At 74.2% G+C, this 55,538-nt stretch carries 49 protein-coding genes, 1 pseudogene and 1 riboswitch (1 of these 51 running past the window's edge); of the genes and pseudogenes, 25 read left to right on the top strand and 25 right to left on the bottom strand.

All coding sequences use genetic code 11. The features are described 5' to 3' along the window. The 3 genes from AB0O11_RS30555 to AB0O11_RS30545 all read right to left on the bottom strand — a co-directional run. Nucleotides 1-188 carry the 5' portion of a sugar porter family MFS transporter gene (locus tag AB0O11_RS30555; RefSeq protein ID WP_363393459.1) on the bottom strand. 1,225 nt of this gene lie to the left of the window's left edge, so the window shows 188 of its 1,413 coding nt (coding positions 1-188); its start codon is at nt 186-188; the stop codon falls past the left edge of the window. A gap of 116 nt (nt 189-304) precedes the next feature. Then, nucleotides 305-1,054 carry an FMN-binding negative transcriptional regulator gene (locus AB0O11_RS30550; protein WP_363393457.1) on the bottom strand — a complete coding sequence of 250 codons (750 nt, stop codon included), beginning with the start codon at nt 1,052-1,054 and terminating at the stop codon, nt 305-307. Between the two features lie 14 nt (nt 1,055-1,068). Further along, complete coding sequence (locus AB0O11_RS30545; RefSeq protein ID WP_363393455.1) at nt 1,069-1,740, bottom strand: pyridoxamine 5'-phosphate oxidase family protein; 672 nt, start codon at nt 1,738-1,740, stop codon at nt 1,069-1,071. A 34-nt stretch (nt 1,741-1,774) separates the two neighbouring features. On the opposite strand from AB0O11_RS30545, the gene AB0O11_RS30540 reads away from it, so the two are divergent. Both AB0O11_RS30540 and AB0O11_RS30535 read left to right on the top strand, forming a co-directional pair. Beyond that, complete coding sequence (locus tag AB0O11_RS30540) at nt 1,775-3,112, top strand: aminotransferase class I/II-fold pyridoxal phosphate-dependent enzyme (protein ID WP_363393453.1); 1,338 nt, start codon at nt 1,775-1,777, stop codon at nt 3,110-3,112. A 267-nt stretch (nt 3,113-3,379) separates the two neighbouring features. After that, nucleotides 3,380-4,582 carry a GDSL-type esterase/lipase family protein gene (locus tag AB0O11_RS30535; protein ID WP_363393451.1) on the top strand — a complete coding sequence of 401 codons (1,203 nt, stop codon included), beginning with the start codon at nt 3,380-3,382 and terminating at the stop codon, nt 4,580-4,582. 57 nt (nt 4,583-4,639) lie between these two features. Here AB0O11_RS30535 and AB0O11_RS30530 read toward each other — a convergent pair whose 3' ends face one another. Then, on the bottom strand, nt 4,640-5,998 hold the full coding sequence (locus AB0O11_RS30530; protein WP_363393449.1) for an NAD(P)/FAD-dependent oxidoreductase: 1,359 nt from the start codon (nt 5,996-5,998) through the stop codon (nt 4,640-4,642). 238 nt (nt 5,999-6,236) lie between these two features. Here AB0O11_RS30530 and AB0O11_RS30525 point away from each other — a divergent pair, with 238 nt between their 5' ends. The 3 genes from AB0O11_RS30525 to AB0O11_RS30515 all read left to right on the top strand — a co-directional run bounded on the left by AB0O11_RS30525 (nt 6,237) and on the right by AB0O11_RS30515 (nt 7,957). Continuing rightward, entirely contained in the window at nt 6,237-6,992 is a 756-nt protein-coding gene (locus tag AB0O11_RS30525) for a HipA family kinase (RefSeq protein ID WP_363393447.1), read from the top strand. Then, nucleotides 6,989-7,405: a DUF3037 domain-containing protein gene (locus tag AB0O11_RS30520; RefSeq protein WP_363393445.1), complete on the top strand. Its 417-nt coding sequence runs from the start codon at nt 6,989-6,991 to the stop codon at nt 7,403-7,405. The genes AB0O11_RS30525 and AB0O11_RS30520 overlap by 4 nt, the downstream gene beginning before the upstream one ends. A 96-nt stretch (nt 7,406-7,501) precedes the next feature. Further along, nucleotides 7,502-7,957, top strand: a complete 456-nt coding sequence (locus tag AB0O11_RS30515) for a MarR family transcriptional regulator (protein ID WP_363393443.1) — start codon at nt 7,502-7,504, stop codon at nt 7,955-7,957. 44 nt (nt 7,958-8,001) lie between these two features. On the opposite strand, the gene AB0O11_RS30510 is transcribed toward AB0O11_RS30515, so the two are convergent. Then, the gene (locus tag AB0O11_RS30510) at nt 8,002-10,131 is read right to left on the bottom strand and encodes an ATP-binding domain-containing protein (protein ID WP_363393441.1); all 2,130 of its coding nucleotides are present in this window, start codon (nt 10,129-10,131) and stop codon (nt 8,002-8,004) included. A 118-nt stretch (nt 10,132-10,249) separates the two neighbouring features. Here AB0O11_RS30510 and purB point away from each other — a divergent pair, with 118 nt between their 5' ends. Then, nucleotides 10,250-11,680 carry an adenylosuccinate lyase gene (purB, locus tag AB0O11_RS30505; protein WP_363393439.1) on the top strand — a complete coding sequence of 477 codons (1,431 nt, stop codon included), beginning with the start codon at nt 10,250-10,252 and terminating at the stop codon, nt 11,678-11,680. Nucleotides 11,681-11,704: 24 nt separating this feature from the next. On the opposite strand, the gene AB0O11_RS30500 is transcribed toward purB, so the two are convergent. Beyond that, nucleotides 11,705-13,246: an MFS transporter gene (locus tag AB0O11_RS30500; RefSeq protein WP_363393437.1), complete on the bottom strand. Its 1,542-nt coding sequence runs from the start codon at nt 13,244-13,246 to the stop codon at nt 11,705-11,707. A gap of 354 nt (nt 13,247-13,600) precedes the next feature. Next, nucleotides 13,601-13,738: riboswitch (cyclic di-AMP (ydaO/yuaA leader) on the top strand. A gap of 2 nt (nt 13,739-13,740) precedes the next feature. Between AB0O11_RS30500 and AB0O11_RS30495 the strand changes: the two genes are divergently transcribed. Beyond that, nucleotides 13,741-14,742: a LysM peptidoglycan-binding domain-containing M23 family metallopeptidase gene (locus AB0O11_RS30495; RefSeq protein WP_363393435.1), complete on the top strand. Its 1,002-nt coding sequence runs from the start codon at nt 13,741-13,743 to the stop codon at nt 14,740-14,742. Between the two features lie 382 nt (nt 14,743-15,124). On the opposite strand, the gene AB0O11_RS30490 is transcribed toward AB0O11_RS30495, so the two are convergent. The 4 genes from AB0O11_RS30490 to AB0O11_RS30475 all read right to left on the bottom strand — a co-directional run bounded on the left by AB0O11_RS30490 (nt 15,125) and on the right by AB0O11_RS30475 (nt 18,325). After that, a complete protein-coding gene (locus AB0O11_RS30490) occupies nt 15,125-15,844 on the bottom strand; it encodes a DUF2470 domain-containing protein (RefSeq protein WP_363393434.1) in 720 nt (239 codons plus the stop codon). Nucleotides 15,845-15,965: 121 nt separating this feature from the next. Then, nucleotides 15,966-16,394 carry a RidA family protein gene (locus AB0O11_RS30485; protein WP_363393432.1) on the bottom strand — a complete coding sequence of 143 codons (429 nt, stop codon included), beginning with the start codon at nt 16,392-16,394 and terminating at the stop codon, nt 15,966-15,968. 28 nt (nt 16,395-16,422) lie between these two features. Continuing rightward, nucleotides 16,423-17,172: an IclR family transcriptional regulator gene (locus AB0O11_RS30480; RefSeq protein WP_363393431.1), complete on the bottom strand. Its 750-nt coding sequence runs from the start codon at nt 17,170-17,172 to the stop codon at nt 16,423-16,425. A gap of 31 nt (nt 17,173-17,203) precedes the next feature. Then, nucleotides 17,204-18,325 (bottom strand): sugar kinase, encoded by a 1,122-nt coding sequence (locus tag AB0O11_RS30475; RefSeq protein ID WP_363393429.1) that lies wholly within the window; start codon nt 18,323-18,325, stop codon nt 17,204-17,206. Nucleotides 18,326-18,531: 206 nt separating this feature from the next. Between AB0O11_RS30475 and AB0O11_RS30470 the strand changes: the two genes are divergently transcribed. The 5 genes from AB0O11_RS30470 to AB0O11_RS30450 all read left to right on the top strand — a co-directional run bounded on the left by AB0O11_RS30470 (nt 18,532) and on the right by AB0O11_RS30450 (nt 25,102). Beyond that, nucleotides 18,532-19,836, top strand: coding sequence for an alanine racemase (locus AB0O11_RS30470; RefSeq protein ID WP_363393427.1), 1,305 nt, complete (start codon nt 18,532-18,534; stop codon nt 19,834-19,836). After that, entirely contained in the window at nt 19,836-21,446 is a 1,611-nt protein-coding gene (locus AB0O11_RS30465) for a D-aminoacylase (protein ID WP_363393425.1), read from the top strand. The genes AB0O11_RS30470 and AB0O11_RS30465 overlap by 1 nt, the downstream gene beginning before the upstream one ends. Further along, nucleotides 21,443-22,087 (top strand): bifunctional 4-hydroxy-2-oxoglutarate aldolase/2-dehydro-3-deoxy-phosphogluconate aldolase, encoded by a 645-nt coding sequence (locus tag AB0O11_RS30460; protein ID WP_363393423.1) that lies wholly within the window; start codon nt 21,443-21,445, stop codon nt 22,085-22,087. The genes AB0O11_RS30465 and AB0O11_RS30460 overlap by 4 nt, the downstream gene beginning before the upstream one ends. A gap of 188 nt (nt 22,088-22,275) precedes the next feature. Further along, on the top strand, nt 22,276-23,880 hold the full coding sequence (locus AB0O11_RS30455; RefSeq protein WP_363393421.1) for an alpha-amylase family glycosyl hydrolase: 1,605 nt from the start codon (nt 22,276-22,278) through the stop codon (nt 23,878-23,880). A 169-nt stretch (nt 23,881-24,049) separates the two neighbouring features. After that, on the top strand, nt 24,050-25,102 hold the full coding sequence (locus tag AB0O11_RS30450; RefSeq protein ID WP_363393419.1) for a hypothetical protein: 1,053 nt from the start codon (nt 24,050-24,052) through the stop codon (nt 25,100-25,102). Nucleotides 25,103-25,216: 114 nt separating this feature from the next. Here the strand turns inward: AB0O11_RS30450 and AB0O11_RS30445 are convergent, their stop codons facing one another. Genes AB0O11_RS30445 through AB0O11_RS30435 form a run of 3 tightly spaced genes read right to left on the bottom strand, consistent with a single transcriptional unit; the run spans nt 25,217 to nt 29,084 of the window. After that, a complete protein-coding gene (locus AB0O11_RS30445) occupies nt 25,217-26,377 on the bottom strand; it encodes an acyl-CoA dehydrogenase family protein (protein ID WP_363393494.1) in 1,161 nt (386 codons plus the stop codon). Between the two features lie 26 nt (nt 26,378-26,403). Continuing rightward, complete coding sequence (locus AB0O11_RS30440) at nt 26,404-27,579, bottom strand: CoA transferase (protein ID WP_363393417.1); 1,176 nt, start codon at nt 27,577-27,579, stop codon at nt 26,404-26,406. Further along, on the bottom strand, nt 27,576-29,084 hold the full coding sequence (locus tag AB0O11_RS30435; protein ID WP_363393415.1) for an amino acid permease: 1,509 nt from the start codon (nt 29,082-29,084) through the stop codon (nt 27,576-27,578). Before AB0O11_RS30435 ends, AB0O11_RS30440 begins: the two co-directional genes overlap by 4 nt. Before the next feature lie 187 nt (nt 29,085-29,271). On the opposite strand from AB0O11_RS30435, the gene AB0O11_RS30430 reads away from it, so the two are divergent. Then, complete coding sequence (locus AB0O11_RS30430) at nt 29,272-30,024, top strand: FCD domain-containing protein (RefSeq protein ID WP_363393413.1); 753 nt, start codon at nt 29,272-29,274, stop codon at nt 30,022-30,024. A 51-nt stretch (nt 30,025-30,075) separates the two neighbouring features. Further along, the gene (locus AB0O11_RS30425; RefSeq protein ID WP_363393411.1) at nt 30,076-30,828 is read left to right on the top strand and encodes a cache domain-containing protein; all 753 of its coding nucleotides are present in this window, start codon (nt 30,076-30,078) and stop codon (nt 30,826-30,828) included. 37 nt (nt 30,829-30,865) lie between these two features. Here AB0O11_RS30425 and AB0O11_RS30420 read toward each other — a convergent pair whose 3' ends face one another. Both AB0O11_RS30420 and AB0O11_RS30415 read right to left on the bottom strand, forming a co-directional pair. Next, entirely contained in the window at nt 30,866-31,600 is a 735-nt protein-coding gene (locus AB0O11_RS30420) for a (2Fe-2S)-binding protein (protein ID WP_363393410.1), read from the bottom strand. Nucleotides 31,601-31,760: 160 nt separating this feature from the next. Continuing rightward, entirely contained in the window at nt 31,761-32,345 is a 585-nt protein-coding gene (locus AB0O11_RS30415; RefSeq protein ID WP_363393408.1) for a hypothetical protein, read from the bottom strand. Between the two features lie 160 nt (nt 32,346-32,505). On the opposite strand from AB0O11_RS30415, the gene AB0O11_RS30410 reads away from it, so the two are divergent. After that, nucleotides 32,506-33,789 carry an ATP-binding protein gene (locus AB0O11_RS30410; protein ID WP_363393406.1) on the top strand — a complete coding sequence of 428 codons (1,284 nt, stop codon included), beginning with the start codon at nt 32,506-32,508 and terminating at the stop codon, nt 33,787-33,789. A 60-nt stretch (nt 33,790-33,849) separates the two neighbouring features. Here the strand turns inward: AB0O11_RS30410 and AB0O11_RS30405 are convergent, their stop codons facing one another. Next, on the bottom strand, nt 33,850-35,433 hold the full coding sequence (locus AB0O11_RS30405; protein ID WP_363393404.1) for a metallophosphoesterase family protein: 1,584 nt from the start codon (nt 35,431-35,433) through the stop codon (nt 33,850-33,852). Nucleotides 35,434-35,521: 88 nt separating this feature from the next. Between AB0O11_RS30405 and AB0O11_RS30400 the strand changes: the two genes are divergently transcribed. Beyond that, entirely contained in the window at nt 35,522-36,211 is a 690-nt protein-coding gene (locus AB0O11_RS30400; protein ID WP_363393402.1) for a response regulator transcription factor, read from the top strand. A gap of 309 nt (nt 36,212-36,520) precedes the next feature. Here AB0O11_RS30400 and AB0O11_RS30395 read toward each other — a convergent pair whose 3' ends face one another. The 3 genes from AB0O11_RS30395 to AB0O11_RS30385 form a co-directional block, all read right to left on the bottom strand. Then, the gene (locus AB0O11_RS30395; RefSeq protein WP_363393400.1) at nt 36,521-38,185 is read right to left on the bottom strand and encodes a peptide-N4-asparagine amidase; all 1,665 of its coding nucleotides are present in this window, start codon (nt 38,183-38,185) and stop codon (nt 36,521-36,523) included. Nucleotides 38,186-38,467: 282 nt separating this feature from the next. After that, nucleotides 38,468-40,198 carry a DNA polymerase/3'-5' exonuclease PolX gene (gene polX, locus AB0O11_RS30390; RefSeq protein ID WP_363393398.1) on the bottom strand — a complete coding sequence of 577 codons (1,731 nt, stop codon included), beginning with the start codon at nt 40,196-40,198 and terminating at the stop codon, nt 38,468-38,470. Nucleotides 40,199-40,321: 123 nt separating this feature from the next. Further along, nucleotides 40,322-41,053, bottom strand: coding sequence for an ATP-binding protein (locus tag AB0O11_RS30385; protein ID WP_363393396.1), 732 nt, complete (start codon nt 41,051-41,053; stop codon nt 40,322-40,324). A gap of 279 nt (nt 41,054-41,332) precedes the next feature. On the opposite strand from AB0O11_RS30385, the gene AB0O11_RS30380 reads away from it, so the two are divergent. Both AB0O11_RS30380 and AB0O11_RS30375 read left to right on the top strand, forming a co-directional pair. Continuing rightward, nucleotides 41,333-41,947 carry a helix-turn-helix domain-containing protein gene (locus tag AB0O11_RS30380; RefSeq protein ID WP_363393394.1) on the top strand — a complete coding sequence of 205 codons (615 nt, stop codon included), beginning with the start codon at nt 41,333-41,335 and terminating at the stop codon, nt 41,945-41,947. Then, nucleotides 41,944-43,269 carry an MFS transporter gene (locus AB0O11_RS30375; RefSeq protein ID WP_363393392.1) on the top strand — a complete coding sequence of 442 codons (1,326 nt, stop codon included), beginning with the start codon at nt 41,944-41,946 and terminating at the stop codon, nt 43,267-43,269. Before AB0O11_RS30380 ends, AB0O11_RS30375 begins: the two co-directional genes overlap by 4 nt. 265 nt (nt 43,270-43,534) lie before the next feature. Here AB0O11_RS30375 and AB0O11_RS30370 read toward each other — a convergent pair whose 3' ends face one another. Continuing rightward, complete coding sequence (locus AB0O11_RS30370) at nt 43,535-44,509, bottom strand: DMT family transporter (RefSeq protein ID WP_363393390.1); 975 nt, start codon at nt 44,507-44,509, stop codon at nt 43,535-43,537. Between the two features lie 267 nt (nt 44,510-44,776). Here AB0O11_RS30370 and AB0O11_RS30365 point away from each other — a divergent pair, with 267 nt between their 5' ends. Continuing rightward, the gene (locus AB0O11_RS30365; protein WP_224282700.1) at nt 44,777-45,040 is read left to right on the top strand and encodes a dsRBD fold-containing protein; all 264 of its coding nucleotides are present in this window, start codon (nt 44,777-44,779) and stop codon (nt 45,038-45,040) included. A 456-nt stretch (nt 45,041-45,496) separates the two neighbouring features. Here AB0O11_RS30365 and AB0O11_RS30360 read toward each other — a convergent pair whose 3' ends face one another. Then, on the bottom strand, nt 45,497-46,366 hold the full coding sequence (locus AB0O11_RS30360) for an alpha/beta hydrolase (protein WP_363393387.1): 870 nt from the start codon (nt 46,364-46,366) through the stop codon (nt 45,497-45,499). 154 nt (nt 46,367-46,520) lie between these two features. Here AB0O11_RS30360 and AB0O11_RS30355 point away from each other — a divergent pair, with 154 nt between their 5' ends. Then, a complete protein-coding gene (locus AB0O11_RS30355; RefSeq protein WP_363393492.1) occupies nt 46,521-46,955 on the top strand; it encodes a MarR family transcriptional regulator in 435 nt (144 codons plus the stop codon). A gap of 29 nt (nt 46,956-46,984) precedes the next feature. Here the strand turns inward: AB0O11_RS30355 and AB0O11_RS30350 are convergent, their stop codons facing one another. Continuing rightward, nucleotides 46,985-47,911: an AEC family transporter gene (locus AB0O11_RS30350; protein WP_363393386.1), complete on the bottom strand. Its 927-nt coding sequence runs from the start codon at nt 47,909-47,911 to the stop codon at nt 46,985-46,987. A gap of 218 nt (nt 47,912-48,129) precedes the next feature. Between AB0O11_RS30350 and AB0O11_RS30345 the strand changes: the two genes are divergently transcribed. Then, the gene (locus tag AB0O11_RS30345) at nt 48,130-48,588 is read left to right on the top strand and encodes an HD domain-containing protein (RefSeq protein ID WP_363393384.1); all 459 of its coding nucleotides are present in this window, start codon (nt 48,130-48,132) and stop codon (nt 48,586-48,588) included. Between the two features lie 267 nt (nt 48,589-48,855). Here AB0O11_RS30345 and AB0O11_RS30340 read toward each other — a convergent pair whose 3' ends face one another. Beyond that, the gene (locus tag AB0O11_RS30340; protein WP_363393382.1) at nt 48,856-49,251 is read right to left on the bottom strand and encodes a transglycosylase SLT domain-containing protein; all 396 of its coding nucleotides are present in this window, start codon (nt 49,249-49,251) and stop codon (nt 48,856-48,858) included. A 418-nt stretch (nt 49,252-49,669) separates the two neighbouring features. Next, complete coding sequence (locus AB0O11_RS30335) at nt 49,670-51,247, bottom strand: carboxyl transferase domain-containing protein (RefSeq protein ID WP_363393380.1); 1,578 nt, start codon at nt 51,245-51,247, stop codon at nt 49,670-49,672. A gap of 410 nt (nt 51,248-51,657) precedes the next feature. Between AB0O11_RS30335 and AB0O11_RS30330 the strand changes: the two genes are divergently transcribed. Beyond that, nucleotides 51,658-51,990, top strand: a complete 333-nt coding sequence (locus AB0O11_RS30330) for a ribonuclease domain-containing protein (RefSeq protein WP_363393490.1) — start codon at nt 51,658-51,660, stop codon at nt 51,988-51,990. A gap of 230 nt (nt 51,991-52,220) precedes the next feature. Here AB0O11_RS30330 and AB0O11_RS30325 read toward each other — a convergent pair whose 3' ends face one another. After that, nucleotides 52,221-53,039: an MOSC N-terminal beta barrel domain-containing protein gene (locus AB0O11_RS30325; RefSeq protein ID WP_363393378.1), complete on the bottom strand. Its 819-nt coding sequence runs from the start codon at nt 53,037-53,039 to the stop codon at nt 52,221-52,223. Between the two features lie 127 nt (nt 53,040-53,166). Between AB0O11_RS30325 and AB0O11_RS30320 the strand changes: the two genes are divergently transcribed. The 3 genes and pseudogenes from AB0O11_RS30320 to AB0O11_RS30310 all read left to right on the top strand — a co-directional run. Beyond that, nucleotides 53,167-53,868: a helix-turn-helix domain-containing protein gene (locus AB0O11_RS30320; protein ID WP_363393376.1), complete on the top strand. Its 702-nt coding sequence runs from the start codon at nt 53,167-53,169 to the stop codon at nt 53,866-53,868. Between the two features lie 180 nt (nt 53,869-54,048). Further along, a complete protein-coding gene (locus AB0O11_RS30315) occupies nt 54,049-54,582 on the top strand; it encodes a universal stress protein (protein WP_363393374.1) in 534 nt (177 codons plus the stop codon). Nucleotides 54,583-54,657: 75 nt separating this feature from the next. Then, a pseudogene (locus tag AB0O11_RS30310) lies at nt 54,658-55,443 on the top strand (IS30 family transposase); the annotation flags it as partial. Nucleotides 55,444-55,538 lie beyond the last annotated feature (95 nt).

Raw genomic sequence — 55,538 nt, 5'->3', positions numbered from 1 at the left:
ATGGCCACCACGAAGGCGGTGGTGCCGTGGCCGACCCCGAAGTGCTTCTGGATGCCCGTCACGGCGCCGTTGATCACCGCGCTGTCGTAGCCGAACAGGAAGCCGCCCATCGCGGCGGCCGCCGAGATGAACACCACGTGGCCGAGGTGGGCCTCGCCGGCTGCCCGTTGGCTGTTGACTGAGGACACGCGCGCTCCCGGGGTGGACGGGCCCGCTCCGACGCCGAGTGGGCAGGGCTCGTCTCACATTCGAGCAGCGCCGCGGCCGCCCTGCGCGAGTTGGAAGCCGACCGGGTGATCCTCGGTCAGCCGGCGGTGCGCGGTCGGTCGGTGCGCAGGGCCGGGCCGTACGAGCGGTCGGTGTGCGGGGCGTTGTCCAGGGGGCCGGTGGTGCCCTCCGGGGAGGTTCGCGGTACGGCGGTGCGTCGCCGGTGACGGCGGAGCAACTGGGTACGGGCGGCGGCGTACTGGTCGCGGCCGCGCCCCCGGCCGCCGGCACGTTCGGCCAGCCGGTCGGCGATCGCGTACTGCGCCTCGGCGGGCTTCTTGTCGTCGTACTTGAACTTGGCCCGCACCTCGTTCACGGTCAGCCGGAGCCCGCGCAGCCCGGGCAGCTGCCGGGCCAACTCGCCCTCGCCGGGCACCACCCGGACCTCCGGCGTCTCGGGCTGGAAGTGTGCCAGCTGGCGGTTGAGGATCTCCGCCTTGGCGGCCGCGGACTCCACCACCTCGGCGGTGCAGTGGAAGTGGACCGAGGCGTAGTAGCTGGTGGGCGTGCCCGGTGTGCCGCGCCAGTGGCCCGGGGCGAAGGCGTAGCCGTCGGTGACCGCGAGGGTGACCTGCGGGTCGGCCCGGACGGCGGCCAGCAGCGGGTTGGGCGCGGCGAGATGGAGCAGGACCTCGCCGCGTTCGGCGTCCAGCAGGAAGTGCGTCGGGACGAGCACCGGGCCCTCGCCGGGGCCGCCGTTGGCCGCGAGCAGGCCGAAGTCGCGGCCCTCGGCCAGCCAGGCGCGCCACTCGTCCTCGTCGCCGCGGTCCCAGGATCTGATCAGCACGGGTGGGCCTCCCGTCAGCGGGGGTAGCCGCGCAGGTGCGCGGGGAGCGGGACGGTGGTGCCGGGGTGCGGCTCGGGGGTGCCGTGCACGGTGGTGACCGGGATCAGGCCGGACCAGTGCGGCAGGCCGGCGTCCTCCGGGTCGTCGTCGGCGCCGTCCTCGCGGGTCTTGGCCGAGACCTCGTCCAGCTCCAGCCGGATGACGGCGGTGGCGGCGAGCTCCTTGGCATTGGCCGGACGGACCTCGGCGGAGCGCCCCGGTATCGCGTGGTCGACCAGGGCGGCGAGCGCGACGTCCAGCTCCCCGGGGTCGGTGACCTGGTGCGCGGTGCCGTGGGCGACCACCGAGCGGAAGTTCACCGAGTGGTTGAACGCGGACTTGGTCAGCACCAGCGCGTCGACCTGGGTGACGGTGATGCAGACCGGCATGCCCTGCTCGCCGGAGGCGTTGCGCAGCGGACGGCTGCCGGTGGAGCCGTGGACGTAGAGCCGGCCGCCGACCCGGGCGAAGATGGTCGGCAGGACCACGGGGGCGCCGTCGACCACGAAGCCGAGGTGGCAGATGTAGGCGCTGTCGAGGATGGCGTGGATCTCCTCCTGCTCCCAGGTGGCCCGGTCCCGGTAACGGGTGGGGGTGGTCCTGGGGGTACGGGAGTAGCTGGGCGAACCTTCCGGGCTGGCTGACATGACATCCTCTATGTACTAGTGCATAATTTGCTTTGTGCTAGGAGACTATCCGCTGACAGGGCGACGCGCCAGCGAAATCGCGGCCCGCATCGAGCAGGGCGTGAGCAGCGGGCAGCTCGCCCCCGGGACGGCGCTGCCCCCGCTGCGCGACCTCGCCGCCGAACTGGGCGTCAATCCCAACACCGTCGCCGCCGCCTACCGGCTGCTGCGCGACCGCGGCGTGATCGAGACCGCCGGCCGCAAGGGCAGCCGCATCCTTCCCAGGCCCGCGCTCACCCCGCGCGACCAGATCCGCATCCCCGTCCCGCCGCACGCCCGCGACCTGTCCACCGGCAACCCCGACCCGGCCCTGCTGCCCGACCTCGCCCAGGCCCTCGCGGCCGCTGCCGAGGCCGCGCGCACCGACCCGGTGCTGTACGGGCACGAGGCCGTCGACCCGCAGCTGCTCGCGCTCGCCCGTGCCTCCTTCGAGGCCGACGGCCTGCCCGGCGGCCCGATCGCCGTCGCCTCCGGTTCGCTGGACACCATCGAACGGATCCTCGGCGCCCGGCTGCGCCCCGGCGACGCGGTGGCCGTCGAGGACCCGGGCTGGGGCAGCCTGCTCGACCTGCTGCCCGCGCTGGGGCTGAGGCACGTGCCCGTCCGGCTGGACGACGAGGGCCCGCTGCCGGACGCACTGGCCGCGGCGCTGGCCGAGGGCGTCCGGGCCGTGGTGGTCACCAGCCGGGCGCAGAACCCGACCGGGGCGGCGCTCACCGCGCGGCGGGCCGAGGCACTGAAGGCCGTCCTGGCCGGGCACCTTGGCGTGCTGCTGATCGAGGACGACCACGGGCACGGCATGGTCGACCAGCCGTACCACCCGCTGGTCGGCGCCGGCACCCGGCACTGGGCGGTGGTGCGCTCGGCGGCCAAGGCGTACGGGCCGGACCTGCGGGTCTCGGTGGCGGTCGGCGACCAGGAGACGATCGGGCGGGTGGCCGGCCGGCTGCGGCTGGGCGCCGGCTGGGTCAGCCACCTGCTGCAGCGCACCGTCGCGGAGCTGTGGCGCAGCGACGCCGCGCCGGTCGACCGGGTGGCCGCCGCGTACCGGGCCCGGCGGGACGCGCTGCTGGGCGAGCTGGCGGCCCGCGGGATCGCCGCGCACGGGCAGAGCGGGCTGAACGTCTGGGTGCCGGTGCCGGACGAGACCTCGGTGCTGGCGGCGCTGGTGCAGCGCGGCTGGGTCGCGGCGCCCGGCGCGCGGTACCGGATCCAGTCGCCGCCCGGGCTGCGGTTCACCACGGCGCAGCTGGAGGCGGCGCAGGCGCGCGAGCTGGCGGAGGACCTGGCGGCGGTGCTGGGGGCGGGCGGGGGCGGGTCGCGGCTGGTGTGAACCCCGGGGCGGGGTGAGCCCCAAGGTGGGTGGATCCCGTCACGGGTGGGGCAGGTGTGGCGGGTGTGAACCGCGGGCGGCATCCGGTCGTCGGCTGCCCGCCTGGTCTGAACCCGGCGGTAACAAAAGCGGAAACCTCGCGCAGATGCCTAGCGGTAGGCAGCGCGGGCATGTCATCTTCTTCGCGCCACCGGCCGGCGGCCCACCCTCACCCACGCGTCTTCCCGTTCCCCATGCCCGGGAAGACCGAGTCGCAGGAGTTCCGCAGTGCCCGAGAACTGTTCGAGCATCACCCGCAGCACCGCGCGCCCCGGCCGACGGCTGCTCACCGCAGCCCTCGCCCTCCCGCTCGCCGTCGCGGGCCTGGCCGTCGCCTCGCCGGCCTCCGCCGCACCGGCCGTACCGGCCGCCGTGCCGTCCGGGCCCACCGCCAGCGTCACGCTCGGCGACAGCTACATCTCCGGGGAGGCCGGCCGCTGGAAGGGCAACTCGGCCGGTACCAGCGGCAGCCGCAACGGCACCGATCGGGCCTGGACCGGCAGTTCGTACGACCCCTCGCGGGTCTACGGCGCCACCGCCGCGAGCGGGTGCGACCGCTCGGACGTCGCCGAGGTGCTCAGCGCCTCGACCGGGTCCCAGAACGAGATCGACCTGGCCTGCTCCGGTGCCGTCACCGCGAACGTCTTCCGCGCGGCCAACGGCGGGAAGTCGTTCAAGGGCGAGGCCCCGCAGGCCGACCAACTCGCCACCGTGGCACGGCAGAACAACGTGAAGCTGATCACCCTGTCGATCGGCGGCAACGACCTGGGCTTCGCGGACGTCATCTCCAACTGCGTGCAGGACTACCTGATCTGGTACTCGTACTGCCACGACTCCGCGCAGTCCTCGATCGACTCGAAGATGCCCACGGCGATGGCCGGGGTCGGCAAGGCGATCGACGAGATCCGCGCGGTGATGGCCGACGCCGGTTACGCGCCGTCGGACTACCGCCTGGTGCTGCAGTCCTACCCGTCGCCGATCCCGCGCAGTGCCGAGATGCGGTACCCGGAAAGCGGCTGGACCCGCTCCAACACCGGCGGCTGCCCGTTCTGGGACGGGGACGCCGACTGGGCCCGTGACTCGATGGTGCCGCAGATCTCCCGGGCGCTGGCGGGCGTCGCCGCCGCCAAGGGCGCGCAGTTCCTGGACCTGTCGGACATGCTGCAGGGCCGCGAGGTCTGCTCGACGGCCACCCGGCAGCCGACCGTGAGTTCCGGCCCGTCGGCGACCACCAGCGAGTGGGCGCGCTTCCTGGACGGCGGGCTCAACTCCACGCAGGGCGCGCTGCAGGAGTCGATGCACCCCAACTACTACGGCCAGCAGGCGGTCGGGCGCTGCCTGACGCTGCTGTGGGGGCGCCCGAGCGGCGACTACGCGTGCCGAAACACGGCCGGGCAGGACGCGAGCGGGATGTACCTGACCGCACGGTGACCGCGTGATCCGGCGCCCCCGCGGTCAGGCCGCGGGGGCGCCGTTCGGCTGTGCTGCTCAGCCCTTGGCGAGCAGGGACTGGGCGTGCGCGCGTACCTGATCCTTCGTCAAGTACGCGTCGGTGTACTCGAAATCCCGCAACCTGGCGGGCTGGCGGGAGAGGAAGCCGATGCGGACGAAGTCGTCGCCTGCGGTCGCGTTGAGCAGCCAGTTGGTGCTCACCCGGAACTTGGCCACGTTGGTGCGCATCGCCATCAGGTGGTAGCCGCGCGCCACCACCTGGGCCGGAACCCCGTGCAGCTCCACGCCGAGCGGCTTGGAGACCGCGTCCTTGCCGCCGAGGTCGACCACCAGACCCAAGTCCTTGTGGTAGTACGGCTCCAGGGGCTGGTTGCGGAGCGAGGCGATCACGTTGCTCGCGACCGTGCGACCCTGGCGGGCGGCGTGCTGGGCGGTCGGCGGGCAGACCGCGCCGTCGCCCTTGGCGAGGTCGGGGACGGCGGCGGCGTCGCCGAGCGCGAACACGCCCTCGAACTGCGGCACCCGCATCTCCGCCGTCACGGCGAGCCGGCCGCGGACCGTCTCGGCGTCCAGGGTGCCGATCAGCGGGCTCGCCGCCACGCCGGCGGTCCAGATCAGCGTGCGGCAGGGGAGTACCCGGCCGTCGGTGAACTTGACCGTCTCGGCGCCGACTTCGGCCACCGAGACGCCCAGCGACACCTCGATCCCGCGGTTGCGCAGCACCTCCAGGGCGGCCTCGCCGAGCGGGTCGCCGAGCTCCGGCATCAGCTTCGGGGCGATGTCGATCAGGTGCCACTTGATCTGCCGGGCGTCCAGGCGCGGGTAGCGGTGGGCGGCGGCGGTGGTCAGGCGCTGGAGGCAGGCGGCCGTCTCGGTGCCCGCGTAGCCGCCGCCGACCACCACGAACTGGAGCCGGGACTCGCGTTCCTTCTGGTCCAGGGTGGCGGAGGCGAGGTCGAGTTGGGCGATCACGTGGTCGCGGACGTAGGCCGCCTCGGCGAGCGTCTTCATGCCGCGGGCGTAGTCGGTGAGGCCGGGGATGTCGAAGGTGCGGGTGACGCTCCCGGGGGCGAGCACCAGGAAGTCGTACTTCTGCGCGACCACCTCGTCGGTGACCTTGCGGACGACGCACACCTTGGAGGCCGGGTCCACCCCGATGGCGCCGCCGGGGAGGATGTGGGTGCGGCGCAGCGAGCGGCGCAGGGAGACGGCCACGGACTGCGGGGTGAGGACGCCGGCCGCGACGTGGGGGAGGAGGGGGAGGTAGAGCTGGTAGCTGAACGGCGTGACCAGCGAGATCTCGGCCTCCGACGGTGACAGCTTGCGTTCGAGGCGGCGGGCGCACTCCAGGCCGGCGAAGCCACCGCCCACGATCAGGATCCGAGGTCGTTCCATCGCTCATCCCTTTGCCGTGAAGGTCCCCGTTGCTGTCCGCCACACTCGCACGGAGCAGCGGGGGCTGCCACTGGGGCGGGGCGGATGAGGGAGCGGTGAGGACGGGGCCGCGGGAGGTGCCCCGGGGCGGGGCGGGGGCCGTGGGGAGGGGAGGCGAGGTGGGGTGCCGGCGTGGCGTGCGGGGTGGCGGCGGGCGGAAGAGAGAGGAAGGGGCGCGGACACCGATAAGCTGTCGGCCGTGCTCCCCGAGGTGACGGCGATCCGGTACGTGACGCCACTGCGAGAAGGCGGCTCGATGCCGGGCCTGGTCGAGGCCGACGATCGGCGGCTGTACGCGCTGAAATGGGTCGGTGCGGCGCAGGGCCGAAAGGCGCTGGTCGCGGAGGTGCTGGCCGGGGAGCTCGGCCGGCGGCTCGGGCTGCCGGTGCCGGAGCTGGTGACGATCGACCTGGACCCGGTGCTCGCGCGCAGCGAGCCGGACCACCAGATCCAGGAACAGATGCGCGCCAGCGGCGGGACCAACCTCGGGATGGCCTTCGTCAGCGGTGCGCTCAACTTCGACCCGCTCTGCTTCGAGGTGGACCCGGAGCTCGCCGGGCAGGTGCTCTGGTTCGACGCGCTGATCGGCAACGTCGACCGGTCCTGGCGCAACCCCAACCTGCTGGTGGCGACCGGCGGGCTGCGGCTGATCGACCACGGCGCGAGCCTGATCTTCCACCACAACTGGTCGGGCGCCGCCGCCTGGATCCGCCGTCCGTACGACGCCTCCGACCACGCGCTGCTGCGGGCCCAGCCGGACCTGGCGGCGGCCGACAAGGCGCTCGCGCCGCTCGCCGAGGCGGCGATCGAGGACGCGGTGGCGCAGATTCCGGAGGTCTGGCTGGTGGACGAGTTCGGCTTCGACTCGCCCGGCGAGGTGCGCGCCGCGTACCGTGCCCAACTGACCGAGCGACTGGCCGGTCCGCGTGACTGGCTGCCGGAGGTGCCCGCATGACCGAGCCCGTGCTGCCCGCATTGCCGGCCACCATCGAGCTGCACGACTACGAGTACGCCGTGATCCGCGCGGTGCCGAGGGTCGAGCGCGGTGAGTGCGTCAACGTCGGGGTGCTGCTGTACTGCCGGCAGAGCTCGCACCTGGCCGCGCGTACCCACCTGGACCAGGCCCGGCTTCTGGCGCTGGACCCGGTGGCGGACGTGCAGGGCGTGCGGCGGGCGCTGCACGGGATCGAGGCGGTCTGCCACGGCGGGCCGGAGGCCGGTCCGGCGGCGGGGGACAGCGCCGGGCAGCGGTTCCGCTGGCTGACCGCGCCGCGCAGCGCGATCGTCCAGCCGGGGCCGGTGCACACCGGGCTGACCGCGGACCCGGAGGCGGACCTGCGGCGACTGTTCGACCAGTTGGTGCTGTAGGGCGCCGGGCGGGTGTGAGCGGGTGTGAGGTGTCTCGCCGACGGTTGCCCCGGTCAAAGCTTGAGTTGCTGAAGCACCTGGTCGTACGCTGACCCCATGGGTTCGACAGCGACGACGACCGTACCGACCAACGCCGAGTTGATGGAGGCGTTGGCCGCCGTCGGTGCCGCGTACTTCCAGGACTTCGCGGCGGCCGCGGCCCGGCATGGGCTCTCCTCCTCGCAGGCCAAGGCGCTGGGCGCGGTGCAGGAGCCGGTGCCGATGCGGGCGCTGGCCGGGCGGCTGGGCTGCGACGCGTCGAACGTCACCGGGATCGTGGACCGGCTGGAGTCGCTGGGCCTGGCCAACCGTGAGGCGGCGGCGGGTGACCGCCGGGTCAAGATCGTGGTGATCACGGCCGAGGGCCGGGAGATCCTGAACCGCATCCGCGGCGAGATGGCCCGGACCCACCAGGCCTTCGAGGCGATGACCGACGAGCAGCGGGTCGCCCTGCACTCGATCTGCGCCCAGGTGCTGCCGGTGCTGGCCGGCCGTACGGGCGGCGCGCAGTAGCAGCCGCGCCGCCCGACCCTCGCGGGCCGTCCGTGCCGTTCCGGTCAGAGCAGGCCGGCGAGCTCCGGCGGCAGCGGCCGGTGGTGGAGCAGGGTGAGTGAGCGGGTGGCCCGGGTCAGGGCGACGTAGAGGTCGCGCGGGGCGAGCGCGGCCGGCTCGACCACCACGACCGCGTCGAACTCCAGCCCCTTGGCGTCCGCGACGGTGAGCGCGTCCAGTGGCCCGGCCAGGGCGTCCGGTGCGATCACGCCCAGGGTGCCCGGGCTGTCGGGCCGCCGGGCGAGCGCGGCGGCGAAGTCGCCGTCCGGGACGGGGACCGCGCGCGGCTGCTCGGTGCCCGGGCGGATGGACTCGGGCGGCCGGTGGCCGGGTACGGCGGTGCGCAGCACGGCGGAGGCGAGGGCCATGACGGGTTCCGGCGTGCGGTAGTTGACGGTCAGCCGCTCCTCGCGCCAGCGGCCGGGCAGGTGCGGGTCGAGCATCTCGGCCCAGCTGCGGGCTCCGGCGGGCGATCCGGTCTGGGCGAGGTCGCCGACGATGGTGAGCGAGTTGGTCGGAACACGCCGCAGGACGGCGCGCCAGGCCATCGCGGACAGCTCCTGCGCCTCGTCCACGACGACGTGGCCGTACGCCCAGGTGCGGTCGGCGGCGGCGCGTTCGGCGGTGGAGCGGTACGGGCCGTCGTCGCGGAAGCGCTCGGCCAGGGCGGCGGAGTCCAGCAGGGCGTCGTCGGTCTGCCCGGTGATGGTCAGCACGCCCTGGGCGAAGGCGAGTTCGTCCGGATCCTGGTCGGCGGGAGCGGGTGCCCGTTCCACGCCCAGGAGTTCGGCGGCCTCGTCGAGCAGCGGGACGTCCTCGACCGTCCAGCGGGAGCCGGGCGGGCGGAGCAGGGCGGCCGCGTGCTCGGGAGCCGCCTCGGTGAGCAACTCCCGGTCGGTGAGCAGCCGTTCGAGCAGCTGCTGGGGGGTGAGCAGGGGCCAGAGCGGGTCGAGTGCGGCGCGGACGTCCGCCCGCTCCCAGAGCTCGCGCGGGGCGTAGTGCGCCTCCTCGTCGTCGTACGGGCGGCCGAGGGTGAGCGCCTGGGAGATGGCGAGGGCGTCGAGCAGGGTGCCCAGGTAGAAACCCCGGGCCCGGTTGTGCGGCAGCCGCAGGCCGCGGGCGGCGTCCCGGGCCTGGGCGCAGGCCCAGGCGGAGACCTGTAACCCGTCGCCGAGCTCCAGGCCTTCGGCGGGGGCGGTCTGGTGGGCGGCCAGCGCGCGGCGGAGCACCCCGGCCATCCAGGGGCCGCCCTTGGCCAGGGCGGTGGCGGAGGTGTCGGCGCCGGTGGTGGTGATGCCGGGGAAGAGTTCGCCGACGGTGCGCAGCACCACCTCGGTCTCGCCGAGGGCGGGCAGCACCTCGTCGATGTACCGCAGGAAGCCGGGGTTGGGGCCGATCACCAGCACGCCCCGGCGCTCCAGCGCGGCGCGGTGGGTGAACAGCAGGTAGGCGGCGCGGTGTAGGGCGGCCAGCGTCTTGCCGGTGCCGGGGCCGCCCTGGACCACCAGGGCGCCGCACAGCGGGGAGCGGATCACCCGGTCCTGCTCGGCCTGGATGGTGGCGACGGCGGTGCCCATCCGGCCGGTGCGCTCGCGGTCGAGGGCGGCGAGCAGCGCGGCCTCGCCGACCAGGGCGCGCCGACCGGACTCGTCCAGCCCGGCGAGGTCGAGCGCCTCGTCGTCCAGGCCGGTGAGGGCGCGGCCCCGGGTGTGCAGGTGGCGGCGGCGCACCACGGGGCCGGGGTGGGCGGGGGTCGCGGTGTAGAACGGGCGGGCGGCCGGGGTGCGCCAGTCGAGCAGCAGCGGTTCGTACGTCTCGTCGGTGAGGCCGGTGCGGCCGATGTAGTGGACGGTGCCGTCGCGCTCGTCGAGCCGGCCGAAGCACAGGCCGCGCTCGACCGCGTCCAGCCGGGCGACGTGGCGGGCGGCCTCGCGCGCACGCACCTCGCGTTCCAGCCGGGCCTGGTGGGTGCCGCCGGGCGCGGCGCCGTCGTGGGCGCCGTCGGCGGTGCGGCGGGCCCGTTCGCGTACGGCGTCCAGCCGGGCGTAGAGCCGGGTGAGGTGGGCCTGCTCGGTGCGCAGGGCCGTGGCGAGGCCGCCGCTGGAGTCCGGTGCGGCCACTGGAGGTTCGCTCATCGATGTGGTATCCTTGCGGTGAGGAGGTTGTGGTGCGTCATCTGAAAGGCGCTCAATTGACCCAGCCTACCCCATCCGCCGACGCCCGGCGTGACCTCGGCTGTTACTCTTGCGAAGCGTGAGCGCGAAGCCCCAGATCCCCAATGTCCTGGCCTCCCGGTACGCCTCGGCGACCCTGGCCCAGCTGTGGTCCCCCGAGCACAAGGTGGTCCTCGAGCGCCACCTGTGGCTCGCCGTCCTGAAGGCCCAGCAGGACCTCGGCGTCGAGGTGCCGGCGAACGCCGTCGCCGACTACGAGCGGGTGATCGACCAGGTCGATCTCGGCTCGATCGCCGCCCGTGAGCGGGTCACCCGTCACGACGTGAAGGCCCGGATCGAGGAGTTCAGCGAGCTCGCCGGGCACGAGCAGATCCACAAGGGCATGACCTCCCGGGACCTGACCGAGAACGTCGAGCAGCTGCAGATCCGCCAGTCCCTCGAACACGTGCGGGACCGCACGGTGGCGGTGCTGGTGCGCCTGGCCAGGCTGGCCGCCCAGCACTCCGAGCTGGTCATGGCCGGCCGCTCGCACAACGTGGCCGCGCAGGCCACCACCCTGGGCAAGCGGTTCGCGTCGATCGCCGACGAGCTGCTGGTCGCCTTCCGCCGTCTGGAGGAGCTGATCGCCCGCTACCCGCTGCGCGGGATCAAGGGCCCGGTCGGCACCGCCCAGGACATGCTGGACCTGCTCGGCGGTGACACCGAGAAGCTTGCCGAGCTGGAGCGCCGGGTCGCCGGGCACCTCGGTTTCGACCACGTGCTGACCAGCGTCGGCCAGGTCTACCCGCGCTCGCTGGACTTCGAGGTGCTCACCGCCCTCGTCCAGCTGGCCGCCGCGCCGTCCAGCCTGGCCAAGACCATCCGTCTGATGGCCGGCCACGAGCTGGTCACGGAGGGCTTCAAGGAGGGCCAGGTCGGCTCCTCCGCGATGCCCCACAAGATGAACACCCGCTCCTGCGAGCGCGTCAACGGCCTGGCCGTCATCCTGCGCGGCTACGCCTCGATGACCGGCGAGCTGGCCGGTGACCAGTGGAACGAGGGCGACGTCTCCTGCTCGGTGGTGCGCCGGGTCGCGCTGCCGGACGCGTTCTTCGCCTTCGACGGTCTGCTGGAGACCTTCCTCACCGTCCTCGACGAGTTCGGCGCCTTCCCCGCCGTGATCGAGGCCGAGCTGGACCGCTACCTGCCGTTCCTCGCCACCACCAAGGTGCTGATGGGCGCGGTGCGCGCGGGCGTCGGCCGGGAGACCGGGCACGAGGTCATCAAGGAGCACGCCGTCGCCTCCGCGCTGGCGATGCGCGCGGGCGTCCGGGAGAACGAGCTGCTGGACCGGCTGGCCGCCGACGAGCGGATCCCGCTGGACCGGGCCGCGCTGGACGCGCTGCTGGCCGACCGGCTGTCCTTCACCGGTGCGGCCGGTGCCCAGGTCGCCGAGGTGGTCCGCCAGGTGGAGGCCGTCGCGGCCGCCTACCCGGAGGCCGCCAAGTACGCGCCGGGCGACATCCTCTGACGGGCACTACCCTCTGAGGCCGGGTCAGTTCTGAGCCGAGGGCCCCGCCGCCGGACCGGTGGCGGGGCCCTCGCGCGTCGTGGGGACGTGGCCCGGGTCGAACGGCGGGGTGGTGGTGCCGCACGGCCAGTCGCAGTTCGGCTCGGCCACCGCCTGCTCCTCGGGGGCGAGCACGTTGCCCCGTACGGTCGCGAAGGCGATCAGCCCGCCGGCGACCAGCAGGCCCGCGCAGATCAGCATCGCGGTGTGAAAGGCGGAGTCGACCGAGGCGGGCACCCGGTAGGCGTCACCGCTCAGCCCGGCCAGCGCCGGCAGGGCGGCCACCGCGAGCAGGCCGGCCGCGCGGGCGGCGGCGTTGTTGACCCCGCTGGCGATGCCCGCGTGCCGGACCTCGACGGCGGCCAGCACGGTCGCCGTCAGCGGCGCGACCAGCAGGGTCATTCCGCAGCCCATCATCGTGACGGCGGGCAGCACGTCCGCCCAGTACGAGGAGTCCGGGCCGATGCGCAGCATCAGCAGCACCCCGGCGGCGCACAGCACGGGACCGACGGTGAGCGGGATGCGCGGGCCGATCCGCTTGCCGAGGCGCCCGGCGCGCGCGGACAGCGCCAGCATCAGCACGGTGATCGGCACCAGCGCGAAGCCCGAGACCAGCGGTGAGAACCCGGACACGATCTGGAGCTGCACCACCAGCAGGAAGAAGACGCCGCTGAACGCCGCGTACACGCACAGGGTGACCAGGTTCACCGCGGTGAACAGCCGGGAGGAGAACAGGCCGAGCGGCAGCATCGGCTCGGGGGCGCGGCGCTCGACGGCCACGAAGGCGACGCCGGCCACCAGTCCGATCGCCCCGCTGACCCAGACGGTGGGGGACAGGCCCTCGCCGGCCGCGGTCAGCGCGTAGGTGACCGCGCCGAGGGCGAAGGCGGCGAGCACGGCACCGAGCACGTCGAAGCGGCCGGAGGCGTCCTTGTCCCGGCTCTCCGGTACCGAGCGGGTGGTGACCGCGATCACGGCGACGGCGAGCGGCAGGTTCAGCAGGAAGATCCAGCGCCAGCCGGGACCGTCCACCAGCCAGCCGCCGAGGAAGGGGCCGACCGCGGCCGACACCCCGCCGAAGCCGGACCAGAGGCCGACCGCCGTCGAGCGGTCGTCAGGATGGAAGACGGCCTGGAGCATGGCGAGTGAGCCGGGGGTGAGCAGGGCCCCGCCGATGCCCTGGACGGCGCGGGCGGCGATCAGCACCCGGATGTCCGGTGCGAGGGCGCAGGCCGCGGAGGCGGCGGCGAACCAGACCACGCCCACCAGGAAGACCTTGCGCCGCCCGTACCGGTCGCCGAGCGCGCCGCCGAGCAGGATCAGGCCCGCCAGGGTGAGCAGATAGGCGTTCAGCGTCCATTGCAGGGACGCCAGGGAGGCGCCGAGGTCGGCGCCGATCCGGGGCAGGGCGACGTTCACCACGGTGCCGTCGAGCATCGCCATGCTGGAGCCGAGCACCGTCGCCAGTAGTACCCAGCGCCCCTGCGCGGTGCCCAGGCGCAGGGTGCCGGCCTCGGAGGTGGCCACGGGCGAATCCTGCGCTGCCGGGGCGCACGTGACAAGGGTCACCGCTGGGTGTGTTGACCGAGGGCGGTGGGTGAACGGGCGGGCGCGCTGCGTCGCGGATCTCGGCGCAGGGTCGTGGATCAGTGGCGGGGGGTGAATGGGTTGTGTACGTACCGTGGGGTCCGGCCTGCGGAGGGTCACTGCGCCCGGGGGGATCGTTGCCGTTTCAAGAGATCGACATTGCTTCACCCGAACGGATGGGTTTTAGTTCAGCGACCGCCCGGCCAGTCCGGACGGATCCACCGGGTGGAACGCCGAGTCCTGCCGCTGCCCGGTGGTTCGAGACGAACTCTGTACGGCAGGAGTGGGGGACCCACAGGTAAGTCGCCGGACCGGAGTTCGCGCCTCAGGGCGCGGGTGTCCAGGACCGGCTCGGGGTGAAGCCGCGCATGCGGCCGGGCAACTCCAGCCCGAACCCGACAGCTCACCTCGCAGGCGTCGGAGAGGAAAATCCCATGCCTGCTCAGGCTCGTCGTATCGCCCTGCCCCGCGCTGCCCGCATCGGCATCGCCACCGCCGTCACCGGTGTCTCCTTCGCCCTCCCGCTCGTGACCGCGGTGAGCGCCCAGGCCCACATCGTTCCGGCCGCCCCGGTCGCGCAGGCCGCTGCCTCCACCGACGCCAAGCCTGCCGCGCAGGCCGCTGCTCCGGCCGCCCAGGCGGCGCAGGAGAGCTACCGCGTCGTCGGCGGCGACACCCTGTCCAAGATCGCCGACGCCAAGAACGTCGAGGGCGGCTGGCGCGCGCTGTACGAGCAGAACCGCTCGGTCGTCGGCGCCAACCCGAACCTGATCTTCCCGGGCCAGCAGCTCGCGCTGCCGGGCCACGCCGCCGCGCCGGCCGCCGACGCTGCTCCGGTGAAGCCCGCCGCCCCGGTGAAGCCCGCCGCCCCGGCCAAGCCGGCCGCTCCGGCGACCCAGGCCGCCACGCCGCAGGCCCAGGTCCAGGTGAAGACCGAGGCCGCCAAGCCGTCCGCGCAGCTCCAGACCCAGGTGCAGGTCGCCGCTCCGGCCCAGGTCGTGACCGCCACTCCGGTGGCCGCCGCCACCTCCGGCTTCGTCGCCCCGCTGGCCAACCCGAAGCTCGGCACCGCCTACGGCGTGGCCGGTTCGATGTGGGCCTCCGGCCACCACACCGGCCAGGACTTCATCGCCTCCACCGGTACCCCGCTGCGCGCCGTCGCCAACGGTGTCGTGGTCAAGGCCGGCAACGGCGGCGCCTACGGCAACCAGGTCGAGATCAAGCTCGCCGACGGCCACTACGCCGAGTACGCGCACCTCTCCTCGATCGGTGTGAAGATCGGTCAGGCCGTCACCGTCGGCCAGCAGATCGGCCTCTCCGGCGCCACGGGCAACGTGACCGGCCCGCACCTGCACTTCGAGATCCGCAACGGCTCGGAGTACGGCTCGGACATCAACCCGGTCGCCTTCCTGCGCGCGCACGGCGTCGCGCTCTGAGCCCGAGGCACTCCGACCTCGCGGGGCCCTGAGCCCCGAAGGTTTCAGGAACCACCGCTGCTGCGGGGCGAATCGATCCTCCGGGATGGTCATGTCGGGTGACCGCTCGACCGGGTGATCGCCGCACGGCGGACATGGGCGCGGGACACGCCCAGGCCGGCCCGGCTCCACGAGGACCTCCTCGTGGAGCCGGGCCGGCTGCGTCGTCCGAGCGGTGGAACGAGGCGTCAACTCCGGTGCGCTGACGGTCTTCGACCGTCGTGCGAGTGGCTCCGGCGCGCCGTGTCGTCGGACGGCCGGCGCCCGGCCGGTCCGGCCGGGCGGGTCCGGGAAGTGAGGAGGCCGGACGACACTTCCGGCGGGCTCGCGTCGCGGCCCGGGGTCAGTGCCGGTGGACCGGCAGGCCGTACTGGGCCGCGGCCAGCAGCTCGTGCATCCGGTGGCCGAAGTCGTCGGTGTCCCGGGCCGGTTCGGGAAAGACCAGGCGGACGTCGCGGTGACCGTGCGGGTGGTCCAGGCGCAGCACCAGGCCGTAGCGGTCCAGTGCGAGCGGGCGGATCTCCGGCTCGTGGGCGAGCACGGCAGGGTCGAGCAGCCGGGTGAGGACGTCGAGCGCCTCCGCGTGGTCGTCGGCGAAGTGGGTGAGCAGCGCGGCCTCGTGCCGGGCCAGCGGGTCGGGGGCGGCGAGGGCGAGGTCGCCGGCGGTGATCGCGCCGGTGCCGTACGGGGTGGCGAGGACGGCGTGGGCGACGTCCACCCGCAGGTGCACGCCGAGGCCGTCGTCGGTGAGGTGGGCCGGGTGCAGCCGGCCCGCCAGGGTGAGGCGGGCGCGGACCCGGTCGCGGACGGCGACGGGGGAGACGTCGGTGACGTCGAGGACGACGGCGAGGCCGTCGGTGGCGCCGGCGGCGGCCGCGGTGAGCGGGTCGTCCAGGGCGGCGCGCAGTCGTAGCCGGGAGCCGTGCACGGAGACCGGGGTGTCCAGGTGGTGGTGCTCGCCCAGGGCGCGGACGGTGAGCGAGGAGGTCGTGCTGAGCAGGCTGTGGATCCGTTCGGCGGTGGTGGGCTCGGGGACCTCGGTGTCGCCGGTGGGCAGGCTCATGGACGGACCTCCAGTAAGTTAGGTGAGCCTAACCTAATGCGAGGGTGAGGGTGTGGCAAGCAGGCGCCCGGACGGGCGGAAGGGCCCGGGTGGCGTCCGGGCCCTTCGGTGCGGCGGTGCGTCAGCCGATGACGGCCTGGGCGTCGATCTCGACCAGCATCGGCTCCTGCGGCAGCTCGACGAAGACGGTGGTGCGGCACGGCTTCACGCCGCCGGGCTCGATGTTCTCCTCGATGAACTCGGCGTAGACCTCGTTCATCAGCGGGAAGTCGGCGCGCTTGGTGAGGTAGACGCGGAACATCACCACGTCCTCGATGGTGGCGCCGCCGGCCTCGACGATGGCCTTGACGTTCTCCAGGGTGCGGCGGGTCTGTGCCTTCACGTCGCCGTGGTGCAGGTACTCGCCGGTGTCCGGGTCCTGCGGGCCCTGGCCGGAGACCTGGAGGATCGGGCCCTTGCGGACGCCCTGGGAGAACATCCAGGCGGGGGCGGGGGCGCCGTCGGTGCGGATCTCGGCCTTCTCGCCGGTCTGGGGGTGCTCGGAGGACATGGGGCTCCTTGGTGTCTTCGACGGTTCGTCAGGTGTGGTCGGGACGGCCGCAGTCGGCCGACACGGCGCGGGTGGTGGTGAGCAGCTGCGGGAGCAGGTCCAGCACCTGCTCGTACGGCAGGACCACGTCGGGGACGGAGATCGACGCGGCGGCGACCACCCGGCCGCTGGCGTCCCGGACGGGCGCGGCCACGCAGTTGATGAAGGCCTCGTGCTCGGCGTGGTCCTGTGCCCAGCCCTGGACGGCGACCTTCTCCAGCTCGGCGAGCAGCGCCTCGGGGGTGGTCAGGGTGCGTTCGGTGTGCGGGGTGAAGTCGATCCCGGCCACCACCCGGCGCCGTTCGGGCAGCGGCAGGTCGGCCAGCAGCACCTTGGAGACGGCGGCGCTGTGCAGGGCGGCGCGCAGGCCGATCCGGGAGTACATCCGCACCGGATGGCGGGAGTCGAACTTGTCGATGTAGACCACCTCGCCACCCTCGTACGCGGCCAGGTGCACGGTCTGGCCGGTGGTGGCGTTCAGCTCGGCCAGGTGCGGCGCGGCGATCCGGCGCACGCCGCGCTGCTCCAGGGCCAGGCCGGAGAGCGCGAAGAGGCCGGCGCCCAGGTGATAGCGGTAGGTCGCGTCGCGATAGACGAATCGTTCCTCTTCGAGGCTCTGGAGCAGTCGGAGCACGGTGGTTTTGTGGACACCGAGCACTTCGGCGAGCTGGTCGAGGGAGCGCTCGCCCTCGCCGAGCTCGGCGAGGATGCGCAGGGCGCGGGTGACGGTCTGACTCATCGTGCTCCGCTTCGAGGGCTGGGGTTCCTGCTCATTGTGCCCGGGCCCGGTCGGCGTACGGCGCCCGGTCGGCCGGGCGCACGCGGCCGGTGGGCAGGGCCGGGCCGGTGATGCCCTCCGCGGTGACCCGGGTGGCGGCCCACTCGGCGGGGGAGGCGTCGAGCAGGGCAGCCACCACGGCGGCGTCCGGCAGCTCGGCCTGGTCGCCGTGGGTGGTCAGCGCACAGGCAGCGCTCAGGTGGCCGAGCCGCAGCCGGCGCCGCTGGTCCAGGCCCCGGACGGTGCCGGCCAGGTAGCCGGCCGCGAAGGCGTCGCCCGCGCCGGTGGCCTCGACCACCTCGACCGCAAGGGCCGGCTCGGTGACCGCCGTACCGTCCCGGCCCAGAGCGGTCACCTGCCTGGCGGCGTCCTTGACCACGACGGTGGCCGGTGCGGGGAAGCGGCGGCGCAGGGTGGCCGGGTCGCCGGTGCCGAAGGCGGCCTCGGCCTCGTCGGCGCCGAGCAGCAGCAGGTCGGCGGTGTCCAGCAGGGGTGGCAGCACGGCCGGGTCGCGGTCGCGCCAGAGCGAGGGGCGCCAGTTGAGGTCGAAGCTGACGAGCCGGTCCGGTCGGCGGTCGGCGAGCAGGGCGCGCAGCAGGGCCAGGCAGCCGTCGGAGAGTGCGGCGGTGATGCCGGACAGGTGGAGCAGCCGGGCGCCGGACAGCAGTGCGGCGGCGGCCGGGTCGGCGAGCAGGTCGGGGGAGAGCGCGGCGGCCGCGGAGCCGCGCCGGTGGTAGTGCAGCCGGCTGCGGCCGGGGCCGAGGTCGTGGCGGTCGCCGGTGGTGCCGCCGACCTCCTTGAGGTAGAGGCCGGTCGGGCGGTGCGGGTCGACCGCGACCGCCGAGACGTCCACGCCGCGGGCGGCGACCTCGGCGAGCAGCCGGCGGCCGAAGCCGTCGTCGCCGACCCGGCTGATCCAGGCGGTCGGCACGCCGTGGGCGGCCAGCGCGCCCGCCACGTTGGACTCCGCGCCGCCGACGGAGAGCCGGAAGCTCTCCACCGACTCCAGCGGCCCCGGGCGGTCCGGCAGCAGGACGGCCATCGACTCGCCCACGCACACGGCCGTCGGGGGAGGACCGGGGCGGGTCGGGCCCTGGGTGTCCTGTCGCGGCATGTGCGGGGCTCCTCGTCTGCGGCCGTTCCGTCGAGAGCGGGCCCACCGGGTCGGCACCGTTGCGCACGAGCGTTTGCGCACGAGCCGACCCCGTTGACCGGGAGTCAGGTCCGTTGACCGTGGTCCGGCGCCGATGCTAGAACCGTGTTGCCAGCATGTGCAACCCACGTTGCACATGTTGCAACCTGTGCGGATGGAGGGACACGGTGGTGGAGCAGACCTTCGCAAGCAGTGGCACCGGGCCGGGCATCGCCCGCGGCGCGGTGGCCGCCCTGGCCGACGAGCCGCTCGACTGGCGGTTCAAAGCCGCTCCACCGCAGTCGTGGGGCCGCAGTACCCGGGAGTGGCTCGCCACCGGCCCCACCCTCTCCTCGCTCGGCACCCCACTGCTCACCCTCGACGGCGCCGCCCTCGACCACAACGTCCGCACCATGGCCGACTGGTGCGCCAAGGCCGGCGTCGCGCTCGCCCCGCACGGCAAGACCACCATGGCGCCCGCCCTCTGGCAGGCACAGCTCGACGCCGGCAGCCACGGCATCACCCTCGCCAACCTGCCCCAGGTGCGGGTCGCCCGGGCCTTCGGGGTCCAGCGCATCCTGCTCGCCAACACCCTGCTCGACCCGGCCGGACTGGCCTGGCTCGCCGACGAACTCGCCGCCGACCCGCGCTTCGCCTTCCTCTCCTGGGTCGACTCCGCCGAGAGCGTGCGGCTGATGGACGAGGCGCTGCGCGCCGCCGGGGCCGAACGGCCGGTCGAGGTGCTGGTCGAACTCGGCGGCCCCGGCGGACGGACCGGCGCCCGCGGCGTGGACGCCGCCGTCGAGGTCGCCGCCGCCGTGCTGCGCGCCCCCACCCTGCGCCTGGCCGGCGTCGGCGGGTACGAGGGCGCGCTCGCGCACGACGCCTCGCCCGAGGGGCTGGCCTCCGTCCGCGGCTACCTGCGGGCGCTCGGCGACCTGCACGGACGGCTGGCGGGCGCCTACCCGGCCGGCGCCCGGCCGGTGGTCTCGGCCGGCGGCAGCGCCTACTTCGACCTGGTGGTCGAGGAGCTGGCGGACCTGCCGGAGGCGTTCGTGGTGCTGCGCTCGGGTGCGTACATCGCCCACGACGACGGCTTCTACCGGGGCATCTCGCCGCTCGCCCGGGACGGCGGACAGACGCCGTTCCGGGGCGCGCTGCACGGCTGGGCCCGGGTGGTCTCCCGGCCCGAGCCGCAGCTCGCGCTGCTGGACGCGGGCAAGCGCGACCTGCCCTTCGACGAGGGCCTTCCCGAGCCGCAACAGGTGCGCGGCGGAGCCGAGCTGACCGGAACGGCAGCCCGGATCACCGCGCTCAACGACCAGCACGCCTTCCTGCGCGACGCGGGCGACCTGGCGCCGATCGGTGCCGTGCTGCGGCTGGGCGTCTCGCACCCGTGCACGGCCTTCGACAAGTGGACGGCGATCCCGGTGCTGGACTCCGCGGACGCGGCCGAGCCGAAGGTCACCGGCCTGGTCAGGACGTTCTTCTGATGTCCGGGGAGAGAACGGTCTTCAAGGGCGCGACGGTCGTCGACGGCACGGGCGCGGAGCGCTACCGGGCGGACGTCCGGATCGCCGACGGCCTGATCGCCGAGATCGGCGAGGGCCTCGACGCGCCCGAGACGGTGGACGCCGACGGGCTGGTGCTGACCCCCGGCTTCATCGACATGCACGCCCACTCCGACCTCGCCCTGCTGCTCGAACCCGAGCACCCGGCCAAGGTCACCCAGGGCGTCACCTGTGAGGTCCTCGGCCAGGACGGCCTGTCCTACGCCCCGGTGGACGACGTCACGCTGCCCGCACTGCGCCGCCAACTCGCGGGCTGGAACGGCGATCCGGGCGACTTCGACTGGGACTGGCGGGACGTCGCCGGCTACCTGGACCGGATCGACCGCAGCGGTGTCGCCGTCAACGCCTGCTACCTCGTCCCGCACGGCACGCTGCGGATGCTCGCCATGGGCTGGGCCAACCGTCCGCCCACTCCGGCCGAACTCGACCGGATGCGGCAGGTGCTGGCGAGGAGCCTGCTGGACGGCGCGGTCGGCATGTCCAGCGGCCTCAGCTACACCCCCGGGATGTACGCGGACACCGCCGAGCTGGTCGAGCTGTGCACCGTCGTCGCGGCCTACGGCGGCTTCCACGCGCCGCACCAGCGTTCGTACGGCGCCGGGGCGTTGGAGGGCTACGCGGAGATGGTGGAGATCGCCCGGCAGAGCGGCTGCGCGCTGCACCTGACCCACGCCACGATGAACTTCGGCGTCAACCGGGGCCGGGCCGGCGAGCTGCTGGAGCTTCTCGACCGGGCGCTCGCCGACGGCGTCGACCTCACCCTGGACAGCTACCCCTACCTGCCCGGCTCCACCACTCTGGCCGCCCTGCTGCCGAGTTGGGCCACCGAGGGCGGCCCGGCCGCGACGCTGGCGCGGCTCGCCGACCCCGCGCAGTGCGCGAGGATCCGGTACGAGGTGGAGGAGAAGGGCAGCGACGGCTGCCACGGCGTGGTCACCGACTGGGCGACGATCCAGATCTCGGGCGTCCGCTCGGCCTCGCTCGCCGGGACGGTCGGCCGTACCGTCGCCGAGCTGGCCGTCGAGGAGCGGCGGACCGGCACCGAGGTGTTCCTGGACCTGCTGCGCCGGGACGAGCTGGCCACCACGATCCTCCAGCACGTGGGGCACGAGGAGAACGTCCGGGCGATCATGCGCCACCGCGCGCACACCGTCGGCAGTGACGGACTGCTGGTCGGCGCCCGGCCGCACCCGCGGGCCTGGGGCACCTTCCCGCGCTACCTCGGCCACTACAGCCGGGAGCTGGGTGTGCTGACGCTGGAGGAGACGATCGCCCGGATGACCGGCCGCCCCGCCGCCCGGCTCGGGCTGGACCGGCGAGGCCGGATCGCTCCCGGCCACCATGCGGACCTGGTGCTCCTCGACCCCGGGAAGGTCCGGGACGCCGCCACCTTCGAGCACCCCCGGCTGCCCGCCGAGGGCATCGAGTACGTGTACGTCAACGGCACCGCCGTCGTCCGGCAGGGTCGCACCACCGGCGCCCGGCCCGGGCGCGCCCTGCGCCGAACCGACCGAGGAACCCTGGCCCCATGACCGAGCTCTCCGCCACGACCGATCTCTCCGTCCTGCGCGACGAACCGGTGATCGCGGTGGTCCGCGCCCCCCGGATCCCGGACGCCGCCGCGCTCTGCGCCGCACTCGCCGAGGGCGGCATCAACCTGACCGAATTCACCTACACCACACCGAATGTGACGGACCATCTGCTCAGGGCTTCGAAGTCCGGCCGGCGGGTCGGGGTCGGGACGGTACTGACCGCCGAGCAGGCGCGGAGCGCGGTCGAGGCGGGGGCCTCCTTCCTGGTCACCCCCGGCTGCCGTCCCGAGGTCGCCGAGGCGGCGGCCGCCGCCGGGGTGCCGGTGGTGCTCGGGGCGCTCACCCCGACCGAGGTGGCACACGCGGTGGACCTCGGCGCCGCGGCCGTCAAGATCTTCCCGGCCCGGGCGTTCGGCCCCGGCTACTTCAAGGACCTGCGCGGCCCGTACCCCGACGTGCCGCTGGTGGCCTCCGGCGGGGTGAACGCGGGCAACGCCGCCGAGTTCCTGGCGCACGGTGCGCTCGCGGTCTGCGCAGGGACGGACGTGGTGCCGCCGGACGTGGTCGCGGCGGGGGACTGGGCGGAGATCACCCGGCGGGCCCGGGTGTTCACGGCGGCCTGCGCGGGGGAGACCCGGTAGGGCCGGCACTGCGGCGCTGCGGGTGCGGGCTCCGTGAAGAAGACGGCGGCCGGGGCGAGGTGGGCTGTCGGGACGGCCGGGATTGGACGAGAATCGGGGGCATCCGGCTCGGCCCCGGCCGAGCCCGTCCCGGCTCAGCCCCGCCCGGCCGGGCCCGGGCCCCCGGACCCCGGCAGGAGGAACCGCCCATGACCTCGACCCGCCCCGGCCCCGACTGGCTCGCCGACGCCGTGCTGTACCAGATCTACCCGCAGACCTTCGCCGACTCCGACGGCGACGGCATCGGCGACTTCGCCGGCATCGCCGAGCACCTGGATCACCTCGCCTGGCTCGGCGTCGACACGGTCTGGCTCAACCCCTGCTTCGCCTCGCCGTTCCGCGACGCCGGGTACGACGTCACCGACTACCTCACCCCCGCCCCGCGCTACGGCAGCACCGGGGACCTGGCGTCCCTGGTCGAAGCCGCCCGCCGCAAGGGCATCCGGGTCCTGCTGGACCTGGTGGCCGGGCACACCTCCGACCGCCACCCCTGGTTCCTGGCCTCCGCCGAGGACCCGTCCGACCACCGGTACATCTGGTCCGACCGCGCGGTGGACGGGTTCGTCGCCTCGCCCGGCAACCGCCTCGGCTGGTACCGGCCGAACTTCTTCGACTTCCAGCCGGCGCTCAACTTCGGCTATGCGCGCGGCAGTTCGGAGGAGCCCTGGCGGCAGGCGGTGGACGCGGAGGGCCCGCGCGCCAACCGGGCGGCACTGCACGCGATCATGGCGCACTGGCTCGGCCTCGGGGTGTCCGGCTTCCGGGTGGACATGGCGTACTCGCTGGTCAAGGACGACCCGGGCAAGGTGGAGACCGCCAAGCTCTGGACCGAGCTGCGTGACTGGCTGGACCGCACCCACCCCGAGGCCGTCCTGCTCGCCGAGTGGGGCGACCCGGCCGCGGCCGTCGCGGCCGGCTTCCACGCCGACTTCTTCCTGCACTTCGGCGGCGAGGACCACGGCCTTCCTCTGCGCTCGCTCTGGAACAACAACGGCGGGACGGTCGAGGAGTTCTGGCACCAGGAGGCCTGCTACTTCGAGGCCGAGGGCCGGGGCGCTCCGCAGCCCTTCCTGGACGCCTGGCGTTCCGCCGCCGAACTCACCGAGGGCAGCGGACACATCGTGCTGCCCACCGCCAACCACGACTTCTCCCGACTGGCCACCGGCCCGCGCACCGCGGAGCAACTCGCCCCCGCCTTCGCCTTCCTGCTCACCTGGCCGACCCTCCCGGCCGTCTACTACGGCGACGAGATCGGCATGCGCTACCTGCCGGGCCTGCCCGACACCGAGGGCAGCGTGCTCGGCCCGCGGTTCAACCGGGCCGGCTCGCGCACCCCGATGCAGTGGACGCCCGGCCCCACCGCCGGCTTCTCCGGCGCCCCGCCCGAGCGGCTGTACCTGCCGGTGGACCCGGACCCGCACCGCCCGGACGTGCTCTCCCAGCGCGCCGACCCGACCTCGCTGCTGCACACCGTCCGGCGGCTGATCGCGCTGCGCCGGACGCACCCCGGGCTGGGCGCGGTCGGCGAGGTGGAGGTCCGGCACGCCGGCTACCCGCTGGTCTACACCCGGGCCGGTCGGTACCTGGTGGCGGTCAACCCGGGCCGGGAGCCGGCGGTCGTACGGCTCGCGGGCCTGCCGGAGGGTGTCCGGCGGGCGCAGGGCGTCCGGCCGCTGGAGGTGCAGGGCGTGCGGGTGGCGGACGGGGAGCTGCGGGCGGACGGGTTCTCGTACGGGGTGTTCGAGCTGGGCTGACGGCCGGTCCGGTCGAAGCCGGGCCGCCGGCCGGTGGGGGCCCGGCTTTCGACCCGTGCCGGATGGTTGTAAGCTACATCGACAGAAGGTTGCATTCACCATCCATATTGGTTGCATTTCACACCTTCTTGATCGTTGAGAGACACCACCGGAGGACGGTACGAACACCATGAGCACACCCCGGAACCCCGCCGCGGAGCCCACCCTGGGGCACTCGCTCAAGCACCTGGCCACCCACCTGATCACCCCGCTGCTGATGTGCCTGGGCATGGCGCTCGCCTACCAGGGTGCGTTCCACCAGCCCGAGCCGCACCACCTCAAGGTGGCCGTGGTCGGCACCACGCCGCAGGCGCAGGGCCTGGCGCAGGCGATCCAGGGCAAGGCCGGGGACGCGCTCGACGTCCGCACCGTGGACGACCGGGCCGCCGCCGAGCAACAGCTGCGCGACCGGGACCTGGTGGGTGCCTTCGTCCCGGACGCCAAGAGCCCCGAGCTGATCGTCGCCAAGGGGAACTCGGACACCTCGGTGGTGGCCGCCACGGCGGTGTTCACCAACGTCACCGACCGGCAGGGCGTGCCGCTGCACGTCACCGACCTGACCACTCCGGCCGAGGGCGACCCGACCGGGCAGGGCCTGTTCTTCCTGCTGGTCGCGCTGAGCATCGGCTCCTACGCCAGCGTCGCGGCGATCGGTGCCGCCGGCGCGGCGCTGAGCCTGAAGGTGCGGGCGCTGGCCGGGGTGGCGGTCTCGCTGGTGGTCAGCGTGATCGGGATCGTCACCGCCGGGCCGGTCTTCCACGTGGTCGACCACGATCACGCCGCGATCTGGGCGCTCGGCTGGCTCTACTCGGCGGGCATCGTGCTGATCGGCATCGGCCTGCACAGCTTCCTGAAGAAGTGGACCACGCTGGCCCTGATGGTGCTGTTCGTGATGCTGAACTTCACCTCCTCCGGCGGGATCTACCGGCCCGAGCTGCAGAACGGGTTCTTCGGCGGCCTGCACGGCTTCTGGACCGGCGCCGGCTTCCTGGAGGGCGCGCGCAGCGTCATGTACTTCGACGGCGGAGCAGGCCTCGGCGGGCACGTCGTGACCCTGCTGGTCTGGCTGCTGCTCGGCGGGGCGGCCCTGGTGGCCGCGGCGGTGTACGAGGGCCGCGGGCGCCGCCCGGTGGAGACGCCCCAGGAGGCCGAGGAGGATATGGAGGAGGCGGTCGCGGTCTGACCGCACCCCTCGGAGAGGCTCCACCCGGTGCCACGGGCATCGGCACCGGGTCGGGGAACGGCGGCCCGCGCCCGGCTCCGGACAAGCCGGACGCGGGCCCCGACGCGTGCCGTCCTACCGGTACGCCGCCTGCCCGGTGAGCGCCTGGCCGACCACCAGCGTGTGGATCTCGCTGGTGCCCTCGTAGGTCAGCACCGACTCCAGGTTGTTGGCGTGCCGGATCGGCGAGTACTCCAGCGAGATGCCGTTGGCCCCGAGGACGGTGCGGCACTCGCGGGCGATCGCCAGCGCCTCGCGCACGTTGTTGAGCTTGCCGACGCTGACCTGCTCGGAGCGCAGCCGCCCGCCGTCCTTGAGCCGGCCGAGGTGGACGGCCAGCAGCGCGGAGTTGCCGAGTGCGAGCGCCATGTCGGCGAACTTGCGCTGGGTCAGCTGGAAGCCGCTGATCGGCCGGTCGAACTGGATCCGTGCGTCCGCGTACCGCAGGGCCGCCTGGAGCGAGTCCCGGGCGGCGCCGACCGCCCCGAACAGGATGCCGAACCGCGCCTCGTTCAGGCAGGACAGCGGCCCGCGCAGCCCCTTCGCCCCCGGCAGCTGCGCCTCGGCGGGCAGCCGGACGCCGTCCAGGTGCAGCTCGGAGGTGACCGAGGCGCGCAGCGACAGCTTCTGCCGGATGTCGCGGGTGGTGAAGCCGGGCGTGCCGCGCGGCACCAGGAAGCCGCGCACGCCGTCCCCGGTGTTCGCCCAGACGGTGGCGACGTCCGCGATGCCGCCGTTGGTGATCCACGTCTTGGTGCCGTCGAGGATCCAGTCCGAGCCGTTGCGCACCGCGCGGGTGCGCATCCCGGCCGGGTTGCTGCCGAAGTCCGGCTCGGTGAGCCCGAAGCAGCCGATCGCGGTGCCGGCGGCGAGCCTCGGCAGCCACTCCTGCCTCTGCTCCTCCGAGCCCCACCGGTGGATCGAGTACATCGAGAGCGAGCCCTGGACCGAGACGAAGCTGCGGAAACCGGAGTCGGCGGCCTCCAGTTCGAGGCAGGCCAGGCCGTAGGAGACGGCGTTGGTGCCGGCGCAGCCGTAGCCGTCCAGGTGCATCCCGAGCAGGCCCAGCGCGCCGAGTTCGGGGGCGAGTTCGCGGGCGAAGTGGGCGCTGTCGAACCACTCGGGCAGGTGCGGGCGGACCCGGTCGGCGAGAAACCTGGCGACGGTGGCCTGGATCTCTCGCTCCTCGTCGGTGAGGAGGGTGGCGAAGTCGATCAGGTCGAGCGGGTCGGACATGGCGGTGCCGGTGCTGTGCGGGGTGCTCATGGGCGGTCCTCGGGGTCCTTGTCGTACGGGGCGTCCAGCCAGGCGGTCAGTTCGGCGGTGTGCTCGCCGAGCCGCGGCGGCGGCAGCTGGTAGCGGGGCGGGGTGCGGGAGAGGCCGATCGGGTTGGCGACCAGGTCCAGCGGACGGCCGTCCGGGCCGGGCAGGGGCGCCCGGGGGTGCAGGCCGAGCGAGTCGGCGAGGTCGAAGGCCTCGGCCAGGTCGTTGACCGGACCGCAGGGCACGCCGAGCGGGGTGAGCACCGAGAACCACTCGGCGGCGGTGCGGCGTTCGAGCCGGGCGGTGAGCTCGCGGGCCAGCGCGGTCACGTGCGCGACCCGGTCGGAGTTGGTGGCGAAGCGCGGGTCGGTGGCCAGCTCGGGGGCGCCCACGCCCCGGCAGAGCGCGGCGAACTGCCGGTCGTTGCCGACCGCGACGACCAGCGGGCGGTCGGCGGCGGTGAACACCTCGTACGGGGCGATGGACGGGTGGCGGTTGCCGAGGATGCCCGGTACGGCCCCGGCCAGGGTGTAGCCGGCGGATTGGTTGACCAGGCCGGAGAGCAGCGTGGAGAGCAGGTTCAGCTCCACCAGCTGGCCCCGGCCGGTGGCCTCGCGCTCGCGCAGTGCGGCCAGTACGCCGACCGCCGCGTGCAGCCCGGTCAGCACGTCCACCAGCGCGACGCCGGTCTTCACCGGCTCGCCGGGGGCCGGGCCGGTCACCGACATCAGGCCGCCGACGGCCTGCACCAGCAGGTCGTAGCCGGGCAGTTCGGCGCCCCGGCCGGAGCCGAAGCCGGTGATCGAGCAGTAGACCAGCCGCGGGTTGAGGGCCCGGGCGCGGTCCGGGCCGAGGCCGTGGCGGGCCATCGTGCCGGGGCGGAAGTTCTCCACCAGCACGTCGGCGCGGCGGACGAGCTCGACGGCGCGGGCGTGGTCGGCCGGGTCGCGCAGATCGAGGGTGAGGGAGCGCTTGTTGCGGTTGACGGAGAGGAAGTAGGTGGCTTCGCCCTGGGCGTGCGGGGGGCCCCAGGCGCGGGTGTCGTCGCCGGTTCCGGGCTGCTCGACCTTGACCACGTCGGCGCCGAGGTCGGCCAGCAGCATGGTCAGGTAGGGCGCGGCGAGGACCCGGCCGAAGTCGGCGACCAGGACGCCGTCCAGCGGGAGCCCGGTCATGCCCGTTCCCCGGTCGCTTCGGCCACGGCCGTCGCGTCGCCCGAGGGGGCGTCGCCGCGCAGGTGCGGGCGGGCCAGCAGGAGGTAGAGGCCGCCGGCCGCGAGCACCACCACCGCGGAGAGCAGCACCAGGTAGTTGTCGTACCAGGCGGCGTCCGGGGTGCGGCCCCAGCAGATGTTGACGATCGCGGCGACGCCGTAGACCAGCGCGCCGGTGTTCACCGCCAGGCCCCAGCGGCCGAGCCGGAAGTCCCCGCTCGGGCGCCAGCCGCGCAGCCGGGCCCGCAGGGCGGCCAGCACCACCATCTGGAAGGCCAGGTAGATGCCGATGCTGGAGAAGGAGATGATCTTCGTGAGGGCGCCCTCGGAGAGCGCCGAGGCGCCCACGATGATCACGCCGGGCAGCGCCGCCGCGAGCAGCAGCGCGTACGGCGGCACCCACAGCCGGTCCGAGACGGTGGCCAGCAGCCGGCTGCCCGCGATCATCCGGTCCCGGGCGAAGGAGTACGCGAGCCGGCTCGCCGCCGCCTGGAGGCTCAGTACGCAGGACAGGAAGGAGATCAGCACCACGCCGATCACCACCCGGGCGCCGGCCGCGCCGAAGGCGTCGTGCAGCACCCTGGCCACCGGGTCCATGTCGTCGCCGGAGACGACCGCGCCGATGTCCTGGATCGACATCACCAGGGCCAGGCTGACCCCGATCGCCGCCGCGCCGCCGACGTAGATGGTGCGCCGCATCGACTTGGGGATCTGCCGGCCCGGGGCGGCCACCTCCTCGGCGACGTCGCCGCAGGCCTCGAAGCCGAAGAACAGGAAGACCGCGATCAGCCCGGCGGCCAGGAAGGCGTCGGTGTAGTCGCCGTCGCCGCCCGCGCCGAACCGGTCGAAGACCACGCCGAGGCCGTGGTAGCGGTGCGTCAGCAGCAGCCAGGCGCCGACCGCCAGGGCGCCGAGCAGTTCGGCGGCGAAGCCGAACACGGCCGCCGCCGACAGCACCCGGGTGCCGCCGAGGTTGATCACGGTGGCGAGCGCCAGCAGGCCGAGTGCGCACCAGACGGTCGTTGCGGTGCTCGGCTCGACGCCCAGCAGGGCGGCCACGTACGGGCCCGCGCCGTAGGAGACGGCCGCGATGGTGGACATCAGCGCCAGCAGGTAGACCCAGCCGGTCATCCAGCCCCAGGTGCGGCCCCAGAGCCGGCGCGCCCACGGGTACACCCCGCCGGCCACCGGGAACTGGGCGACCACCTCGCTGAACACCAGGGCCACCAGCAGCTGGCCGAGGCCCGCGATCAGGAAGCTCCAGACCATCGGCGGCCCGGCGGTCTGGAGCGAGGAGGCGAAGAGTGTGTACACGCCGACGACGGGGGAGAGATAGGTGAAGCCGAGCGAGAAGTTCGCCCAGGGGCTCATGTCGCGCTTGAACTCGGAGGTGTAGCCGAGGGCGGCCAGCCGTTCGCTGTCCGGGTCGTGGGAGTGGACGGTGGCACGTGCACTGGCATCGGTCATGACCTGCTCCTGGGAACGTGTCGTGATGCGTGGGGGAGCGCTACGGGGGTGATGCTCGGGCCGAGGTTGCGGGAAAACATACGAGATTGAGTTTCTAGCGGCAAGAGTGCGCGCTCGACCGGGAGGTACTCTGCGGGAAACATCCGGTCGGACGGTGATCCGGCGACGGCGATCGAGGAGGGGGCCCGTGACGACCATCGGCAGTGCGACCCCGCTGCTCAGCGCCGTCCTCGCGCCGCTCGCCGACCTCGGGCGCGCCGATGCGGTGGCCCGCCGGATCACCGAGGCGATCGCCCTCGGACTGGTCGCCGACGGGGACCAGCTGCCCAGCGAGAACGACCTGGCCGACCAGCTCGGCGTCGCCAACGGCACCGTCCGCGAGGCCCTCGCGCTGCTCCGGGAGGCCGGACTGATCGAGACCCGGCGCGGCCGCAACGGCGGCAGCTTCGTCCGCACCCCCGCCGAGGGCTCCGAACACCTCCAGCTCGCCCGGCTGCGCGACCTCGCCACCGTCGACCTGCGCGACCTCGGCGACGAGGAACTGGCCGTCTTCGGCACCGCCGCCCGGCTCGCCGCCGAACGCGCCCCGGCCGACCTCGGACCCCGGCTCACCCGGCTGGTGCACGACCTGCGCGACGCCGCCGGGCCCGCCGAGCAGCGCCGTGCCGACGCCCGCTTCCACATCGAACTCGCCGTCGCCGCCCAGTCGGTGCGGCTCACCCAGCTCGCCGTCCGGCTCCAGGCCGAACTCGGCCCGCTGCTCTGGCTGCCCGCCCCGCACGGGCCGGACCAGGAACGCTTCGCCGAGCAGCACCGGGAGATCCTGGTCGCCGTGCTGGCCGGCGACGCGGCCGGCGCCCGGGCCGCCGCAGAGGCGCATGCGGTGGCCTGCGTGCACCATCTGGTGCGGCGGCACCTGGAGTTGGCGGACGACGGCTGAGCCGGGGCCGTGCCGCCGTTCCCGGAACCCTTCCCCGCCGCCGGAGCCGTCATGACCAGCGCGTCCAGCCTCACCCTGCCCGTTGCTCGCGAGCCGGCCGCCGTCGAACGGTGCGCCCGGCACCTCGCCGCCGCCGTCGACTCGGTGCTCGCCGAACTGGACGGCCTGCGGGCGGCCGCGGCCGGCTGCTGGACCCGGGCGGCCGCCGAGGGGCGCCGGCCCGCCGCCGCCGAACTCGCCGTGGTGCACGGAGCGGTGGGTGAGCTGCTGGCGCGGCCCGGCTCGCGCTGGTTCGGCTGCGGAGCGGTCGTGGCGCCCGGTGCGCTCGCCGACGCCGACCTGCACGTGGAGTGGTGGTACCGCGGCGCGCGGGGGGTGGGGGAGCGGCGGCTGCGGCTCGCGCTCGACCCGGCGGACGCCGAGTTCTACGACTACCGGGTGCTGCCCTGGTTCGCCCGGCCCCGGGACGAGGGGCGGGCCGCGGTGGCCGGGCCGCAGGTCGACCTGCTCTGTGCCGACCGGTACGTGATGTGCTGCGCCCGGCCGGTGGTCGTCCCGGGCGCGGGCTTCGTCGGGGTGGCGGCCGGGGACGTCCCGCTGGCCGCGCTGGAGCGGCTGCTGGTGCCGCCGCTGCGGGCGCTGCCCGGCGAGGCGGCGCTGCTCGACGGCGAGGGGCGGGTGCTGGCCGCCACCACCCCGGCCCTGCCGGTGGGTTCGCTGGCGCGCGGGCTGCTCGCGGACCCGGCGGCCGAGCGGGCCGGGGTGCCGTCGGCGGCGGTGGACTGGACGGTGGTGCGCGGCTGACGGGGTGCGACCGATATGACCTTCATTTGTAAAGGTATTAGGCGTTCCGCTTCCCGCGGCCGGGTGGGGTGCTGAAGCAGCAGTCCCCGCAGAGCCCGGCACCCGGCCCCACCCGGTAGTAGAGGCAGCAGCTGTTGCGCCGGAACGCCGTGCCGCTCGGCCCGGTGTGCAGGGTGCCCGATCCGGCCAGCGGTAGACGGTCCAGCAGCTCCGCGGCCAACGCCCGTGCGGCGCCCGGCGCATGGGCGTCCAGCACCCGCAGTGTCCCGGTCAGCGCGGACGCGGCGTTGCCGAGCAGCAGGCGCGGGGAGAGCGGGGCGACCGCCCGGACGGCCGTCGCCAGCCGCTCCAGCCAGCCGAGCAGGACGACGTCGTGGAGCTGGTCGGCGAGCGTTCCGGCGGCCGGCCGGGCCGGCTCCGGGGGTGTCCACAGATCGAGCGGGCCCTGGTCCGGGATTCGCATCCAGGCGTGCTCCAGGGTCGGGACCGTCCCCAGCAGGACGGCCGAGCCCAATCCCACCGACCAGAATCGGGCGGCCAGTCCCAGATGCAGGATCGACGCGGCGACCCGGGGCTCGCCGGTGCCGAGCCGCCGCGCCACCACCCGCAGCCGCGCCGCCAACGGCGCGTCCGGACCGGTGCCGTACAGCTCGGCCAGCGGCCGGAAGCCCGCAGGCGGCCGCCCGGCCGGCGAGGTGTCGAGCGCGAAGTACGGCCCGACGGCGCCGAGCCGGGCGTAGTCGGGCGGCTGCCGGTCCGGCGCGGGGTTCAACGGCCGTCCCCTGTTCGGTCGTTGAACCCAGCGCCCGCCAGCGGCGGGATGGTCGGACGGTTCAGGGACAACGGGGCCTCCAGGTCTCCGGGCGTTCGGGGGGCGGTGCGCAGCCCCGTTCGTTGCCCGAGAGGCCCTGGCAGGCCCGGTCGGCCGGGTGTCAGCTGCGCACGGAGAAGTCACCACTGGTCGTGCGGATGAACGGTACCGTGCCCTGGCAGTCCGACACCGGCTGGCCGAACACGCCCCAGACCCAGCCCATCCGGTCCCCGCGCCGCCCGTTGTCCTCCACCGAGAGCGAGACCTTCTGGCCGACCAGCTCCAGTCCCGGGAACCAGGGCGCCTCGCCCTTGGTGACCACCCCGGTGGCGATCGCCTCCCGGCCGCCGACGGCCAGGCAGGTGATGTCCCCCTCGAAGTCGGCGACCAGCCGGCCGTCGGTGTGCACGTGGCGGACGTGGAAGTGGCCTGCGGTGCTGCGCGGATCGGTGTTGGTGGTGGTGCGGGCGTCCACCGAGATCTGCACCGGGTCGCCGTCGAAGCCCTGGAATGCGGCGGTGAGGACGGTGTTGCCGGTGCCGCGCACGCCGACCGGTCCGAAGTCGGTTGCCGACGCGGCCGGTTGCGCGGTGAGGGACGGCTGCGGGGCGGAGGCCGGTGCGGCGACGGCGGCCGGTGCGGCGGTGGCGACCGTCGCGGTCAGGAGGAGGAGCGAGACTGCGGCGGTGGCGAGGCGGCGGTTCATGGCGGTTCGTTCTCCTTCGGCGCGGTGGTTCCGACGCCACCGAGCATGCTCTTCGCCCGGTCGTGCAGACCTCCCGCTGCGGAGGGGAGTTGACGGCGGACCGCTCCCTCCCGGGGAGGAAGCCGCCTCCCCCGGGAGAGCTGCCCGTAGGCTCGGCCGGGTGCGCACCGACCCATCCTCCGTCCGGTCCGATTCCACGTGGCCGCGGTCGGCCCGGATCCGGCGGCGGCTCGCAGCCGTCGCCGCGCCGGCCCTGATGCCGCCCGTCGCGCTCGCGCAGGCGGACGCCCGCGGTGCGGCCGCGCTGCTCGCCCTGACGGCGCTGCTCGCCGCGGCGGTGGCGCTGCTGCCGTGGCCCATCGGGCGGATCACCCTCGGCAGGGCCGCCGGGGCGGTGGCCGGCGCCTCGCTGCTGGTCGACCTGGCCTACTCGGGGCCCTACCGGCTGCCCGCGTTCTGGATGCCCTTCGAGTGGCTCGCCCTGCTCGGGCTGCTCTTCCGGGCCGTCCGCCGGCTGCCCGACCGCTCGGTCTGGGCGGTCGGCGGGCTGCTCGGGCTCGCGGCCGTGCTGCTGCCGCTGCGGTTCGCCCTGCGCGTGCCGCAGGGCGGCACGGCCGGGACGGTGGGCGGGGTGCTGCTCTCGTTGCCGCCGGTGCTCGGCGTCGCGGGCGCGGCCCTCTACCTGCGGGTCCTGGACGCCCGCCGGGAGCGGGCGGTGGCCCGGGCCCGGCGCGAGCAGCGGCTCGAAGTGGCCCGGGGGCTGCACGACTTCGTCGCCCACGAGATCACCGGCATCGTGCTGGAGGCCCAGGCCGGCCAACTCCCGGGCCAGGAGGCGGAGGAGACGGTCGCACTGCTGCGCCGCCTGGAGGAGGCCGGGCTGCGGGCACTGGACTCGATGGACGAGATGGTCGGTGCCCTGCGCGAGCCGGGCGGTCCGGACGCTCCGGAGGACCGGGGTGGCCGAGCCTTCGACCGGGGGGACCGGGGGGACCGGGCGGAGCGGGAGGAGTGGACCGACGGGGCGACCACGCGCCGGCTGGGCCTGGCCGACCTCCCCGAGCTGGTCGCCCGCTTCGGCACCACGGGCGGCCTGCGCGCCACCGCGGAGCTGGCGCCCGGCACCGCCGGCCGGCTCTCCGCCGAGGCCGAGGCGACCGCGTACGCCGTCGTCCTGGAGGCCCTCACCAACATCCGCCGGCACGCCCCGCAGGCCACCGAGGTCACCGTCCGGGTGGCCGCCGGTGAGGACGGCGCCGTCGAGCTGACCGTCACCGACGACGCCGGTCCCGCCCGCAAGCCGCTGCTGCGCCGCCGCCCGGGCGCCGGCGGCACCGGCCTGGCCGGACTCACCGCCCGCGCCGCCGCCCACGGGGGATCGCTGACCGCCGGCCCGGGCACGTCCGCGGGCTGGCGGGTCAGCTGCTCCCTGCCGGGGCGCTGAGGAGCACGTCCTGCGGCGCCGGCCTGATCGCCCGGCGCCGCTTCCGGGGGCGCCGCGGGGTCAGTGGCCGCGGCCGCCGCCGCGGGTGCCGCGCGGACGGGTCAGGGTGAAGCGGTCGACCGGGACGAGGTCCCCGTACGGACCGCTGACGGAGTAGTAGGTGACGCCGATGGTGGTCTGCCCGTTGCGACCGCCCGGGTCGACGTCGAAGGACGCGAAGCCGTACGGGTTGTCGGCGTCCCGGAAGGCGGACCACGGGGCGTCCTCGGTCACGTACACCGGCGGGCGCTTGCCGGTGGCCGGGTCGGGGGCGCCGACGCCGGTGATCACCCGGGCCTTGGCGGGGCTGAAGAAGAGCTGGTTGGACGGGGCCGAGGTGCCGCCACCGCCGATGACCATGTGGACGGTGCCCTTGGTGGTGTCGATGGTCTCGGTGTCGGTGGAGACCGGGACCGGCGTGCGGGTGTCGGTCGGCTGCTGGCCGCGGATCGGGTGCGAGCGCTCGTAGTGGTGCTCGTGGCCGCAGACCACCAGGTCCACGCCGTACTTGTCGAACAGCGGCACCCAGGTCTCGCGGACGCCGAGGTCGGCGCCGTTGAACCTGTCGGCGGTGGAGATCACCACCTGGTGCATGCAGACCACGATCCAGTCGATCGCCGGGTCCGCGTTGGCCGCGATCAACTCCCGTTCCAGCCAGCGCTGCTGGGCGCCGCCTGAGTAGCCGCGGACGTAGCTGTTGCCGCCGTCCTGGTAGGCCACGTCGTCGTTGTTGAGGCTGATCACCCGCACCGAGCCGGCCGTGAAGGAGTACCACAGGCCGTGCGTCTCCGTGTCGGAGCGGGCGTCCGGCAGCTCGAAGTACGCCTGGTAGGCGCCGAATCCGATCGGGCCGTTGCCCTTCTCGTTCTCGTGGTTGCCGGCCGCGGGCATCCAGGGGCGGTGGCGGGCCGAGCGGCTGTTGTTCTCGAACCAGTCGGACCAGGTGCGGACCCGGTCGGTGGCGATGTTCGCGTAGCAGAGGTCGCCGTTGAGCAGGTGGAACAGCGGGGCGATCCGCTCGACCCCGGCGGTGGTGTCGCCGGCGGCGGGGCTGCCGAGGTTGTCGTTCACGTAGCCGTTGGCGGTCTTCCTGCCGAGGGTGGGGGTGCCCTGGTCGCCGAAGCTGGTGAAGGTGAAGGCGGACCGGCCCCGCGGGGCGGTGCGGACGGTGCCGAGTTCGGGGGTGGTGCCGTCGTGGACGGCGGCGTAGACGTAGTCCGTGTCGGCGTGCAGGCCGGTCAGCCGGGCGTGGTGCACCTGGACCTCGGTGCCGGAGGCGGCGTCCCGGTAGGTGCGGGTCGCGGCCTGGACCGTCCGGCCGAAGCCGCTGTTCGAAGTCCCGTACATCACGCGCGGGTTGCCGACGGACCTGGTGGTGTGCCAGGAGACGACCACCTCGCGCGAGGCGTCCGAGCCGAACTGGAGGTGCAGGCCGGCCACGCGCGGCGCGCCGGAGCGGTCCGGTCGCTGCCACAGCACCGGGGAAGCGGCGGCGGGGGTGGCCGCGATGCCGGAGAGGGACACGGCACCACCGAGACCGACGCCGGTCGCACCGGCCAGGAGCCCGCGCCTGCTGACGGAGAGACGTCCACTGGAATCGTTCATGGCGGCCAGCTCACCGGACGAAGGTGAACCGGGCCCGGTCCGCCGCGTGAACTTTCCCGTCCGGCGGCCGTGCGCCACACTGCTGGGCGTGACGAGTACGAACGGCGAGGGCTTGCGGGTGATCCGTACCCTGATCGCGGACGACCAGGAGGCCGTCCGGCGCGGCGTGCGGCGGATCCTGACGGCCCAACCGGACATCGAGGTGGTGGGCGAGGCGGCGGACGGGCTCGCCGCGCTGGAACTGGCGGCCGAACTGCGGCCGGACGTCGCTCTGGTGGACATCCGGATGCCGCGGATGGACGGACTGGAGCTGACCCGGCGGCTGGCCGGGCCCGGGGTGGCGGAGCCGGTGCGGGTGGTGGTGCTGACCACCTTCGACCTGGACGAGTACGTGTACCCGGCCCTGCGGCACGGGGCGTCCGGCTTCCTGCTGAAGCGTTCCGGCCCGTCCCTGCTGGCGGAGGCAGTACGGGCGGCGGCGGACGGGGAGAGCCTGATCAGCCCGTCGGTCACGGTCCGGCTGCTGCGGCACGTGACGGCGCCGCGCCGCCCGGAGCGCCGCCGGCCGGGGCTCGTGGTGCCGCTGACCGAGCGGGAGGTGGAGATCGCCGGGCACGTCGCGGCGGGCCGCACCAACGCGGACATCGCCGCGGAGCTGTTCATCTCGCCGGGGACGGTCAAGACCCACGTCGCCAGCATCCAGCGCAAGCTCGGGGTGGCGAACCGGGTCGGAATCGCGGTGCACGCCTGGGAGATGGGCTGGGCGGGCGCGCGGTAGCCGAGGGGCGTACGGACGGGTGCGCGTCCACGGGGCCGAGGGGATGCTCCGTGGACGCGCTGAACCTACGAGGTTGGGGTGGCCTCCGGACGTAATGTCCTCCGGCCGGTAGTTCGATCGTCGACCGAGGTAGTAATTCAGCGGCAGACCCTGATCCGTCTCGATCCGTCGCCACTGCCTCCTGCGGTCGAACTTCCTTCAGCTACCTCGCAGGTCCATCTCCCATGATGCGCCTCCTACGCGCCGTGCACCAGGGGTGAGCGGCATGAATCCGACCAATTTTCGCAATACGGGCAGCGGGGGTGGTCCTCAGGAGCGCGGCCAGCCGTCCACGAAGCTCAGCGTCCGCTGGTACGGCCCCTCGGGCCCGGTGCTGCGGTACTCCTCGGTGCTGCTGCCGGTCCGGACGGTGCGGTCCCCGTCGTGCCGCCGGGCGGTGGGGTGCAGGGTGTGGTCGACGGTGGAGCGCTCGGTGACGTGGCCGCCGGTGGCCGTGGTGGCCTCACGGTGGTAGCCGAGGTCCATGGTGGTGGACTGGTCGGTGTTGCCGGCCGCGTCGCGGCTCACCTTGTAGTCGACGTCCAGCGGTTCGCCCTCGTGCACGGTGGTGGTGCGGTGCGGTCCGCCGCCCCAGGTGGCGGTGGTGCGGGTGAGGTCGGTGCCGTTGTGCAGCGTCACGTCGTTGCCGCCGTCGCGCAGCCGCTGGCCGGAGCGGAAGGCGAGTTCGTCGCGGACCTCGGTGGTGATCCGGCCGTGCGAGGTCTGCACCCAGCCCCGGGCGAGGTCGTTCCGGGCGGCGGTGACCGTCCAGTCGCCGCTGCCGCCGCCGTGGTCGGCGAGGTCGGTGGCGACGGTGGCCTCCGGGGCGACCCGGTAGTCGGTGAGCTGCCCGGTGGTGCGGGCGGCGCCGTGGTCCGTCTCGGCGAAGAGGTTGACCTGGCCGGTCCAGACGTCGTTGCTCTGCGCCTCGGCGGCGTTCACGGTGACGCCGACGGCGTGCGGCCGGCCGTCCAGCAGCAGCCCGACGTACGGGGTGAGGTCGAGCCGGTAGGCGGGCAGGTCGAACGCGAAGACGCCGGGCACGGGCCGCCAGAGCAGCGGGTCCCAGCCGCCGGTGTAGATCACCGGGTACGGCCAGACCGCGCCGGCCACCCGGCCGTCCACGGTGAGCCGCAGCTCGCGGAACGGGCCCTTGCCGCAGATGCCGGTGCCCGGGTTGGCGGCGGCGAAGGCGTCCGGTGCGGAGGCGTACGCGAACTCCTCGCAGGCGCCGCCGCCCCGGGCGTAGACCTCGGCGGTGAGGCGTTCGAGGTTCTGCGGGAAGGTGAGGTCGCGCGAGGCGGCGGGGGCGGCCTGGGTGAGCCCGAACGGTCCGGTGGTGAGCAGCCGGTCGGCGGAGCGGACGGCCGGCCGGCGGTCGTCCGCGGTGTAGAAGGTCAGGCTCGCGCTGATCGTGAAGACGCCGGTGTAGGTGGCGTCGGTGACGTTGGCGAGGTCGAAGGAGAACTCCTGCGGGCCGCTCGCGAACAGCGGGGCGTAGCGGGTGACGTCGTGCTCGACGTTCCACGCGATGCCGTCCTTGGACGGTTCCGGGGTGGAGGAGAGCAGCACCTGGACGCCGCCGACGCGGACGCTGAAGATCCGGTCGAACTGCCGTCCGGCGACCTGCCCGTGGAGGTCCAGGACCACCGCGGACCAGGGGCCGGCGCAGTCCGCGGGCGGGGCGAGGGTCGTGTCGTACGGGGTGTCCGGCGGGTTGCCGTACCCGTTGCGGAACTCGCGTTCGTGCATCACCTCGACGGTGCAGGAGCGGGTGTCGGGGCGGGTGAGCGGCTTGGTGGCGGTGACCGGGTCGTGGTAGTCGGTGCCGAAGTCGGCGTGGGCCGGGGCGGCGGCGGTGAGGGTGCCGGCCAGGGTGAGGACGGCGGCGCCGACCAGACCGGCGGCGCGGCGGAGCAACGGGCGCAGGGCCAAGGCGGGTTCCCGGGGTCGGGCGGCCCGCGGGCGGATGCCGCGGGCCGGTCGGATGATCCGGGAATCCTTCCGGTGGTGGCATGCCAGCGTCAAGCATCGGTGCCTTCCCTTACGCCACCGGTGCCTTCCCTTGCGCCACCGGCGCCTTCCCGGATACCGGGGACCTCGGGCGCGCGGCCGGGCTCCGGCACCGCAGCCCGGGTGCCGGCCCGGCCCGGGGCCTCCTGCGGTGGGGAGTGACGTTTCGGTGGGCGTCCCTCGACGCGGGGGCCGCCCTGGCGGCTACTTGGGCACCGCGTCCTTGCGGAGGAAGTGCTTCAGCTTCTGCCAGGTCCAGGTGTTGATCACGTCTCCGGCGGTGAGCCAGCCGCGCTGCGCCGTGCCGATGCCGTAACGCGGGTAGGCGAGATGGCCGGTGGCGTGTGCGTCGCTGTCGATCGCGAAGCGCACGCCGTGCCGCCGGGCCCGCAGGACGTCCTCGTCGCGCAGGTCGAGCCGCTGCGGGGAGCTGTTGATCTCGATCGCGGTGCCGGTGCGCGCGGCGGCCTCGAACACCGCGTCCAGGTCGACGTCGATCGGCCCGCGCCGGCCGATCCGGCGGGTGGTGAGGTGCCCGATGACGTGCACGTACGGGTTCTCGCAAGCGCGGATCAGCCGGCGGGTCTGGGCGGCCCGGTCCAGGGCGAAGTGCGAGTGAACGGAGGCCACGCAGACGTCGAAGCCGGCCAGGAACCCGGGTGGCCAGTCCACCCCGCCGTCCGGGCCGATGTTCAGCTCGGTGCCGTGCAGCAGGCGCAACTTCTTGTGCCGGCCCGCGAGTTGCCGCAACTGCTCGCGCTGGGCGAGCATCTTCTCGTCCGTCATCCGCTGCATCACCAGGTCCGGGGCGTGGTCGGTGACGGCGAAGTAGGAGTAGCCGCGGGCGGCGGCGGTGTCGATCATCTCCTCCAGGGTGGCCAGCCCGTCGGTCAGGTCGGTGTGGGTGTGCAGGTCGCCGCGCAGGTCGGACTCCTGGACCAGCTCCGGGAGGCCGCCGTCCAGCGCGGCCTCGATCTCGCCCCGGTCCTCGCGCAGCGGTGGAGGGATCCACGGCAGGCCGAGCGCCGCGTACACCTCTTCCTCGGTCTCCGAGACCACCTTGGCGCCGCTGTCCGCCTCGAACAGTCCGTACTCGGAGAGCTTCAGCCCGGCCCGGACGGCCATCGTGCGCAGCTTGATGTTGTGCGCCTTCGAGCCGGTGAAGTAGACCAGCGCCGCTCCCCAGTCCTCCTCCGGCAGGACCCGCAGGTCCACCTGTACGCCCTGGGTGGTACGGACCGAGGTCTTGGTGCTCCCGCTGCCGATCACCTCGGCGACGTAGGGGAGTTCGGTGAGTGCGGCCATCAGCGGGGCGGAGTCCTCGGCGGTCGCGAGCACGTCGATGTCGCCCACCGTCTCGCGCATCCGGCGCAGCGAGCCCGCGACCGCGCAGCGGGTGCAGCCGGGAACGGCGGAGAGCGCGGCGACCAGCTGCTCGGCCAGCTCGGTGGCGGTGTCCAGCGGGGTGCGGCCCCCGGACTGCCGCATCAGCTCGATGCCGTGCAGGATCTTCTCGCCGCTGCGCTCGCCGAAACCGGGCAGGTCGGCGAGCTTCTCGGCGCGGGCGGCCGCGGCGAGTTCGTCCACCGAGGCGATCCCGAGGTCGCGGTAGAGGGCCAGGGCGCGCTTGGGCCCGACGCTGGGGACGGCCATCATCTCCCGTACGCCGGACGGGATCTCGGCGCGCAGCGCCTCCAGGGCGGGGAAGGTCCCGGTGGCGAGGTACTCGGCGATCTTCTCGGCGGTGGACTTGCCGACGCCGGGGATCTCCCGTAGACCCCTGACGTCCAGGCCGGCCAGGTCCTCGGGGTGGCCGCCGACCGCGCGGGCGGCCTTCTCGTAGGCGCGGGCCCGGAAAGCGTCCCCGCCGGTGATGTTGATCAGATCGGCGTACTCCTGGAGCAGCTCCCTGACCTGGTCGTTGAGCCGGGGCATGGGGCAAGTCTAGGGCGCCGTCATCGAACTCGCGTCGTTCGCCCGGCAGGCGCAGGTTCGACGACAGCGCCCCGGTTCGGCGGGGTGGGCCCGCCGGGCGGAGGCGCTCGGCGGGGGCTCCCGCTACTCCTGTGCGACGGTCAGCAGCAGGACCACGGTCAGTCCGCCGCCGGGAGTGGTCTCCACCGTGAGCCGGCCGCCCGCGGCCAGCACCAGGCTGTGCAGGGCGGGCCCCGCCGGGCCGTCCGCCCGCACGCCCGTGATCAGCCACTCGCGTGCCTCGGGCGGCTCGTGGGCGCCCCGGTCGGAGATCCGGATCTCCACCCGGCCGCGGGCCGCCGCCGCCCGGCCGGGGGACCGCAGCGTGGGCGCGCCGCCCGCCACGTCGGCCCGGACCAGCACCCGGCCGCCCGGCGGGCTGCGCCGGATGGCGTGGTCGACCAGCCCGGCGACGGCCGTCTCCAGACGGCGGGCGTCCCCGGCCACCACCGGGAGCCCGGGCGCGACCCGGACCGTGACGGCCGCCGCCCGGCCGCCGCCGCGCACCACCCGGCGGAGCACGTCGGCCACCTGGACGTGCCGGGCCATCGGTTCGCAGCCGGCCTGCCGGCCGGTCCACCGCAGCCGCTCCAGCTCCGTGCGGGTGAGCGGCCTGGGTGCGGCCATCGCGCCCGGCGAGAACGGGCCGAGGCCCTCCTTGGCCCCGGCGGTCGCCAGTGCGCCCGCGTGTCCGGACCCGCCCCGGCGGCCGGGGCCGCCCGTGCGGACAGCGCCGCCCGCGCCGACGGTGCCACCGAACGCGCCGAGCGCCCGGGCCCCCGACGCGACGTAGCCCCAGAGCCTCCCGCGTGCCATCGCCCTGCCCCTCGTGCTCCCCGGCGACCGTCATCGAATCCGCGGCCGGTCGGGGTGGGCCGCCTTCCGGGCCCTTCCTGCCAGCCTGCGCCTCGGCCGCCCGGGTGACAATCCCGCTCCGGGTCGCGGTCCGCTCGGGGAGCCCCCGCCGAGCGGCCGGTCGGACACCCGCCGACCGGCGGGGCCGGGAGCGGCGGTCTCCTCCACGGCGGGAAACCCCAAAGAGTTCTTCGCAAAAATCCCTTTGCAAAGAACTCTTTGGAGTTCTAGTCTCCTGCCATGACCGAAGAACGCGGCTGGAAGCACAGCGACGACCCGCACATCGCCATCACCGCCAAGAACATGCGGGCGATGGCGCACCCCGTGCGCATGCAGTTGGTCGGACTGCTGCGCAAGCACGGGCCGTCCACGGCAACGAGGCTCGCCGCGCAGCTGGGGCTGAACTCCGGAGCCACCAGCTACCACCTGCGCCAGCTCGCCGCCGCGGGCTTCGTCGAGGAGGACGAGGAACGCGGCAACGCCCGTGAGCGGTGGTGGCGTTCGGCCCACCGGATGACCGTCTGGACGGGGGACGACATGGCGGACGAGGAGCCCGACACGGCCGCCGGCTTCCTGCGATCCGTCCTGGCCGCGCACACCCTGACGGCCCAGCGCACGCTGGACGCCTTCGAGACCATGCCGCGCGACTGGCGCCGGGTGACGGACCTCAGCGACCAGGGACTGCAGCTCACGCCCGCCGAGGCCGAGCAGCTTTCCGGCGAGCTGTTCGAGGTGATCCGGCGCTACCGGCGGATCGACCACGGCGGGCCCGCCCCGGAGGGCACCGAGCAGGTCTCGGTGGTCGTCCACGTCCTGCCGGACGCGACGACCACGAGCGAGGGGGAAACCGCATGACCACCGCCGTCGTCGCCCCGTCCGGGCGCAGCCTCCGGCCGCTGGCCGGGGTCCTGACCGCCACGGCCGTCTCCGTGACCGGCACGCGCGTCTCGGCCATCGCCCTGCCCTGGTTCGTCCTGGCCACCACCGGCAGCGCCACCATGACGGGCCTGGTCGCGTTCGCCGAGATGGCGCCGTACGTGGCGGTCAAGGCGCTGACCGGGCCGTTAGTGGACCGGCTCGGGCCGCGCGTGGTGTCCTGGACGACGGACGCGGTCAGCGCCGTCGCGGCCGGGCTGGTCCCGCTGCTGCACATGCAGGGGCTGCTCCCGTTCTGGGTGCTTCTGGTGATGGTCGCGGTGATCGGGGCGATGCGCGGCCCGGGGGACCTGGCCAAGTCCGTCATGGTCCCGGAGGCGGCCGACCACGCCCGAGTGCCGATGGAACGCGCCACCGGGCTGTCGGGCGTCACGGAACGGCTGGCCTCCACCATCGGCCCGGCGGTCGGCGGCGGGCTGGTCGCCCTGATCGGCCCGCTGGCCGGGCTGGCGATCAACGCGGGCACCTTCGCGCTCGGGTCGCTGATCATCGCGATCGCGCTCCCGCACGGCATGGGGCGCTCGGCTGTGTCCGCCGCGGCCGGCGATCCGTCCGAGCAGGAGCCGCCCGCGGGCTACTGGCGGATGTTCCGCGAGGGCTTCACCTTCCTGCGGTCGGAGCCGCTGCTGCTCACCGTGATCGTGATGATCGGCATCACCAACCTGATCGACGCCGGGTTCACCACCGTTCTCGTCCCGGTCTGGGCGCGGGAGTCCGGCAACGGACCGGCCGCCATCGGCCTGCTCGCCGCCGTCATGGGTGCCACCGCGGTCGTCGGCAGCCTGATTGCGGCGGCCGTCGCCTCCCGGCTGCCCCGTCGGACGGTCTTCTTCACCGGCTTCCTGCTGTGCGGCGCGCCCCGCTTCCTGGTGCTCGCCCTCGGCGCGCCGATGTGGCTGGTGTTCACGGTCTTCGCGGTCGGCGGCTTCGGCGCCGGCTTCCTCAACCCGATCCTCGGAGCGGTGCTCTTCGAGCGGGTGCCCCGCCACCTGCTGGGCCGCGTCCACGCCCTCGGCGACTCCCTGGCCTGGGCCGGTATCCCGCTGGGCGGGCTGGTCGCCGGCGCGGCGGTCGCCATGGTCGGACTGATACCCAGCCTGATCGTGGGCGGAGCCCTGTACTTCGCGACCACGGCCCTGGCCGGGCTGCGCCCCGAGTGGCGCGAGATGGACCGACTTCGGGGGAGCACGGCCCGGGCGGGCAGCACGGCCGCCGAACCGGAGCCGGCGCACAGTGCGTGAGCCGCTCCTCGGGGCAGGCCGGCGGGCCTGACCGGCGGCCGGGGCAGGCCGCCCGCCGGCCCGTGGCCCGACCAGTGGAGCAGCAGCAGGCCGGCCAGGGCGGCGAGGGCGCACCAGGTGGAGACGAGGCGAGGCGCCAGAGCAGGGTGCAGGGGACGGTGCCCGCGCCGGTGAGGAGACCGAGACGGTGGAGCACGCCGCCCCGACGACCGCGACCCGCCCACCGGCCACGGCATCCGCCCGTGCGCTTCAGCATATCGGGGGCCTAACCGGTGCTCCCGGGGCGGCCGTTCTCCTCGGACCCGCCCGTCGGCTTGTCCTCCGGCTCGTCCTCGGACTTCTTCCCCGGCTTGTCCTCCGGCGACGCCCCGATGCTCTCCAGGGTGTCGCGGACGGTCCCGGGCATCGCCGGATGGCGGCCGATCACGATCACCCCGATCACGATCGCCAGCAGCCCGGCCGCCTGCCAGGCCAGTGCCCCCGGGGTCACCTGCAGCCGGTCGCCGAGGAAGCCCACCGCGCAGGCGATCCCGGCCACCGGCTGGGCGGCGGTCAGCGCCGGCAGGGACATCCGCAGCGGCGCGGCCTCGAAGGCGCTCTGCACCAGCAACAGCCCGACCACACCCGCCACCACCACCGCGTACGGCTGCCAGCTGCGCAGCACCGCCGTCAGGCCGTCGTGGCCGAGACGCTGGGTGGTGGTCCGGGTCAGCGCGTCCTGGAGGCCGTAGAGCAGTCCGGCGGCGAGCGCCAGCAGGGTCGCCTCCTCGAACAGCGGCAGCCGCCGGGCCAGCGAGACCAGCAGCAGAACCAGCCCGACCACGGTGCCGACCACCAGCCAGTGCCGCAGCTCCCCGGCGGGTGGCCCACCGCCGGTCGGCTGTCCGGCCACGATGAAGGCCGTCACCCCGAGGGCCAGCAGCAGCACCCCGGCCCAGCCGGAGCGGCCCAGGGTCTGACGGGTCAGCACCCGGGCCAGTGCCATGGCGAAGATCAGATTGGTGGCCAGCAGCGGCTCGACCAGCGACACCTCGCCCTGGTTGAGCGCGAGCGCCGAGAGGATCAGCCCGCTGACCATGAACGCGGTGCCGAGAAGCCACTGCGGCATCCGCATCAGGTCCAGCAGCAGCCGCCAGCGCAGCAGATCGGAACGCGGGGCTTGCTGCGCCGCGTGCTGCTGGAGGACGAAGCCGAGCCCCAGACAGCAGGCCGCACTGAGAGCGAGGAGGAAGACCGCCACGGAGGGACCACCAGGTTGTCGCTGCCCGTGCCGCGCCGACGGGTCCGAGAGGTGGGTCGGCCGTCGCGGGCGCTCCCGTCAGCCTACCGCCGGGCCGGTACCCGGGCCGATCGCACGACACGGGCGCGGCGTGGCGGGCCCCGGGCCTTCCGGCAGCGCTTGCCGCCGTCGGCGGGGCAGGCGCACGCTGGTGTGAGCGGCCGCCACGGGTCACCGTCCGTGCCGGTCCGGACAGGTGCGACGGGGGCCGCTGCCAGGAGGTGTGGCATGCACAACCAATGGGACGTGGAACTGAGCTTCGAGGAAGACGGCGTGCACACGGCGTGTGAGGCCAGGCTGACCGGCGCGAGGGCGCCCGGCCTGAGCGCGCACGGCGAGTCCGTGAAGAGCGCGGACGACCGTCCGCTCGCCAGGATCGGCGAGGAGGTCGCGGCCTCCCGGGCCCTGGAGGAGCTGTCCCGCAAACTGCGGACCCAGGCCACCGGGGAGATCGACGACGAAGGGCACCGCCCCGGCTACCTGATCTACTGAGTCCACCGGTGCCTCCACTCCGGGTTTGCTCCAGAAGCCCCGGCTCCCGAACGGTGGTCCCGAGGGCGCCGGGCAGCTGCGGCCGGTCCATGGCGCGGTCGTACACTCCTGTCGGTTTCGAGGAGCCGCCCGTCCCCTCCGGAACGGCGCCCCTCATCCTGCTGCCGGTCGGCTCCTGCCCGCAGGGAGTCGGCCTCGCCGATGCGTCGTCAAGTCCTGTGGGGCGAGGAGTCGGGTTGGGCTGACTTCTCGTGCGGGCAGTGCGGTGCTGGTTGCTGCGTGTGTGGCCGCGTGGGCCTGTCGCTGGTGCGGCAGGCCCGGCTGACTGCAGGAGCCGGCGGGGTGGGCGTCCCGGGTGGGGTGTACGGCGTGTCCCTCTCCCTGTGGGGCCGATGGGGTGCGACGTGGGAAGTCGGATGGGCCGACCTCTCGTGCGGGTGGGTGCGGGAGGCGTGGTCAGGGGTGACGGGTGGGGGTGAAGAAGGTGGTGAGGCGGGGGTTGAGTTCCTGGGCGGCGGCCATGGGGAGATTGTGGTGGGAGGCGCCCGGGAGGATGGCGACTTCTGCGTCCGGGAGGGTCTGGCGGGCGGTTCGGGCGGAGTGGTGGGGGTCGTGGGCGCGGCTGTGGGCGGCGAGGAGGGTGAGGACGGGCGCGGTGAGGGTGCGGAGGCGCTCGGGTGAGGGGCGGGGGCCGGTGACGACGCGCGATGCGGGGAAGCCGGCGTAGCCGAGGGCGTACAGCTCGCGCCAGGCGGGGTCGAGGCCAGGGGTGCCGCCGGTTTCCCAGTCGAGGTAGGAGCGGGCGCGGGCCGGGGTGCGGCCCGGGAGGAAGAGGGGGAGGGCGCGCAGCAGGTAGCCGGGTCGGTAGCCCGTGAAGCACAGGCTGGGATCGAGCAGGGCGAGCCGGCCGACCCGGGTGGGGGCGTGCAGCGCGTACTCCAGGGCGATCCAGCCGCCGTACGAGTGTCCGCAGAAGTCGGCCCGCGGGACGCCGAGTCCGTCGAGGACGGCGTCCAGCCAGCCGAGCAGGCCGGGGACGCCGTCGAGGGCGGCACCGTCGTGGACGCTGCGGCCGGGGTCGCCGATGAGGTCGACGGCGAGGACGCGGTGTCCGGCCCCGGCCCAGGCGCCGGCGTTGGCGAACCACATGGTGGAGGTGGCGCCGCCGCCGTGGAGCAGGACGAGCGGGCGGCCGTCGACGGGGCCGCAGGCGTTGATGCGGGTGGTGCCGTGGACGGTGCGGACGGTGAGCGCCTCGACCGGGACGGGCCAGCGGGCGAGCAGGGCGTCATAGGCGGCGAGGAAGGGGGTGGTGCGGGCGGGCATGAGAACCTCCGCGGGTGTGGTGTGATGGCGGCCGAGTCGGTTGAACCACTCGATGAACGCGTATGACGCCGAACAAGTATCTCGCTGAGCGAGAGAATAGTGACACATGCCCTACCCGAGGAAGGACGACAGGGTGTCCGAGGCTGCCGAGCCGATGCGGCTGGTCCATCTGCTGCGTGGTCTGACGGTCGAACTCGACTTGTTCGGCGCCGAGTTCGCCGCCCGTAACGGTCTGCATCCGACCGACCTGCGGGCGCTGATCCACCTGCTGGACGCGGCCAGGGGCGGGGAGGTGGTCACCCCGGGCCGACTCGGCGAGGCGCTGGGGCTGAACTCGGCGGGCACCACCGGTCTGGTGGACCGGCTGGAGCGGCTCGGCTTGATCCGGCGCGAGCGGGACCCGCAGGACCGGCGCCGGGTGCGGCTGCTGGTGGAGGAGCGGGCGATGGAGCTGGGGGAGGGCTTCTTCGGCGGGCTGATCGGCGACCTGGTCGCGGCCATGCGGCAGTTCGAGCCGGACGAGCTGGAGACGGCCCGGCGTTTCCTGGCGGCCATGACCGGGGTGGTGGCGGGCGCCAGGAAGCAGTGACCGCCGGGAAGCGAAACGGGCTACGCGGGCTACGCGGACCCGAGGGTCCAGCTGATCACCGACAGCGTGGCCATCGACACCAGCGTCGACCAGAGCACCGCGTCCCGGGCGAGGGCGGTGCCCTGCTGGTACTCGCGGGCGTAGGTGTACACGTTCTGGGCGGTGGGCAGAGCGGAGAACAGCACTACGGTGAGGAGCTGGTGCGCGGGCAGGTGGAGCAGCGGTCCGGCCACGGCGAGTGCGACCAGTGGCTGGACCAGGGTCTTGAGTGCGACGGTCAGCCCGACCTCGGTGCGGCGCGGACGGCCGTCCGCCGGCGGACGGTTGTGCAGTGAGATGCCGAGGGCGATCAGCGCGGTCGGGACCCCGGCGCCGCCGAGCAGTTCGAAGGAGCGATTCAGCTCGGCGGGCAGGTGCACGCCGGTCGCCGAGGTGATGGCGCCCAGGGCGGTGGCCAGCAGGATCGGGTTGCGGACGGGCAGGGTGAGCAGCGCCCGGCGGCCGGCCGCGCCGCCGTCCAGGACGACCAGGACGGCGGGGGTGACCACCAGGATCTGGAACAGCACCACGGGTGCCACGAAGGAGGCGTCGCCCAGGACCTGCACGGTCACCGGGATGCCGAGGTTGGCCGAATTGACGTAGCCGGAGGCCATCGCGCCGACGGCCAGTTCGCCGGGCCTGCGGTGGAACAACAGCCGCCCGGCGAGCAGCCCGAGGCCGATCGCGACCACGGTGCCGGCCGTGAAGGCGAGCATCGAGGCGTTGGCGAAGCGGTCCAGCGGGGTGCGGGCGATCATCAGGAACAGCGCGGCGGGCATCGCCACGTGGAAGACGAACCGGTTGAGCACCGTCTCGGCCTGCGGCCCGAGCAGCCCGGTGCGGCCGACGACGTAGCCGGCGCCGGTGAGCGCCCAGATCGGCGCGAAGGCGGACAGCAGGGGGTGCAGGGCTGCCATGGTTCCTCGGATCGCTCGGACGGATCTGCCGGGTGCGACAGGGGTCTCCCGTCGGGGGGCGGCGTCGACTCCCGAGCGTGGTGACCCCCCGAAGCCCATGAACCCCCGGGGCAGTAAACCAGGGGTCTCCGGCGAGGCGATCAACGGGCCTGTCGCGGGCACACCACCCAGCCCGACCGCCCGGAGCGGGCCCGACCGCCCGGGCCTACGATGAGCCGATGGAGGACCAGTACCTGAGCCTGTCCGAGGTGGAGGCGATCGCGCGCCGGGCCCACCAGGGACAGGTGGACAAGAACGGCCACCCCTACGGTGAGCACATCGCGGCGGTCGCCCGGGGGACGGCGGCGCGTGGCGGCAGCGCGGCGCAGATCGCGGCGGGCTGGCTGCACGACACCGTCGAGGACGACCGGCTGAGCCGCGAGTGGCTGGCCGGGGCCGCGCTGCCGGAGGAGACCAAGGCGATCGTGGACGCGCTCACCCGGCGCCCGGACGAGCCGGTCGAGGAGTACACCGCGCGCATCCTGGCCACGCCGGGCGCGCTGCTGGTCAAGCGCGCGGACCTGGCACACAACTCCGATCCGGCCCGCCTCGCCGCACTGGACCCGGCGACCGCCGAGCGGCTGGCCGCCAAGTACGCGCGGATGCGCGAGCTGCTCGGGCTCACCGGCGAGCCGTAGTCCACGAGCGGTGCCGTCCGGAGAACCACGAGAGGTGCCGCCCGGGGAGCCGCGAGCTGTAGTCCACGAGAGGTGCCGCCCGGAGAACCACGAGCGGTGCCGCCCGGGGAACCACGAGCGGTGCCGCCCGGGGAACCACGGCAGGGCCCGGACCACGCGGGTCGCGCGGGTCCGGGCCCTGCCGGGCACCCCGGTGGTCCCTGTCCGACCCCCGGGGTGAGGGGGAGTGGTCAGGTGGCGGACGGAGTCGGTGAGCCGATGGCCGGCTTAGTACCAGTGGTGGGTCTGCCAGAAGGCCCAGGCGGCGTTCGGGCTGCCGTAGCGGGTGTTCATGTAGTCCAGCGCCCACTTGATCTGGGTGGTCGGGTTGGTCCTCCAGTCCGCACCCGCAGAGGCCATCTTGGAGCCCGGCAGCGCCTGGGCCAGGCCGTACGCGCCCGAGCTCGGGTTGACCGCGGTCACGTTCCAGCTGGACTCGTGGGAGATGATCTGGTTGAAGGACGCCAGCTGGTTGGCCGGGACGATCTGGGCGGCGATGGCCTTCGGGGAGAGGGTGGCGGCGTTCGCGGTGGCGGGCAGCACGGCCGCGCCCAGGGCGGTCAGACCGGCGGTGCCGGCGAGGACGGCGGCGGAGGTACGCATACGGAGCTTGGAAGTGGGCATCAAGAAGAAGACCTCAATCGGGTTGGGCCGGTCACACCCCGCCTCGGACCGCGGTCGGACAGGGGCCGGGCGGTCGCGGGGCGTGATTCGGCAGTGAGCCACTCACCGGCGGGACAGGTGCCGGTGCGGCTGGCGATGGAGCCATTGTTGGCAGACCGGATGGGCCGTCGCCAAGACCCCCTCATTACGACCCGCGGTCGTACGCAAGGGCCCGCCGTGGATTCGAAGGGCCGGCTCGTGGAGGGCGCGTCGACCGACGCTGAGCTGGGCGAACGCGGGGTTCGCGGGGGCCGGTCGGTCGTACCGGGGCGTCCACTACCGGCCGTCGTGGGCCTTGAACAGCTGTGAGCGCACTCACCGTTTCGGTTCGGCGGGCGTCACGCGCCGGGACCGGGCGGAGCACGGTGGGTACAGACGATCAACCCCGCATCTGAGACCGGCGCCACACCGTCGCGGTGGACGGCCGGCGCAGGTCACCCAGCCGCCGGTGCCGGACGGCCCGGTCGGCGAGTCGGTCTGCTTCGGTGGCCGCCGCCAGGGTGCCGAGCGCCGCAGCGATCGCGTGCCCGAGCCGGGTGCAGAAGGCCTCCGGCTCCTCGGCGGCGTCCGGCTGCTCCGGGACCACCTCGTCGACCAGCCCGACCTCGGCCAGGTGGTGAGCCCCGATTCCCTGGGAACGGGCCAGCTCGGCGGCGTGCGCACCGTCCCGGTGGACGATCGCCGAGGCGCCCTCCGGCGGCAGCGGCGCCAGCCAGGCGTGCTCGGCGGCGATCACCCGGTCCGCCGGGAGCAGCGCGAGCGCCCCGCCGCCCGAGCCCTGGCCGAGCAGCACGGCCAGGACGGGCGTGCGCAGGGCGAGCAGGGTGGTCAGGCAGTGCGCGATCTCCACCGCGATGCCGTCCAGCTCGGCCTGGGCGGAGAGCTCGGCGCCGGCCGTGTCCACCACGGTGACCAGTGGCAGCCCGAGCTGCTCGGCCAGGCGCGCGGTGCGCTGTACGGCCCGCAGGTCGGCGGCGGTGAAGGGGCGCTCGTGCTCGGGGGTCTGCCGCTGCTGGCCGACGACCACCACGGGCCGCCCGCCGAGCACGGCCAGCGCCCGGACGAGTGCGCCGCCGCGCCCGCCGGGGGCGTCCAGCAGTACCAGCTCCTCCGCGGTGTGCCGCAGCAGCTCGCGGGCGCCCGGACGGTCGGGGCGCCGGGTGCGGCGGACGGAGTCCCAGGCGTCGGGGCGGCCGGGGGCGGCCAGCGCGGGCTCGGGAGCGGTCGCGGGGTCCGTGGAAGCCGTGGGGTCCGTGGAAGGGGACGGCGGTGCGGCGGTGAGGACGGCAAGCGTACGGCGGAGCAGCTCGCGCAGCTCCTGCGGTGGTACGACGGCGTCCACCAGTCCCCGACCGGCGAGCGTCTCGGCCCGCTGGACGTCCGGCGGCAGCTCCACGCCGCGCAGCTCCTCGTACACGCGGGGCCCGAGGAAGCCGAGCCGGGCGCCCGGCTCGGCGAGGACCAGCTGACCGAGCGTGCCCCAGGAGGCGAAGACGCCGCCCATGGTGGGATTGCGCAGGTAGGTGAGATAGGGGAGGCCGGCCGCGCGGTGCGCCTGGACGGCGGCGGTGATCCGCAGCATGCACAGGAAGGCCGCCGATCCCTCCTGCATCCGCGTCCCGCCGGAGACCGGCAGGGCGAGCAGCGGCAGCCGCTCGGCGGTGGCGCGTTCGACGGCGCGGGTGATCCGCTCGGCGGTGGCGACGCCGATGGAGCCGCCGAGGAAGCCGAATTCGGAGGCGATGAGGGCGACCGGCCGGCCGTCGACCAGGCCGACGCCGGTGAGGACGGCCTCGTCCAGGCCGGTGCGCTCCTGGGCGCGGTCGAGCGAGGCGCGGTAGCCGGGGTCGGCCCGGTCGACGGTGGGCGGCTCGTCCCAGCTGCGGAAGCCGCCCGGGTCGACCAGCAGACCGATCAGCTGGTGGGCCGTCAGTGCCGCGCCCGAGCCCGTACCCATGCCCACCCCTGTCAGAGATCGTTCCGGCCCGCCGTGATCCGCCACTCTACGCGGCACTCCATGCGGCACCGTTGGGGCGTGGTCGGGGCGTGGTCGGGAGTGCGGTGGGGGCGTGGCCCGGGTGCGGGGAGCGCCCGGGCGGCCGGGCAGGGCGGCCTCGACACGAGTTCGACGACGGTCGACCCGTGTGCTGGGCAGGTGGTTCGTGGGCGTTTCGCGGGCGGCTCCGAGGGGCGGGTTCCCAGGCCGGAGTACGACTCAAGTCGCCGCAGGTAAAGGGGAGTTACTCACTGGTTAATAGTTTTCCGGAGGGCTTCCGGAGTTGACGGTGTCTCGCCACACTGGTGGACATGACTCGCACTCTACGCGCGTGGAAGTCTCGCGCAGCCGCCGTCACCGCCGTCGCCCTGATGACCCTCGCCCCGGTCGCCGTCGCCACCGACGCACACGCCGACGTGAGCGGCTCGATCTGCCTCTCCGCCCTCCCGTCGCAGGCCGGCGACACCCTCAACCTGATCGCCTCCGGCGGACCGTTCCCCTACTCCCAGGACGGCGTGGTCTTCCAGAACCGGGAGGGCGTCCTCCCCGGCGAGTACTACGGCTACTACCACGAGTACACCGTCATCACCCCGGGCTCCCCGACCCGCGGCGCCCGCCGGATCGTGACCGGCCAGGCCTACCAGGAGGACTACTACACCGGCGACCACTACGCCACGTTCTACCTGATCGACCAGACCTGCTGAGCGCTCACCGCGCACCGGCCGGCCGACCGTCCGTTGACCGTCGCCGACCGTCTGTTGACCGTCGCCGACCATCGGCTGACCGTCCGTTGACCGTCTGCTGAGCGCCGGTCGAGCGCCGGCCGGTCCTCCCGGGACCGACCCCGGCCCGGGGGCACTCCCGACACGACGGTGGCCCCGGCGCACTTCCCCGCCGAGGTCACCGCCGTGCGGCCGCAGCGGCCGCGCCGGGCTCAGAGCTCGGACGGCCCCCAGGCGCCCACCGTCAGCTCGTCCCCCACCCGCAGCGTGCCGGGCCTCAGCACCGCGAACTTGCTGCCGAAGGCCACCCCGCCGGCCGTCGCCCGGCGGTACCGGGCCAGCGTGCGCAGCGGCTCCGGGCCCGCCTTGGTGCCGCAGGACTGGTCCACCATCGTCACCGCGCAGCGGATCGCGAGCTTGGCGTAGCCCAGTTCGGCCTCGCCCACCTCGATCCGGCGGGCCAGGTCCTCGGTGTGCGGCTCGGTCCAGCCGTCCACCACCAGGTTCGGGCGGAAGCGGTCCATCGGCAGCGGCCGAGCACCGGAAAGCTCGTTGAGACGCTCCAGCGAGGAACGCGACACCAGGTGCACGGCACAGCTGTCCGCGTAGCCCGAGGTGCCCGGCGTCAGCCCGTCGGTCACCCGGTCGTGCTCCGGCGGCACCCGGACCAGCCGGCTGCGCACGCCCAGCACCTCGGAGAGCCAGCCGGCCGCCTCCCCGCCCTGGTCGATGCCGAGGAACGGCGCACCGAACAGCCGTACCGCGCGGCGCGGACCCTCGGCGTCCACCGTCACCGACACCGGCTCCACGCCTGCGGCGGCCAGGGTCAGTCGACGGCCGTCCTCCGACACCGCCGGGCGGACGGTGGCCAGTGCCGGGTCCCGGCGCTGGGAGCGGAACACGCCCTCCTCGTCCACCACCATGAACGCCCGGTCATGGGCGAGCCCGGCCCGGGTGAGCTCCGCCTGTGCGGCCGCCACTCCGGCGCACCCCTTCACCGGGTAGTACCGCAGCTCCGTCACCGTGGCCATCGTCCCGCCGCCTCCTTCACGCCTGCATGCTGCCCATCTCATCGACCCCACAGGGTAGTTGAGCGCCTCGACGGGGGCCGGTGGGCGGTGCCGGGTGCATTCGCCCGGCGCTTGCTAGGGTCGGGGCATGGCACCACCGAGCAGCGCGAACCCCCCGGGACGGCTCCGGCGGGACGCGCAGCGCAACCGTGACCTGCTGCTCGCCGCCGCCCGCGACATGTTCTCCCGACACGGCCTGGACGTGCCGTTGGACCAGATCGCCAAGGAGGCCGGCGTCGGCAACGCCACCCTCTACCGGCACTTCCCGACCCGCGAGGCGCTGATCGGCGAGGTGTTCGCGGACGCCGGGGACGGCCTGGCCGCGGCGGGTGAGGAAGCGCTCGCCGCCCGGGACGCCTGGAGCGGCCTCGAACGGTACTTCGCGCGGATCTTCGAGCTGGTCGCCGCCGACCGGGGCATCAACGACCTGGTCACCCAGGCCATCCCGACCATCCCCGGAATGATCGAGATCAGCCGCCGGCACGCAGCCACCGTCGGCGCCCTGATCGCCCGCGCCCAGGAACAGGGCACCATGCGCCGCGACGTGGTCACCATGGACCTGCTCTTCCTGCTCGGCCCGCTCTGCCGGGCCCTGCCCGCCGCCACCGAGCTGCGCTCCGACCTCTGGCGCCGCTATCTCGCCCTCCTGCTCGACGGCTTCCGCGCCCAGGCCACCCACCCGCTGCCGGTCCCGCCGATCGGGGAGGAGCACCTGGACCGGATGTTCGCGGATCTCTGGGAAGCGGAGGCCCCGGAGCCGTCGGAGCCGTCGGAGCCGCCGGAGGCCTGAGCGCGCGTCGTCCGCACGGCATCAGGGACGCGTACGGACGGGCGGGCTCCGCGTCAGAGCCGCGTCAACGGGCCGGGGCCGCACGGGTGCGGACCGCTTTGCTGGGGTGGAATCGGCACCGTCCGGTCCGGTGCGCGGGCACGCGGACACGCGGGCGGACGGAGAGGCAGGGGCAGGGCCATGACGGACAGTGGTGCGGGCGAGGGCCGGATCGTGGTCGGCGTCAGCGGCTCGCTCGGCAGCCTCGCCGCGCTGCACCACGCGGTGGCCGAGGCCCGCCGGACGGATGCCGAGGTGCTCGCGGTGCTCTGCTGGACCCCGCCGGGCGACGTGTTCGGCTACCGCCGCACCCCGTGCCCGCCGGTGATCGACGCGGGCCGGGACGCCGCCGTGGCCCGGCTGCGGCAGGCCCTGGACGAGGCCTTCGCCGGACGCCACGCGGGTGTCCGACTGCGCTGCCAGGCCGTCCGCGGCGACACCGGCCACACGCTGGTGCGGTGCGCCGACCGGCCCGGAGACCTCCTCGTCCTCGGCGCCGGACGGGAACGCGGCCGCCTCGCCCGACTGGTGCACCCCTCGACCACCGCCTATTGCGTCCGGCACGCCACCTGCCCGGTCCTGGCCGTCCCGCGCCCACCGCTGCAACGCGAGCTGGAGGCACTGGAACGCGCCCACGGGCTGCCGCGGGAGCCGGTGGCGGAGAACGGCAGCTAGGGTCCGTCCTCAAACCCCCGGCGTCGGCCCCTTGGGTTCTAACGGTCGTCGCAACACCCCAGCTCAAGGTGTGCGATGGACTTCGAGATCCGCAGGGACCGGAAGCCTCAGGGGCCCAGGAAGCTCCGTGGCGAGCGGCAGGAATACTTCCGGCTCGTGCAGCAGGGCTACAGCAACAAAGAGGCGTCCCGGCTGGTGGGCGTCCACGAGCGGACCGGTCGTGAGTGGCGCTACGGCCGGCCCGAGGGCCGCGTGAAGAGGCCTCGGCCGCCCGCGCAACTCGCGCGGGCGGCCGTCCCCTCGCCGCCTGGGCCGTCCCGGTACCTGCGCGAGGACGAGCGCATCCACATCGCCGACCGGCTCCGGGAGAAGGCCACCGTCCGCGCGATCGCAGCCGAACTGGGCCGCAGCCCCTCCACGATCAGCCGGGAGATCAGGCGCAACCGCCACCCGGGCAGCGGCAGTTACCGGCCCCATGCCGCACAGGCCCGTGCCGATGCCCGCCGCCCGCGCCCCAAGCCCGCCAAGATCGCCCACAACCGGGAACTGCGGGACTTCATCCAGCACCACCTGGACCGCAAGTGGAGCCCGGAGCAGGTCTGCCAGGCTCTACGGGACACCTTCCCCGAACGGCCGGAGATGCACGTGGCCCACGAAACCGTCTACCAGGCCCTCTACATCCAGGGCCGCGGCGAGTTGCGCCGGGAGCTGGCCGGCGCCCTGCGCACCGGCCGCGCCCGCCGCAGGCCCCAACGCCAGGCCGACTGCCGCAGGCCGCGCTTCGCCACCCCGATGGTCATGATCAGCGAGCGTCCCGCCGAGGTGGAGGACCGCGCGGTGCCCGGACACTGGGAGGGCGATCGTGCGACACGAAGTCGCACGAATTTGAGTGGACTGACCGATTGGAGAGGCGGCTGATGGTGGGGCCGTAGGTGCAGTCACGGGTCCGTGTCCGT

Origin of the sequence: Kitasatospora sp. NPDC093102, from assembly GCF_040683915.1 — a bacterium.
Taxonomy (GTDB): Bacteria; Actinomycetota; Actinomycetes; order Streptomycetales; family Streptomycetaceae; genus Kitasatospora.
Note: the sequence above shows the minus strand (reverse complement) of the source record. Positions and strands in the feature narration are given on the sequence as shown.

Coding starts and splice junctions, on each gene's coding strand:
- AB0O11_RS30545 (WP_363393455.1), bottom strand. CDS start 1,740: ATGTCAGCCAGCCCGGAAGGTTCGCCCAGCTACTCCCGTACCCCCAGG.
- AB0O11_RS30530 (WP_363393449.1), bottom strand. CDS start 5,998: ATGGAACGACCTCGGATCCTGATCGTGGGCGGTGGCTTCGCCGGCCTG.
- AB0O11_RS30520 (WP_363393445.1), top strand. CDS start 6,989: ATGACCGAGCCCGTGCTGCCCGCATTGCCGGCCACCATCGAGCTGCAC.
- AB0O11_RS30515 (WP_363393443.1), top strand. CDS start 7,502: ATGGGTTCGACAGCGACGACGACCGTACCGACCAACGCCGAGTTGATG.
- AB0O11_RS30510 (WP_363393441.1), bottom strand. CDS start 10,131: ATGAGCGAACCTCCAGTGGCCGCACCGGACTCCAGCGGCGGCCTCGCC.
- AB0O11_RS30495 (WP_363393435.1), top strand. CDS start 13,741: ATGCCTGCTCAGGCTCGTCGTATCGCCCTGCCCCGCGCTGCCCGCATC.
- AB0O11_RS30490 (WP_363393434.1), bottom strand. CDS start 15,844: ATGAGCCTGCCCACCGGCGACACCGAGGTCCCCGAGCCCACCACCGCC.
- AB0O11_RS30485 (WP_363393432.1), bottom strand. CDS start 16,394: ATGTCCTCCGAGCACCCCCAGACCGGCGAGAAGGCCGAGATCCGCACC.
- AB0O11_RS30480 (WP_363393431.1), bottom strand. CDS start 17,172: ATGAGTCAGACCGTCACCCGCGCCCTGCGCATCCTCGCCGAGCTCGGC.
- AB0O11_RS30475 (WP_363393429.1), bottom strand. CDS start 18,325: ATGCCGCGACAGGACACCCAGGGCCCGACCCGCCCCGGTCCTCCCCCG.
- AB0O11_RS30465 (WP_363393425.1), top strand. CDS start 19,836: ATGTCCGGGGAGAGAACGGTCTTCAAGGGCGCGACGGTCGTCGACGGC.
- AB0O11_RS30460 (WP_363393423.1), top strand. CDS start 21,443: ATGACCGAGCTCTCCGCCACGACCGATCTCTCCGTCCTGCGCGACGAA.
- AB0O11_RS30455 (WP_363393421.1), top strand. CDS start 22,276: ATGACCTCGACCCGCCCCGGCCCCGACTGGCTCGCCGACGCCGTGCTG.
- AB0O11_RS30450 (WP_363393419.1), top strand. CDS start 24,050: ATGAGCACACCCCGGAACCCCGCCGCGGAGCCCACCCTGGGGCACTCG.
- AB0O11_RS30445 (WP_363393494.1), bottom strand. CDS start 26,377: ATGTCCGACCCGCTCGACCTGATCGACTTCGCCACCCTCCTCACCGAC.
- AB0O11_RS30440 (WP_363393417.1), bottom strand. CDS start 27,579: ATGACCGGGCTCCCGCTGGACGGCGTCCTGGTCGCCGACTTCGGCCGG.
- AB0O11_RS30435 (WP_363393415.1), bottom strand. CDS start 29,084: ATGACCGATGCCAGTGCACGTGCCACCGTCCACTCCCACGACCCGGAC.
- AB0O11_RS30425 (WP_363393411.1), top strand. CDS start 30,076: ATGACCAGCGCGTCCAGCCTCACCCTGCCCGTTGCTCGCGAGCCGGCC.
- AB0O11_RS30415 (WP_363393408.1), bottom strand. CDS start 32,345: ATGAACCGCCGCCTCGCCACCGCCGCAGTCTCGCTCCTCCTCCTGACC.
- AB0O11_RS30405 (WP_363393404.1), bottom strand. CDS start 35,433: ATGAACGATTCCAGTGGACGTCTCTCCGTCAGCAGGCGCGGGCTCCTG.
- polX (WP_363393398.1), bottom strand. CDS start 40,198: ATGCCCCGGCTCAACGACCAGGTCAGGGAGCTGCTCCAGGAGTACGCC.
- AB0O11_RS30385 (WP_363393396.1), bottom strand. CDS start 41,053: ATGGCACGCGGGAGGCTCTGGGGCTACGTCGCGTCGGGGGCCCGGGCG.
- AB0O11_RS30380 (WP_363393394.1), top strand. CDS start 41,333: ATGACCGAAGAACGCGGCTGGAAGCACAGCGACGACCCGCACATCGCC.
- AB0O11_RS30375 (WP_363393392.1), top strand. CDS start 41,944: ATGACCACCGCCGTCGTCGCCCCGTCCGGGCGCAGCCTCCGGCCGCTG.
- AB0O11_RS30365 (WP_224282700.1), top strand. CDS start 44,777: ATGCACAACCAATGGGACGTGGAACTGAGCTTCGAGGAAGACGGCGTG.
- AB0O11_RS30360 (WP_363393387.1), bottom strand. CDS start 46,366: ATGCCCGCCCGCACCACCCCCTTCCTCGCCGCCTATGACGCCCTGCTC.
- AB0O11_RS30355 (WP_363393492.1), top strand. CDS start 46,521: ATGCGGCTGGTCCATCTGCTGCGTGGTCTGACGGTCGAACTCGACTTG.
- AB0O11_RS30350 (WP_363393386.1), bottom strand. CDS start 47,911: ATGGCAGCCCTGCACCCCCTGCTGTCCGCCTTCGCGCCGATCTGGGCG.
- AB0O11_RS30345 (WP_363393384.1), top strand. CDS start 48,130: ATGGAGGACCAGTACCTGAGCCTGTCCGAGGTGGAGGCGATCGCGCGC.
- AB0O11_RS30340 (WP_363393382.1), bottom strand. CDS start 49,251: ATGCCCACTTCCAAGCTCCGTATGCGTACCTCCGCCGCCGTCCTCGCC.
- AB0O11_RS30335 (WP_363393380.1), bottom strand. CDS start 51,247: ATGGGTACGGGCTCGGGCGCGGCACTGACGGCCCACCAGCTGATCGGT.
- AB0O11_RS30330 (WP_363393490.1), top strand. CDS start 51,658: ATGACCCTCGCCCCGGTCGCCGTCGCCACCGACGCACACGCCGACGTG.
- AB0O11_RS30325 (WP_363393378.1), bottom strand. CDS start 53,039: ATGGCCACGGTGACGGAGCTGCGGTACTACCCGGTGAAGGGGTGCGCC.
- AB0O11_RS30320 (WP_363393376.1), top strand. CDS start 53,167: ATGGCACCACCGAGCAGCGCGAACCCCCCGGGACGGCTCCGGCGGGAC.
- AB0O11_RS30315 (WP_363393374.1), top strand. CDS start 54,049: ATGACGGACAGTGGTGCGGGCGAGGGCCGGATCGTGGTCGGCGTCAGC.